This is a genomic window from Cypionkella sinensis, assembly GCF_042646385.1.
Lineage (GTDB): Bacteria > Pseudomonadota > Alphaproteobacteria > Rhodobacterales > Rhodobacteraceae > Cypionkella > Cypionkella sinensis.
Genome location: NZ_JBHRTO010000002.1, coordinates 788033 through 843019, shown reverse-complemented (window position 1 = coordinate 843019; position 54987 = coordinate 788033). Strand labels below are relative to the sequence as shown.

Here is a 54987-nt window from a genome sequence, read left to right as displayed (position 1 = left end):
GCAGGGCGTGGTGTTTGTCGTCTCTGCCCTGACGGCGGTGCCGTTCGCGTTGGTTTTGGCTTATGGTATTGCGACGCTTGTGGTGCTGTTTGGGGTGAACCGGCATCGGTTGCGGCGGGTGTTTCGGCCGAATTGGGGGCGGGTGATTGGCGCGGTGGCGCTGGCACTTGTAACGCCCTTTGCGGTTTTTGATTGGCTGCCGGCCATATTGGGCGGGGTTACGGCGATATTGTTTGTGCCAATGGCCCTTTCGAATGGCGATGTTGGCGGGTTTGGCATTGTTGCGGTTGCGGTAGGCCTTTGGTATTCGGTGGCGGCGCTGATCGTGTCTGGCACACGGTCGCGATGGCTGCGGTTTGGGCTGTTTTGCTTGATGTTCTGGTCAGGCTATGCCGGACTGGTGCTGTTCACAGGGGTTCGGCATTTCAGCCTGTAACCCTACCGCTTCATCATCGCCAACCGGATCAGTGCGCGTTCCATCACAGCCATCGCCGGGGCGCGTGAGGTGGAGCGGAGGGTGAGGTCGGTTTCCACCAGCAGGCCAAGCGCGTCCTCCAGCCGCTGCATACCCCAGGCCGAGGCCTGCCGCTGCATCGCGTCGCGGCGGGGCCCGAAGATGCGGGCTTTCATGATGCCCGAAGATATACCGCCGGGGTCTGCGGCTGCGACATGCAGGCTGCGGAAATGCCGCAGCGCACCGATGCAGATGGTAACGGGCAGGATGCCTTGCCCCTCAAGTCGGCGCACCAGCGGGCCGATCAGGCTGGCATTCTTGTCAGCAGCGGCGGCGATCAACTCATCCACCTCGGCCTCGACGGTAGCAGGGGCGAGGGCGTGGATTTCTTCCGGGGTCAGCGGGGTGGGATCGTTGTGCTTGTAAAGCGCGATCTTTTCCAGGGTCTGCCGAAAATCGCCAGGATCAAGGCTGCGGGCAAGCGTGGCAAGGTCAGCCATCGCCGTGGGTGCAAAGTTCTTCAGGCCAGCCTTGGCCAGTTCGGCCTCGATCTCCTCACGCGAGGGTGGGTCATCATAGAGACCGATGCTGACAGCGTTCAGATGTTTCTCGAACAAGGTTTTCAGGGTGGATTTGCCGGTGAGATTCCCCGCCGTCACCACGACCTGTGCATCGCCCGGTCGCCAGTCTTGCAGCGTCGCAGCGATAGAGGCGGTCAGGCCGTCGGTCGCGTCTTCCAGAAACGCCACGCGCGGGCCGGGGAAAAAGCCGATCTCGCGGGTGGCATCGGTCAGCAGGCTGGGAGATTTGCGCAGATCGCCGGCCTGAATACGGGTCAGGCGCATTTCAGCCTCGCCCTGCGGGCCGATCAGCGCCGCGATGGCCTCTTGCCGTTTCAGGGCCACGCGCATGGTGTCGGCACCAAAAATCAGCAGACCCGCATGTTTGGGGTCGGGTTTGGCGCAGTATTGGCTGGCAGCAAGTCCAGCGAGTTTCATTTATTCCAACTGCCGGAGGTCGCCAGCAGTCTTGCGGTGATCTGGTCGGCGAGGATGCGCATCAGGCGGCGGGCGGCGTCTTCTTGGGCGGCAAGGCCTGCGACAGTGGAGCCGGTGGCAGAGTAGGAGGTGAAGCTTTTCACCTGTCCCCCGGTCACGCGGGTGCCGCTGCTGCGGTCGGTCAATACCCAGTCGATCACGCCGTTCAGGTTATAGCGGGTGATGGCGTTGTCGGGGGTGATGCCGACGCCAGTGGCCGAGGTTTTGATGCTGTAGGTCAGATCAAAACGGTCGGCTTTTGGGCGGCCGAGCCGCTCTTCCAGACGTTCGACAAGGTCGAAGCCATTTTTATCGCTGGGGTCAGCGACGCGGATGCTGGATTGGATGCCGCGCGCTGGCCCCCCCGGCCCATATGCGGGCTGGAAGCCGCAGGCCGCGAGGGCCAGCGGTGTCAGCAGGAACAGGCGGCGTTTAAGCAACGACATTGATGATGCGCCCCGGCACAACGATGATCTTCTTCACAGGCGCACCTGCGAGGAATTTGATCACAGCTTCATCCGCCAGCGCGATTTTTTCAACCTCGGATGCGGGCATGTCTTTCGGCACGCTGATTTCTGCGCGGCGTTTGCCATTGATCTGGATCGGCAGTGTGACGGTATCATCCACCAGCAGCGCCGGATCGGCCTTGGGCCAAGGCGCGGTGGCGCAGAGGCCAGCGCCGCCCTGATAGCTCCAGATCGATTCGGCGATATGGGGGGTCATCGGGCACATCAGTTGCGCCAGCGTGCGGATCGCCTGTTTCATCGCTGGGGTAGAGCCGTTGGCTTTGGCCAGCGTGTTGGTCAGGCCATAGAGTGCCGCGATGGCCTTGTTGAAGGCGAAGGTCTCGATGGCGCGGGTGATTTCATCCACGGCTTTGGCGGTGGCGCGGGCAATCTCGGCATCGCCTTCACCGACATGATCCGCAGGCATCTCGCCGATGCGCGAACACAGTGCCCAGACGCGGGACAGGTGCTTGAAGGTGGCTTCGGCACCCGAGGCTGTCCATTCCACATCGCGTTCAGGCGGGCTGTCGGACATCACGAACCAGCGTGCGGTATCCGCCCCAAACGCCGCGATGATGTTCATCGGATCGACGACGTTTTTCTTCGATTTCGACATCTTGGCCGAAGGGATCACCTCGACCAGCCCGCCTTCGTCGCTCAACGCTTGCAGCCATGCGTTGACATCGGGAATCATCTCGGGGTCTGGCGGTGCCACATCGCCCAGCACCGTGACACGGCGGTCGCCGATGCTGAAGGTCGTCACATCTTCGGGCAGGTGATACACCGGGCGGCCAGCGGCGTCGGTGGTCTTGTAGATCTCATGCGTCACCATGCCTTGCGTGAACAGGGCGTTGAACGGCTCGATCGCCTTTTGCGGCAGATGGCCGGTGGCGTGCATGGCGCGGGCGAAGAAGCGCGAATAGAGCAGGTGCAGAATCGCATGTTCGATGCCGCCGATATATTGATCGACGTTCATCCAGTAATCAGCGTCCTCGGCCACGGTCGGCGTGGTGGCATGCGGGGCGGTGAAGCGGGCGTAATACCACGACGAATCGACGAATGTATCCATCGTGTCGGTTTCGCGCCGGGCAGCTGCGCCGCATTGCGGGCAGGTGCAGTTGCGCCAGGTCGGGTGACGGTCCAGCGGATTGCCGGGGATGTCGAAGCTGACATCATCGGGCAGTTTGACCGGCAGATTCTCTTTCTTTTCCGGCACCACGCCGCAGGTGGCGCAATGGATCACTGGAATCGGGCAGCCCCAATAGCGTTGGCGGGAAATCCCCCAATCGCGCAGGCGATAGTTGGTGACACCGCGCCCGATGCCACGCGCCTCACATTCGGCGATGGCGGCGGCGATGGCCTCCTCGCCGGTTTGCAGATCGTTGCCGGCAAAGCCGCGGATATATTGCACGCGCTCGGATTTCATCGGAACGTAGGCTTGGTCCAAGGCGACTTCTTCGGCGCCTTCGGGCACAAAAACCGCCGGAATCGGCAAGCCGTATTTGCTGGCAAATTCAAAGTCGCGCTGGTCATGCGCCGGGCAACCAAAGATCGCGCCAGTGCCGTAATCCATCAGGATGAAGTTGGCGATATAGACCGGGAGTTCGATAGAGTTATCAAACGGATGCAGCACGCGGATGCCGGTATCCATACCGATCTTTTCCGCCGTCTCCATCGCCTCGGCCGTGGTGCCACCTTTTCGGCATTCAGCAGTAAAGGCGGCAACGGCAGAGTCGTGACGCTCCAGATGTTTTGCCAGCGGGTGATCAGGGCTGATCGCCGCGAAAGACGCGCCCAGCAGCGTATCGGGCCGGGTGGTGTACACCTCGATGCGGTCAAAACCTTCGGGCGCGCCGGTTGTGGTGAAGGCGAACTGCAGGCCACGCGACTGTCCGATCCAGTTCGCCTGCATCAGGCGGACCTTTTCGGGCCAATCCTTCAACCCGTCCAAGGCTGACAGCAATTCGGCGGAATAATCGCTGATCTTGAAGAACCACTGCGTCAGCTCGCGCCGCTCCACCTGCGCGTTTGACCGCCAGCCTTTGCCGTCAATCACCTGCTCATTGGCCAAAACAGTCAAATCGACCGGATCCCAGTTCACTACGGCATTCTTGCGATAGACCAAGCCCTTGGCCATCATGTCGATGAACATCGCCTGCTGTTGGCCGTAATATTCCGGGTCGCAGGTGGCGAATTCGCGGCTCCAGTCGATCGACAGGCCAAGCGGTTTCATCTGCGCGCGCATATCGGCGATGTTGCCGTAGGTCCATTCCTTCGGATGGCCGCCCCGCTCCATCGCGGCATTCTCGGCGGGCATCCCGAAGGCATCCCAGCCCATCGGATGCAGCACGGAAAACCCCTGCGCCGCCTTATAGCGCGCCACCACATCGCCCATCGTGTAGTTGCGCACATGGCCCATATGGATGCGACCCGAGGGATAGGGGAACATCTCAAGCACATAATACTTCGGTTTCGATGGATCGCGGCGGGCCTTGAACGTCTCGGCCGCGTCCCAAGCCGCTTGCCATTTCGCTTCGATGGTCTTGGGTTCGTAACGCGACATATCAGGCCCCTTGATCAGTTCCATGGCGCGAATACACCGCCATGGGGGGCAAGGTCCAGTAGTGGCTTACAGTTTGGCGCTTAGAGGCCGCCCTGCTTAGAGACCCTAGCGCTTACAGGCCGCTGTCCTGAATGCGCAACTGACGCGCGCGGGTCAGGATGGCATCCTCCACAGCCCGGATGGTTTCGGGCGAGACCGACCCGCCGCCGCTGCCCTGCATAGCAATCTTCAGGCTGCGCGCATCCAGCGCCGGATCTTGCACATAGATCGTCGCCCGCACCGCGCGGCCGCCGCCCGGAGGTGTGCCATAGCCGGTGACGATCACCCCAGTGAACGGGTCCACCGATTCGATGGGCAGGAAGTTCAGCACATCAAGGCTGGCCTTCCAGATATACTTGTTCACCTCGACCGTGGTGTTGGGGTTGTCGGATTTGCGGAACAGTTGCCCTATGCCGCTTTGGTTATTCCGTGCTTCCTCGCGGTTTTCGCGCGATAGTTCGGCCTGCACCTTGGGATCGTATGAGCCTCCGCCGACCCTGCCCAGCATGCCACAGGCGGCAATCCCGGTCAAAAGCGCGGCCATCAAGCCAAAATTCAGCGCTTTACCCATGATACGACCCAACATCATCCGGTTTCCCCATGCCAACCTGTCGCTGTTTATACTGACCGCTTCGGGCGTGCCAAGGCTTTTCCACCAAACGCCAGGTTTCAGCCAACGCACAGCTTGTGAGAATGCAGAGATTCTTCACAAAAAGTCGGGTGCGGGTCTACACTTGGTGTCTTGCGTACAAATTAACCATAGGCCTTCCCAGCTGGGAAAATGAGAAATGCGTGCAAGCAACCTCGCTTCTTGCAACAAACCCGCCCGCTTGCCGTCACGGCTGAGGAAGAAGCCACCGAAAGCTGCCGACTTGGCGGGTGCTGCGACTGTGGCAAGGGTGCATCACCGCCGCCACGATTGCCCGGATTGGTGCGCGGACCGTTGCAATCAGGGCCGTGGAGGAGGAAAACACCCCCATACCTGCTTCAGGCTTGCTTGAGTATGGTCGCGTCTTTGAGAAAAACGAGGAAACACGATGAAAAAAATTCTTCTCTCCACCACCCTGCTCGTTGCAACCGCTGGCGTTGCAGCTGCTGAAGTGACCCTGAGCGGTTCGGGCCGTTTCGGTCTGGACTATGCTGAAAACCGTGTCGCTAGCGATGATGTGACTGCGGCGAACAAAACCATTCTGGCTTATCGTTTGCGTATCAACGTTGACGCAAAGTTCGAAGCTGACAACGGCGTGACCTACGGTGGTCGTATCCGTTTCCAGAACACCAATGGCCAGTCGGCTGCGGCTTTCAGCCCTGCAATGCTGTACGTTGAAGCATCGGGCGTTCGCGTCGAAGTTGGTAACGCAAACACCGCTTTCGACTCGGTTGCTCTGATGTACAACCCGGAAATCGGCTTCCAAGAGCGTTCGTTCGGTGACCCGCTGGGCGCTTACTACTCGTTCAACAGCGGCTCGTATGGCGCGGAAAACAACCGCGTTGGCATCTATGTTGCTTACTCGGTTTCGGGTGTGAACCTGAAAGCATCGTTGGTTCAGCCTGACCAAACACTGGCAGACGCTGGCCCGACCATGCAGGACGAGATGTCGGTTGCTGCTGACTACACCTTCAACCAGTTCACCGTTGCTGCTGCTTACGTGCAGAACGGCCTGGGTCTTGAAGGCAACGATCAGACCTTCGTCGGTGTGGCTTACAAATTCAGCGACGCTGGCTCGGTTGGCTTGAACTACAACGACAACGGCGATCTGACCGACGTTGGCGGCGGTGAAGTTGGCACCAGCATCACGCTGTATGGCAACTACAACATCAACGGCATCACCCTTGCTGGTTACGTGACCGATCTGGACGTTGATGGTGCTGACACCGCTTACGGTCTGGGCGCTTCCTACGACCTCGGCGGCGCAACCCTTGCTGGTGCTGTCGAGTCGGGCTTCGACGGCGACACCCGCGCTGACCTCGGCGTGCGTATGTCGTTCTGATCTTAACCGATCAAACGCTTCGGAAAGAGCGGGCCTTGTGCCCGCTCTTTTCTTTTGTTCCGGGCGGTGATCAAGTGCCGCAAAACAGCGGTCAAACGCGTGGAGGCACCATGGCATTGCAAACAATTCTGGAACGCATAAGAGCCGCCGAGGCTTTGGCTGGCCGTGCGAAAGGTTCGGTGCAACTGATCGCCGTCAGCAAGGTGCAGCCCGATGCGCGGGTGCGTGACGTGCTGGAGGCAGGCCATCGGCTGTTTGGCGAAAATTACGTGCAGGAAGCTCAAGGAAAATGGCCAGCGTTCCGGGCGGAATTCGATGCGGTGCAGGTGCATATGATCGGCCCGCTGCAAACCAACAAGGCCAAGCTGGCGGTCGAGTTGTTTGACGCCATTCACACGCTGGACCGTGTCTCATTGGCCGAAAAACTGGCGAAACTGGCACAGGCGCGCGGAGCCTGTCCGCAGGTGTTCGTGCAGGTCAACACCGGGGCCGAGCCGCAAAAGGCCGGGGTTCTTCCGGAATCGCTGGATCAGTTCGTCGCGCATTGCCGCAAGATGGATCTGAACCCGGGGGGCCTTATGTGTATCCCGCCCGAGGGCGAAGATGCAGGCCCACATTTTGCCATGTTGGCCGAGATGGCGGCGCGCAATGGTCTGACGGGCCTGTCGATGGGGATGAGCGGCGATTTCGAAGCCGCAATTGCCGCCGGAGCGACGCATGTGCGCGTGGGCAGCGCGATTTTCGGCGCGCGCGCTTACGTTTAGGTCAGCCATACCCGCGCGTAGGGTGGCAGCGCCAGATAATCGCCATGCAGCGTCACGATCTGATCCGACAGCGCGTCGTGCCAATGCGTGATGCCCTGCGCCTGCAACCAGCCGCCCGAAACGTGCTGCCAGTGGTGCGAAAAGTTGAACAGGCACAAAATGGGCCCTGTCGGTGCAGCGCGGCGCACGGCAAACAGGGTTTGATTACCGGTTTCGACGATGTGGATCGGATTGGCTCCATGCAAACCCGGAGTGGCGCGACGCCGCGCCAAAATAGCTTGCGTGCCCAGAAAGCACTGCGACGAGACAGAGTTGCCAGAATTGCGTGCAGCGGCCAAAGCCCAATCCATTCGGGGACGGTGCAGCCAGCGGCTGTCATGGGCGTGCGCGGGGTCGTCGCGGTAGCTGTGGTCGTTCAACAGCCCAAGCTCATCGCCCATGTAAATCAACGGGATACCGCCAAAAGCCGAGATCAGCGCGTGGCCCATCAGGATGCGTTGCACCGCCATATCGCGATCATGCGCGTCGTGTGTCTCTAGCCCCGCGAGCGAGGCGAAACTGCCGGAAATACGTTTATCGCCGGTGGCTTCATTGACCTGAAACGGCGCACCTTGGGCAAAGCTGCCGGGAAAGCCTCCCTCGTAGAAATCCGACAGAAAACGCCGATGCGCTGCCCCATTCAGACCCACAGCGCGGGCGTCTTCATCGGTGACGGCCCAACCGATATCATCGTGACAGCGGATATAGGTGGCATAGGTGGCGTTGGTCAGCCGATCTGGGAAGTGGCTGGCCAGCACATGCGTCATCAGTCGGGTGTCCCGGGTGGCCAAAGCGCTCCAGAATTGCACCATCAGCGAGTTGTGATAGGCGAGATTGCCCTCGCGCCCGTCATGTTTGCCGCGGCCGAAATAAGGCAGCATTTCCTGCGGCGAGACGATGGCTTCCTCCAGATGGATCACCGCTGGGGCTGCGATGCGGCAGCAGGCACGCAGGGCTTGCAGCAGCATATGCACCTCGGGTTCGGACTGGCAGCGGGTGCCGAGGCGCTTCCACATGAAGGCTACGGCATCCAGCCGCAAAACGTCAACTCCGGTGTTGGCGAGGTGCAGCATGATGCGGGTAATCTCAAGAAAAACCTGTGGGTTAGACCAGTTGAGATCCCACTGATGTTGGTTGAAGGTGGTCCAGACCCATTTGCCGAATTCTGGGTAATGGGTGAAATTACCGGGGGCATTGTCGGGGAAAACCTCGACCAGCGTTTGCGCATAGGCATCGGGTTGCTCTGGCGTGTCGAACATCCAATACAGGTCTTGCGCGGCGGGGTCGCCCTTGGCTGCGGCCTGTGCCCAGGCGTGTTCTTTCGCGGTGTGGTTCAGCACGAGGTCGATGCAGAGCGAGATGCCGCGCTTGCGCAGCTCGGTTGAAACCGCTTTGAAATCTTCCAGATTGCCGTAGGCGGGGTTGATGCTGCGGTAATCCATCACCGAATAGCCACCATCGGAATCACCGGGCCGAGGGGTAAGGCAGGGCATGAAATGCACGTAGGTGATGCCAAGATCTTCGAGGTAGTCGAGATGATCCAGCACGCCGCGCAGGTTGCCTGCAAAGCGGTCGATGTAGAACACATAGCCCGCCATATCGGCGCGCTGAAACCAGTCAGGTTCCAGATCACGCTTCAAATCCAACAGTTTAAGGTCGGCGGGGCGGTCGCGCCAACCTTCTGCAAGGGCGGATTTTAGATCTGTGCAGAATTGGGCGTAGCTTGGATGCTGGCCGTAAACCTGCTCCAGCATCGGCCAGAGGTCCGGGGCGGATCGGGCCATGCGCAGGGCGAAAATCTGGTCATCCGATTTTACAGCTTTGGCCATCATATCCCCCCGATTTACGGCAGAATATGAAATCCGAACCGCTTTGGGAAGCCTTAGCGAACGATCAGCCGGGATTCGGGGCGCAGGCGGTTGGCGATCCAGATCAGGTTTTGCCGAGACAGGCCGATACAGCCTGCGGTCGGGTGGCTGGGGCTGCGCCAGGTGTGAATGAAGATCGCCGAGCCTGCGCCGGGAATGGGATCATCCCAGTTCCAGTCGGTGATCAGGATCAGATCATATTGCGGATCGCTGCGGCTCAAACGCTCGTGGCTGAAGGGATAGGGCGCGCGGACGAGTTGGTTGTAGTCGAAATCATTGGGGTCGTCTGACCACAGATCACCGGGACGGATCGGCACCGCCCAATCGGGCAGTGTGCGGCGCGCGATGCGGTCGGGGCGGTAAAGCATGCCTACGATGCGATGACTGCCGACAGGCGTGCTGCCATCGCCTTCGCGCTTGTCATCGGTGATGCCGCCGCGCCCGATGGTGCAGGGAAAGCGGCGGTTTTGAAACAGCAGGCCCATAGGTGTCAGGATCAGGTCGGAGGATTTCATAGCAGGTGCCCGGATTTGGCGGCTTTGGTGGCAAGATAGGCGCGGTTCTGTGCGGTTTGGCCAACCTTCAGCGGCACACGCTCGGTCACTGTCAGGCCGCAGGCTTGCAGCATGGTCAGCTTTTTCGGGTTGTTGGTCAGCAGACGCACTTGCGAAAAACCCATGGTTTGCAGGATTTCGGCACCGATCCTGAAATCGCGTTCATCATCTTCAAAGCCAAGGCGGTGGTTGGCCTCGACCGTGTCAAAGCCCTGATCTTGCAAAGAATAGGCGCGCATCTTGTTGGCCAGACCGATGCCACGGCCTTCCTGATTGAGATACAGGAGAACTCCCGCGCCTTCCTGCCCCATCTGGGCGAGGGCGGCGTGCAGTTGCGGGCCGCAGTCGCATTTCAGGCTGCCCAGCACATCGCCGGTGAAACAGGCCGAATGCAAGCGGGCCAGCACCGGCTGGGCGCGGTCAGGGCGGCCGATCTCGATGGCGTAATGCTCGGCGCTGCCATCATCGGGGCGGAAGATGTGCAAACGGCCCGCTTGGGCCGCCGCCATCGGCAAGCGGGCCGAGATCACCGGCGCAAGCGGCGCGAGGCGGTCGAGATCGGCGCAATCGGTGTTGGCCAGCAGCGTCAGGTTGTTGCGGGCGGCCAAAGCCAGCCCATCGGCCACCGGAACCAGCAGCATCGCAGGCAGCAGTTGCGCCGATTTCGCCAGCGCGATGGCGGTGCGGTGCAGGGTGGCGGGGCCGTCGCGCAGCGCCACCAGCGGGCCTTTCATCGGCACGTTCAGATCATCGGCGGGGTCGGCCACCGCGCGCAGCCAGCGCAGATCAGCCTCGGCAGGCACGCGCAGGCGGGCCAGATCGCTGTCATAGGGGATCGCTTTCAACGTCTCGGCGCGACGGGCGGTCAGCGCGAGTTCGGGCGTGCCCTCGGCGCGAAAGGCGGCAAGGCGGGCATCGGTCAATTCCTCGACCGCTGCGCACAGCATGGCTTGGCCGCCGCCCGTCAGCACAATCGCCAAGCCAAGCCGCAGATCAGCGCGGGCGCGGGCAAGAATTTCGGGGGTGGAGGGATGCAGGCTCATGCGGGTTTCATAGGCGAAAGCGGAGCGGATTGAAACATTCGCCGCGCCTGCGACACGTCCGCGTGAGAAGATTGTAGCAAATCTTGTCGGAACCGTGAGGCAGGCGCATGTGTTTGCGCAAGGACAAACGGTCCGTCTGAAGGAGGTTCACATGGCAACTTTGCGAAAGATTCTGCTGGTCGATGACGACGACGATCTGCGCGAGGCGCTGAGCGAGCAACTGGTGATGACCGAAGATTTTGACGTGTTCGAGGGCCGCACGGGTGCCGAGGGTATGGAGAAGGTCAAGGCTGGCCTGTTTGATCTGGTGATTCTGGACGTGGGCTTGCCCGATACCGATGGCCGCGAGTTGTGCCGACGGATGCGCAAGGCCGGGGTGAAGTGCCCGATCATGATGCTGACCGGCCATGACACCGACAGTGATACAATTCTGGGGCTTGATTCGGGGGCAAATGATTATGTGACCAAGCCGTTCAAGTTCCCGGTGCTGCTGGCCCGCATTCGGGCGCAGTTGCGCACCCATGAACAATCCGAAGATGCGGTGTTCCAGATGGGGCCTTACACGTTCAAGCCTGCACAAAAGATGCTGGTTGACGCCAAGGACAAGAAGGTGCGGTTGACCGAAAAGGAAACCAACATCTTGAAGTTCCTCTATCGCGCCCAACAAGGCGTGGTGGCGCGGGATGTGCTGTTGCACGAGGTTTGGGGCTATAATGCGGGCGTGACCACGCACACGTTGGAAACCCATATCTATCGTTTGCGGCAAAAGATCGAAATCGACCCCAGCAATGCACGGCTGCTTGTGACCGAGAATGGCGGCTACAAGCTGGTCGCCTGACGGCGGAATTGGGCGCGTCAGGTAAGGTTTTCGTCACTTACGGGTCTTATTGTTGCCTGATTGAATGCTTATCTATCTGTTCAGGCCAGACGGCGTCCTCCCCGCCCGACGGCCAAAAGTTCCCCTTGCTGTGCCGGGGTTATGACACAGCACCCTCCCTGTTGGACCTGGCCGGGCCTCGTGCCCGGCCTTTTTTTGTCCAGCGTTTTATCGCAGATGCAGTCGGAACCACGCGTAGAGCGTGAGGGCCGCTCCAATAGCGGCGGCGACGGCATAGGGCAGCAGAACGGCTTCGGCGGTGCCCGATGGTTCTGCCCTCGATCCGGCCCAAGCGATCAACCAGCCGAAGGTGAAGGCGCCAAAGGCGGCGGGGCCCGTGCCGATGAAGCGGAAGGCGGAATTGACCCGGCCCAGCAGCGGCGCGGGGATATGGCGCTGGCGGTAGCTGACCTGCGCGATGTTCCACAGCATGCCGGAAAAGCCATCCAGCACCATGAACATCGCCACCAGCCACAACGGCGCATGCAAGGCCAGCACCAGTGACGTGACGCTGAACCCCGCCATGCCCAGCAGGATCGCGCTGCGCGGAGAGATATGGCGCAGCAGGCGCGGGCCGGTCAGTGTGGCCGCCAAGCCGCCGATGGCGGCCAGCGTCAGAAACAGGCCAAAGCCAAAGGCATCCAAGCCCAGCACACGCTGGCCATACAGCACCAGCACGGCGGCAAAGCCGTAACCGATAAAGTTGAAGCCGCCCAGAATGAAGGCCAGACGCCGCAGCGGGATGTCGCGCCACAGCCACAGCATCCCCTCACGCAGGGCCGCCAGCAGGGGCAGGTGTGGCGCGGTCTGCACTCGCTTAGGCAGGCGGATGCTGCCGATAAGCAGGATGGCGGCCAGCAGCATCACCGCCTGAATGCCGAAGGGCAACGCAATCGACAGCCCGATCAACAGGCCCGCCAGCGGAGGTGCTATGAACTCGCTGGTCAGTTTTTCCGCGCTCCACATCGCGCCATTGGCCTGTTCAAGCTGTGACTTCTCGACAACCGAAGGCGTGAAGGTTTGGGCTGTGTTGTCGCGCAGCACCTCGGCGCTGCCCAGGATGAACGACAGTGCGGCCATCATCAGAACCGGGGCGGTGCCCGGATGCGCGGTCAGCGCCAGGGTCAGCAGGGCAAGGGTGATCACCACACGCAGGCAATCCGCGCCGATGATTAGGCGGCGATGCTCGATCCGGTCGGTGATCACGCCTGCGGGCAGGGCAAACAGAAACCACGGCAGATTGCGGGCGCTGGCGACAAGGCCGATCAGGAACGGATCTTGCGTCAGCAGGGTGGCCAGCCATGCGACCGCCACGGCGATCAGCCCATCGCCCAGATTGGTGGCAGCCGACGAGGCGAACATCAGCCGGAAGTTGCGGTTTTGCCAAAGCGGATTTTCGGTCATGGCGGCAATCTGGCGAAGCGGCACCTTACGGTCAAGGCAGGGGTTTTGGCAACGATTAGCCGACAGAAAGAATCGGATTTACAATTCCGACGAAATCCGTCAGTTAATGGCGCAAGGCCCAACCTTTTCGGCAGGGCGCAGGTTGCAACGTGCAGTCGCGAAAGGCAGTCGGAAAGTCATGAGCTATTCCTGGTTCAAATCGTCAAAACCCAAACAGAACAGCCCGGTACAGGCCAGCTCTGTGCGCGGTGGTGCGGCGGTTGGTCTTTTGGCCGATCTGCCACCGCTGGAACGCGGCGCGGTGCATCTGCTGCGGCAATGGTGCGATGGTGAAGCCGGTCGCATCGCCATCGCCGAGGATTTCACCGCGATTTTCGGGGCGGAACAGGCGGCGCATGATGTGAACGCTCTGGCGCATCTGATCACGCTGATGGTGCAGATGGGCCGTCGCCCCTTGATGCGGCATCACACGCAATGCGCCTGCCTTGGCGGCGATGAAAGCGTCTTTGCGCAGATGGTTGCGGCGGCCACGGCAGGAGATCGTGAGGATGCGATGGCCTTCGGGCTGACCATGCTGCCGCCCGACATCGCCTATGAAGCCGTGCAGGTCGCCGAACGTGTCGGCCATGCAGCGCTTGTCATCATTCACAGACTTTCAGCCAAAGTTTCAGCCACTGGCGCGCATGTCGCCGCTTCAGCCACCCGTCACTAGGAAAGATACCCTATGCGCCCCTTGTTCTTCGCCTTGCTTGCAACTTCTGCCCTGACCGTGGCTGTCCAGCCCGCGCTGGCTGCTGATCCGGCTGCGGTGGCCAAGACCTATGCCGATATTGCGGCTGCGGGCTATGAAGACAGCCTGACCACCGCCAACGCTTTGCAGGCGGCAGTGGATGCGCTGATCACAGCACCTTCGGAAGACAGCCTGAAGGCCGCGCGGGCGGCATGGATCGCCTCGCGCCCGCCCTATATGCAGACGGAAGCTTTCCGTTTCGGCAATGTCGCGGTGGATGATTGGGAAGGCAAGGTCAACGCCTGGCCGCTGGACGAGGGCTTGATCGACTATGTCGACCCTTCCTATGGCAAGTCGGAAGAAAACGATCTGGCAACGCTGAACGTGATCGCCAACCCGAAGTTCAAAATCTCGGGCGTGGACGTGGATGCCAGCACGATCACGCCAGAGCTGATCTCGGGCACCCTGCAAGAGGCGGGTGGGATCGAGGCCAATGTGGCCTCGGGCTATCACGCGATCGAGTTCCTTTTGTGGGGGCAAGATTTGAACGGCACCGGGCCGGGGGCGGGCAATCGGCCCTTCACCGACTATGTGCAGGGCGATGGCTGCACGGGTGGCAATTGTGATCGCCGTGCGGAATATCTGAAGGCGGCGACCGACCTGCTGGTCAGCGATTTGCAGGATATGGCAGGCCAGTGGGCCACGGGTGGCACCGCGCGGGCGGTGATTGAAAAAGACCCCAAGGCGGCGCTGTCGGCTATTCTGACCGGGATGGGCAGCCTTTCTTATGGGGAAGTCGCGGGCCAGCGGATGCGTCTGGGTCTGATGCTGAACGACCCGGAAGAAGAACATGATTGCTTCTCGGACAACACCGCTGCCAGCCATTATTACGACGGTATCGGCATCCAGAACGTTTATCTGGGCCACTACACCCGCGTCGATGGGTCTGTGGTGTCGGGGCCGTCGATCTCGGAACTGGTTGCAGCGGCGGATCCGGCGGTGGATACCCAGTTGAAGGCAGAACTTGAGGCAAGTGTCACGGCTTTGGGCGCGATCAAGGCGGCGTCGGATGGCGGCATGGCTTATGATCAGATGCTGGCGGCGGGCAACAAGGAAGGCGAGGCTTTGGTGATGGGCGGCGTGAACGCGCTGGTGAGGCAGACCGCTTCGATCGAGCGCGCGATCACCACTTTGGGCTTGACCGGCACCAGCATCGAAGGCTCTGACAGCCTCGATAATCCGGGGGCCGTGTTCCAGTAACGCTTGCGTCAACAGCGCCTTGCCGTCGTCTGCTGCGATTGACAAGGCGCTGCGAAACCCACTCTGAGTAGGCAGGGGGCGCGGGCGAAACAGGGCAGCGCCCCCAACTGATATAGGGAAGACCCGGATGCTGCGCGTCCTTTTGATACTGCCGCTGCTGGCCGCGCCAGCCCTTGCGCAAGAGACTACCGGCCAGGATCTGACCGTGATTCCCCGCACCAAGGCCGAGGTGGCGCGTATTGCGGGCGTGGTGGCCCTGGCCACAGATTTCAGCCAGCCTGAGAAGTTTGAAGCGAAATCCGGCGGTGCCGCCACCGTGCGCGCCCGACCCACGGCGGATGCGTTTTCGCAGTTTTCCGGCAATATGCCTTTTGGCCGACAGATGAACTTCAATCTTGGCAACGCGCTGTTCACCAAAACCTGGGTGCCGTCGCCCGCCTCGACGTTGGCCTCGGATGGATTAGGGCCTTTGTTCAACGCGCGCGGCTGTCAGGATTGTCACCTGAAAGACGGGCGCGGTCATGTGCCACAGGCGGGTGAAAGTGCGGTGTCGATGTTCCTGCGGCTGTCGGTGCCGGGTGGGTCGAACCCGGCCGAGATCAAGCAATGGCTGGCGACGCAGGATGAGCCAACCTATGGCGGGCAGTTTCAGGATTTCGCCGTGCAAGGCATCGCTGCCGAGGGCAGGATGGTGATCAACTATTCCGAAACCCCGGTGACTTTGGCCGATGGCACAGTGGTCAGTCTGCGCGCACCGAAGTATTCGGTCGCTGACCTTGCCTATGGTCCGATGGCGGCGGACGTGATGCTGTCGCCGCGCGTGGCACCGCAGATGATCGGGCTGGGCCTGCTTGAAGCGATCCCCGAGGCCGATATTCTGGCGCGGGTCGATGAGGGTGACGCCGATGGCGACGGGATTTCCGGTCGCGCCAGCTTTGTGCCTGCGGGGCCGGATGGCCATGCTGCCTTGGGCCGCTTCGGCTTCAAGGGCGGCAAGGCGACGATCCGTGACCAATCGGCCGGGGCGTTTCAGGGCGATATGGGGCTTGCGACGGCGCTGCACCCCGATCCATGGGGCGATTGCACGGTGGCGCAAACCGCGTGCCGCGCGGCCCCCAGCGGGCAGGAGCCGGGCCTGCGCGATGGCTTGGAAGTGGATCACCAAAGCCTTGATCTGGTGACGTTCTACGCGCGCAATCTGGGCGTGCCAGAGCGGCGCAATATCGACGACCCTCAGGTTCTGCGCGGCAAGCAGGTGTTCTATGACATCGGCTGCACCTCTTGCCATACGCCGAAATACGTCACCGAGCGGTTGAAAGACCAGCCAGAGCAAAGCTTTCAACTGATCTGGCCCTATACCGATCTGCTGCTGCATGACATGGGTCCGGGCCTTGCCGACAACCGCCCCGAGGGGCGCGCGACGGGCTCGGAATGGAAAACCCCGCCGCTATGGGGCATTGGCCTGACTCAGCAGGTTTCCGGCCACAGCGAATTTCTGCACGACGGTCGCGCGCGTTCGTTTCTAGAGGCCGTGCTGTGGCATGGCGGTGAGGCGCAGACCAGCCGCGATGCCGTGGTGGCTTTGCCGAAAGACGACCGTGACGCCATCCTCGCATTTCTGGAAAGTTTGTAATCATGCTGCTGCGCGCGACGTTGCTGACGTTCTGCCTTGCCACTCCGGCTTTGGCTGATTTTGAACAGACCCTGTCCGATCACATCTTGCCCGGCTACGCGGCCTTCGCGACCAGCACGCAAGAGCTGGCGGATGCCGCTGCCAAGGATTGCAAAGCGGATGGCCTGAAACCTGCCTTCAACGCGGCCTATGATGCTTGGCTCGGCGTGCAGCACCTGCGTTTTGGCCCTGCCGAGGCGGATGGGCTGTCGGTGGCGATTGCGTTCTGGCCGGATCCAAAAGGCTCTGGCGCCAAGGCGCAACGTGCGTTGCTGTTGGGCGATCCGGCACAGCTTTCGCCGGAACATTTCCCCGATCAATCGGTGGCAGCGCGCGGCCTGACGGGGCTGGAGCGGTTGCTGTATCCGGCCGAGCCTTTGCCCGCCGACCCCTGCGCGCTGATAAAGGCGACGACGCTGGATCTGGCGCGGATGGCCAAGATCATCAATGACAATTGGATCAACACATATTCCAAGACCGTGCTGACCGCAGGCGATCTGGGCAACACCACCTTCCAGACCCGCCCCGAAGTGCGTCAGACCCTGTTCACGCAGGTTGTCGCCGCGCTGGAGTTTGACAAGGACACCCGCCTTGCCCGCCCTCTGGGCACCTTTGACAAACCGCGCCCGGAACGCGCCGAGGCTGTGGCCTCGGGGCGCAGTCAGCGCAATGTCTTGCTGTCGCTGCAGGCCTTGCGCGCCATGGTGGTGACGCTGACCCCCGATGCGCCGCTGACGCTGGCGGGGTTTGATCGGGCGATCAAGCTGGCCGAGACGCTGGACGATCCAAGCTTCGCCGGGGTTGCCACGCCGCAGGGCCATCTGAAGGTTGAGATTTTGCAGCAGGCGATCAGCGCCTTGACCGATACCGTGGTGTCCGAGCTTGGGCCGGAACTGGATGTGGGCGTCGGCTTTAACGCGGCGGATGGAGATTGATATGGCAACGCGGCGGGCGTTTCTGGCGGGCTTGGCTGCGGCCAGCCTGCCGCGGGTGTCTTGGGCCGAAGTCGGCTCTCCCGCCTGTCTGGCTGCGGGCAAGCTGGGCGACGAATTCGTGCTGCATGGCCTGAGCGCTCAGGGGGAAAGCCTGTTCGAGATCGGCCTGCCTGCGCGCGGTCATGCGGCGGCGGCGCATCCGACGCAGGCCTTGGCGGTGGCCTTTGCGCGCCGCCCCGGCACATTCGCGCTGGTGCTGGATTGCCTGACCGGCGCTGTGCGGCATCGGCTGACCCCACCCGACGGGCGGCAGTTCAACGGCCACGGCGCGTTTTCGCTGGACGGCGCGCTGCTGATGACATCGGAAGTGGTGGCCGAAGGCTCGGCGGGGCGGGTCGGGCTGTGGGAAACCGCAGGCTTTACCCGCATCGGCGAATGGGAAAGTGGCGGCATCGGCCCGCATGACATCCGGCGCTTGGCGGATGGCCGTCTGGTGGTGGCCAACGGCGGGATTCAGACTGACCCCGGCGACCGCACCAAGCTTAATACGGACACCATGCGACCCAACCTGACGCTGCTATCGCCCGAAGGCGCGCTGCTGGATCAGGTGGAATTGGCAGATGAATTGCACCAGAACTCGATCCGCCATCTCGCCCTGCACGGCGAGGGTGTGGCTTTCGCGATGCAATGGGAAGGCGATCCGGCAGAGCCTGTCGCGCAACTGGGCCTCTGGGTGCCGGGCAGCGCGCCGCAGCTTTGCCCGCCGCCAGATGCGCAAGGCTTTGCGATGAAGGGCTATGCGGGCTCGATTGCTGTCAACCGGGCGGGCGATCTGATCGCGCTCACCTCGGCACCGGCGGGGGTGGTGATGCTGTTTGATGGCGTGGGCAACTGGCTGTCGAGCGATCAGCGCGCCGATGTTTCGGGGGCTGCGGCGGTGGGTGATGGCTTGCGGCTGACCGATGGGCAGGGTGGTGTGTGGGGCTATGGCCGCGACGGCCTGACCCCGCTTGCCCGCAATTCAACCGAGTGGGACAATCACCTGATCGCGCTGGCCTGATCAGGTTGGCCCGATCAATCTGACCTGATCACTTCCCGACAAATTCAAACGAAAACCGCGCGGCGACCCCCGCAGGCGGCGCTGGGAACGGCGCCGCGCGTTGAATGTGATCCAGTGCCGCCGCATCCAACGCGGGCGAGCCGGAGCTTTTCACGATCTTCACCAGCGACAGTCCGCCGCTTGCCGAAATCGCAAAGCCGACCACAGCGCGGCCCTTGCCCGCATTGGCGTGCTTTGGGGTGGCCTTGATCTTTTTCATCACCGCCTTCTGATAGGCGGCAGGCGACGGGCCTTGCGCTGCAGCCTTCGCAGCCTTGGCGGTCGCGGTGGCTCCGCCCGCATTGGGTGCGGCTGCACTGGCTTTCGTAACCTTCTTCGGAGCCGGTTCTTTGGCTTTCTTGGTCTTGGCAGGTTTCTTTTCAACCTGCTTCGGCTTTGCCTCGGCCTTTTTCACTGCCGGTTTTGCAGGTTCTTGTGGCTTTGGCGCGGGTGGCGGCGGCTCGGCAGCAGCCGGTTGCGCATCGGGCGCGGGCAACGGATCGGGCGGCGGCAAATGCATGTCGGGCGGCGTGGGTTTGGCATCCGTCCTCTGTTCGGGCGCGGGCTGCGTTGGCGCGTCGGGTTTGGCCACCGGCTGCGCGGTTGGCAGATCAGGCGGCGAGTCGGCTTCAGGCGCTTTGTCGGCCATCTGGCTGGGCGCTTCGGCACTGGCAATCGGGGCCGGATCAGAGATGGCAGCAACGCTTTCCGCCGCAGCCGGGGCTGGGGGCAGCGTCAGAAAAATCGGTTGATCCATGACCGGCGGCGCGGCAGATGTCAGCGCTACGGCGCTGGCGGCACTCAGCACTAGCGCGGTGGTCGTAGCCGACAGCGCCCAACTGCGCCAGCTTCGCTGCGGTTGCGCCGAGGCCGCGATGGGGCAGGACACCGGGCATTTGCGGAATTGCGTTGTCATGGCGTGGCCTGCTCCGCGTCGCCGCTTTGCAAGCCAACCAGCGCGACCTTCAGATAACCAGCGCTGCGCAACTGATCCAGCACCACCATCAGATCGCCATAGGGCACAACCCGGTCGGCGCGCAGAAACACCTGCACATCGCGCTTGCCCTTGCTTTGCACATCCAGCGCCGCTTGCAGATCGCTGCGTGCAAGCGGCTGATTGCCCAAGGTCAGCGTGAGGTCAGGCGCGAGGCTAAGCCACACCGGATCTTCCGGGCGCTGGGTGGCCTCGGCAGACGAGGTTGGCAGATTCAGCGGTACATCCACGGTGGAAAGTGGTGCCGCAACCATGAACACGATCAGCAGCACCAGCATCACATCAATGAACGGCGTGACGTTGATCTCGGCCATCGCGCCATCGTCGTCTTCATCGCGTTGGGTGCTCGGGCTGATGGCCATGATATCTCACACAGATTTGGCAAACTTTGCCGCGCTGCGCCGATCCAGATCGCGGCTGAGCAAGCGCTCGATCTGGGCGGCAGCATCGGCAAGGCCGCGGCGGAAACTGGCGATGCGCCGCGACAGCGCGTTGTAGATCAGCACGGCAGGGATCGCCGCCAGCAGACCAATGGCGGTGGCAAACAGCGCCTCGGCAATGCCGGGGGCGACGACGGCCAGACTGGTGGTCTTGGTTTCCGCAATCGCCAGAAACGCATTCATGATGCCGAACACCGTGCCGAACAGGCCGACAAACGGCGCGGTCGCCCCGATAGAGGCCAAAAGCCCCGATCCCGCGCGCAAACGCGCCAAGGCCGCAGCCTCGATCCGTTCCATGGCTAGCCGGGTGCGTTGCTGCGCTGCATGGCCATAGGCGGGGTCGGCGGGGAAATCGACCAGAGCGTGAAATTCCTCATGCGCCACCCGCACCATCTGTGTGGCGGCATCGCGCTGTGCCGCCATCGCGCGGACGGCTGCGGTCAGGTCATTGGCCTCTGACAGCTTTTGTGCGCTGCGACGCAGGGCGCGGAAGGCCAGGGTCAGCTCGGCGATCTTCTGCACCATGATCGTCAGTGCCACAAAAGCCGCCAGCGCCAACACCAGCATGACCGCCTGCACCACCCAATGCGCTGACAGGATGATGCTGAACAGATCGGTGCTGGCGTGGGGCAGACCTGCGCCTGCCTCTTGCGCGGTGGCAGGATGAGCCAAAAGGCCCATCCCGATGGCAAAGGCGCAGGGCTTGCGCATCACCAGCTCACCGATTTGGCGACCGACAGCTTGTAGTTGCGGCCCACACCGTTATCGAGCGCGAGGTTGTTGCGGTAGGTCTTGTCGAACATGTTTTCGACCGCAAAGTTCACATCCAGCCCTTGCAACACGCCTTCCTGCGGCGACCATTTCACGAACAGATCATGCGTGTCGTAATGCGGCGCCGAGGTGGTGGCAGACGAGGTGGTGATGTCGTCATAGTAATACCCCGTCCAGCCGAAGCTGACATTTTGTGCGGGCAGCTTGCCACCAAGGGTCAGTGCGACGTTTTCTGCCGGGGTATCTGCCAGCGTTAGCCCCGTGGTGCCGTCTTTGCTGCGCACGTTGCTGTAGGCAAGGTTGGCGAACCAGAACTCTGAATCGTAGCCTGCTTCCAGCTCTGCGCCCCACAACTCTGCCGAGGCGATGTTCGAGAAGTAGGGCACAGCCGGACCACCGGCCAAGCGCGGCGTGGTGGCGATCATGTTGGTCACGTCGTTATGGAACGCTGTGACTTTCAGTTGCAGGCTGTCGCCGTCCGAAAGCAGGTTCTGTCTTTGCACCGTGAAGCCCAACTCGATGCTGTCGGCTTTTTCTTTCTTCAGATCTGGGCTAATCAGCCGCTCTGGCAGGCTGCTTGCCGCTTCGCTTGAATAACGCTCATCCAGGTTCGGCAGACGTTCTGTCCGGGCGATAGAGCCGAACACCGAGAACGAGTCGTTCAGCTTGTACATTGCCGCCAGTTTGGGCGAGATGGCGGTGTCGCTGACATCATCGGCTCCCAAGGCGCGTGCGCCTGCACCGGGTGTGACATCGCCGAAGTCGATTCGGATGCCGGGGATCAGGGTCAGACGTTCCTGATAAGTGAACTCGCCTTGGGCATAGAGGCCGATCTTGCGATCAGTGCCTTCGGGATGGAACAGGTAAGACCCAACCGTCGAGGTCGCGCTGCGTTTTTGCGACGAGAACTGCACGCCCGTGGTCAGATAGTTGGTCCAAGCCCCGGTGCTGAGATCGGCGGTGTTTTCGACCTTCAGTGTCGTGGTGGCATAGCCAAATTCGCCGTCACACAGCACCTGGTTGCGACCCGGCGCACAGGCAGACCCCAAGGAGAAGTTGCTCTTGTCCACATTGGTATTTGTGTAAGACAGCTGCACCGTCAGATCGAGCAGCGGATTGGCCGAATAGGCGTTGTTCCATGTCAGCGACACGGTATCGTCAATCGAATGAATGTCGGCTGTGCCGAAGAATGCCGCCGCAGCCCCCCCGGTCTGCGCCACCAGCGCATCGTCCAGATCTGTATCGGTCCGCGATAGCGCAAGCGTGACGCTTTGATCGTCATCCTGCCCCAGTGTCCATTTGCCTTTCAGCAGGCCGGATGTGCTTTCATGGGCGGTGCCGGGCAGAACCGTGCCCGAGCCATCCTTGATCTCGCCACCTGTTGAGTAGTTCAGCGCGCCTAGGTATTCGGCGTTGCCCTGCTTGGTGGCAAAGATGACGCCCAGCTTCTTGGTGTCGCCATTGCTGTTATAGCCGGTCTTGAAGCGCAGCGTGGTCGTCTTGCCTTCTGGGATGAAATCGGCGGCATCCTTGGTGGTGAAGGCAATCGCCCCCCCAATCGCGCCCGCGCCGTAAAGTGTGGACGAGGCCGGGCCGCGCAGCACTTCCACCCGCTTGAAAAGTTCAAAGTCGCCAAAGAACGACCCAAGGCGATATTGCTCGAAGAATTTCGGCGCACCATCGACGCTGACCGCAATGCGCGCCTCCGACGCGGTTTGCTCGGTGTTGCCGATGCCGCGGATGTTGAACGCCTGCCCCAAGGGCCGCGCCGAAGACCCCGTGGCCTGTGCGCCGGGGATGCCTTTCAGCACATCGCCAGCCGTATTGGGCTGGGCGCGGTCCAGATCGGCTTGCTCTTTCACCGTCACGGCTTGTGGCGTGTCGATGGCAACTTTCGCGGTGCCTGTGCCAAAGATGATCCGGCCCAGCATCTGGAAAACGCCGTCGCCCGTGTCTTGCGCAGCGGCGGGTGAGGCGATCAGGGCAATCGCAAAGGTCGAGAGCAGAAGTTGACCGCGCAGGGCGGTGGGGCGGCGGGGCAGCATTGGCGTTCCTTTTTAAGGGTCTGCGAATGGCTGGCCTTGCCGGTATCGGACAAGCTGGCGGGCAGAGATATATTCTGACTTGATCTGTCAAGAATAAGCTCATAGAAATCCCCAGTATAACTGTCAAGTATATCTCTGAAGATATGTCTTGCCCCTTGCGCTCCAGCCACGGCCCGAAGGCCAGCCAGATCCGCGCACCCCTGCAAAACTTAGGATTCTGGCATGGCCCCTACGCATACCCCCGATCAGATTCGCGCATTGCGCGCCGCAAACCCCAAGGCACGCGCCCGCGATTTCGCTGCGATGCAAGGAATCACCGAGGCCGATCTGGTGGCGGCCTATGTCGGCCATGGCACCACGATGATCGATGCCGCCCCCGATGCCTTGTTCCCGCTGATCGGGAATTTGGGCGATGTGATGGCGCTGACCCGGAACGAATCCTGCGTGCATGAGCGGCGTGGGGTCTACAAGGATTACCACTCTGGCGCCCATGCCGCGATGGTGCTGGGCTCCGAGATTGATATGCGGATGTTCCCAAGCCACTGGAAATTCGGCTTTGCGGTGGTCGAGACGGGCGAGGATGGCCCCAAACGCAGCTTGCAGGTGTTCGATGCCGCAGGCGATGCCGTGCATAAAGTGCATCTGAAACCGGAATCTGATGTTGCGGCCTTTGATGCGCTGGTGGCCGCGTTGCGTCTGCCGGAACAGCCGGATCACCTGACGCTTGTGCCGCGCGCGCCTGTCGAGGGGCCAAAGGGTGATCCCGCCCGCGTGGCTGATCTGCGTGCCGAGTGGCAGGCGATGACCGATACCCACCAGTTCCTGCGGCTGACGCATCGGCTGAAATTCAACCGCCTGGGCGCAAATCGCATGGTGGGTGCGCCCTATGCTGCCCCCGTGGCGCGCGATGCGATGACCCAAGTGCTGCACGCTGCCGCCGATCAGAAAATCCCACTGATGATTTTTGTCGGCAACGCGGGCTGCATCCAGATTCACGGCGGGCTGATCGAGAAAGTCGTGCCGATGGGACCGTGGATCAACGTGATGGATCCGCGTTTTAACCTGCACCTGCGCGCCGACCATATCGCCGAAGTCTGGCGCGTCACCAAACCAACCCAGCGCGGCGATGCGATCTCGGTTGAGGCGTTCGATGCCGACGGCGGGCTGATCCTGCAAATCTTTGGCTATCGCAAGGATGCGCCGCCGCTGGCTTGGGATGCGTTCGTCAAGGCGCTTCCGGTGCTGGAAGCGGAGATGGCATGATGCGGAAATCCCTTACTCTGCGGGTGATTCTGGCGCTGGCTGCGTCGGCGGTGCTGATCACCACAGCGATGGCCGAGCCTGCCCAGCGTGTCGTGACGCTGGGCGGCTCGGTCACTGAAATCGCTGTGGCTTTGGGCGCGCAAGATCGGCTGGTGGCACGCGATTCGACCTCGACCTACCCTGCCGAAATCACCGCGCTGCCAGATGTCGGCTATATCCGCGCGTTGTCGCCCGAAGGCGTGCTGTCGGTATCCCCCGATCTGATCCTCGCCGAAGCCGATGCAGGCCCGCCCGCTGCGGTGGATGTGTTGAACGCCGCAGGTGTTCCTTTTCTGCGGATGCCGGGCGATCCAACCCCTGCGGGCGTGGTCGCCAAGATCACCGCAGTCGCCGCAGCTTTGGACCTGCCCACCGAAGGCGCCGCCTTGGCCGCAAACGTGCAAGTGGCCTTGACCGAGGCTGAAGCCCGCGCCGCCGCCGTGACTGACAAAAAACGCGTGCTGTTCGTGCTGTCTCTGCAAGGCGGGCGGGTGATGGCGGGTGGCGAGGGATCGTCGGCAGAGGGCATCATCGCACTTGCCGGGGGCGTCAACGCCGCAACGGGCTTTCACGGCTACAAGCAGATGACGGACGAATCCGTGCTGGCCGCCGCGCCCGATCTGATCCTGATGATGGATCGCGAAGGCGATCTGGCCATCGGCAACCCGGATGTGATGGCGCATCCCACCCTGTCGCAAACCCCTGCCGCGCAATCGGGCAATATCCTGCGCATGGATGGGATGCTGCTGCTGGGCTTTGGCCCGCGCACGCCCGAGGCCGCCAAGGCGCTTTATGACGCGCTCTATCCGAAAGCGGGCTAGGATGGCCAGTTTTGCCTTGGGACGCAGCCGCAGCTCGGGTGATACGCGCGAGGCCCGCGCCGGCCTGATGCTGCGCGCCCTGATCGTGCTGCTGCTGTTGGTTTCGGTTGCGTCCTTGGGCACCGGGGCGGCGGGGTTGACCCTTGCCGACCTGTTGCATGCCGCCCTGAACGGCGAACTCTCGCCCCGCGATCAGGTGATTTTCTGGAACATCCGCCTGCCACGTCTGGCGATGGGCCTGCTGATCGGCGCGGCGCTCGCGGTGTCGGGCGCGCTGATGCAGGGCTTGTTCCGCAACCCTTTGGCTGATCCCGGCATCGTCGGTGTCGGCGCGGGGGCAGGTTTGGGGGCGGTGCTGGCGATTGTGCTGGGCGGCCTGCTGCCTGCGGAAATTGCCGTGCATTTCGGCGGCCAACTGGTGCCGGTCGCGGCTTTTCTGGGCGGCTGGGCGGCGACGCTGCTGCTGTATCGTTTGGCCACGCGTGGCGGTCATACCTCGGTTGCCAATATGCTGCTGGCGGGCATCGCGCTGGGCGCTTTGGCTGGGGCTGTGACGGGGATTCTCGTCTATGTCGCCGATGATAAACAACTGCGCGACCTGACGTTCTGGAGCATGGGCTCCTTGGCGGGCGCGGGCTGGGGCAAGCTGGCCACAGCCTTGCCGCTGATCCTGCCAGTGCTGCTGTTCTCCCCCCTGATGGCGCGCGGGTTGAACGCGCTGGCCTTGGGCGAAGCGCAAGCCGCGCATCTGGGCATCGAGGTGGAGCGGTTGAAGCAACTGATCATTCTGGGCGTGGCCGCCGCAACTGGAGCGTCAGTCGCTGTGGCGGGGGGCATCGGCTTTATCGGCATCGTCGTGCCGCATCTGCTGCGCATCTCCACCGGCCCGAACCATCGCTACCTTTTGCCCAACGCTGCCGTGTTGGGGGCCAGCCTGCTGGTCGGGGCAGATATGATCGCCCGCACCATTGTCGCCCCGGCAGAACTGCCGATCGGTATCGTCACCGCCGTGCTGGGCGCGCCGGTATTCCTGTGGATTTTGATGCGGCGTCAGGGCCTTGTGGGGATTTGAGCCATGCTTGAGCTTGAACACGTCAACATCACTCTTGGCCGCCGTCAGGTGCTGCGCGATGTCAGCCTGCGCGCCCGCCCCGGCACGCTGACGGCGATTGTCGGGCCAAACGGTTCGGGCAAAACCACCCTGCTGCGCGCGATGACGGGCGAGATCGCCTATCACGGCAGTATCACCCTGAACGGGCTGGATGTGGCGCGCGCGAAGGCTTGGCAACTCGCTGCCGTCCGCGCCGTGATGGCGCAGGAAACTCAACTCGCATTTCCGTTTACCGTGCTGGAAGTGATCCGGCTGGGCTTGAGCATGGGCGAGAACGCAGCGGCGCAGGATCTGCCGCAACGCGCCTTGGCCGAGGTGGATTTGCTGTACCACGCCGCACGCAACTACCAAGACCTGTCAGGTGGTGAGCGTCAGCGCGTGCAACTCGCCCGTGCCTTGGTGCAGGTCTGGAACCCTGTTGCCACCGCAGGCGCGCGCTGGCTGTTTCTGGATGAACCCGTGGCCAGCCTTGATCTGGGTCATCAGTTGCAGGTGATGCGCCTTGCCCGCCGCTTTGCCGATGCGGGCGGTGGAGTGGTTGCGGTGATGCACGATCTGAACCTGTCGGCGATGTTCTGCGATCATCTGGCCCTGCTAGCGGGCGGTGGGGTGATAGCCACAGGCACACCCGAATCTGTGCTGACCGATACGCTGCTGTCCACCGCTTATGATTGCCCGATCCGCACCAACCAGCTTCCCAACAGCGGCCCCTGGCTGCTGCCGCAGGCGGTCGCATGAGCGGGCAGCGTTGCAGAGCTGCCGCAGCTTGGCTGCAACACAAACATAAGTAAAAGAATCAGGATTTACATTCCTGACGGATTTGATAGGAATTAGGGATCACCATGCCACCCGCCAAAAGGGAAGCCGGTCTTTCAATGCCAATTCTGGCAAAAGCGGAGCATACCATGTACGAAACCCAAATCCTCTCGCCCCTGAACCCTGCACCCGAACTGGTGCCGTCCGACCGCACCCCGCGCTATGACGCTCGGGCGCTGACGGGTGGGGCAGGCACGGCTTATATCGAGCTGGACGGCCAGATTTACACGCTGCGGATCACCAAATCGGCCAAGCTGATCCTGACGAAATAACCTCCGGCGCCGAATGCTGTCGTGCATCTGACAATCTTGGGTTGTGGCGAAAAAGTCATGCCTTGGGTAAATTGCATCGGCCCCCGGCAAAGTGCCGCATACTGTGGTATATGTAAGACATTACCTCCCTGTTGGACCTCACGCCCGGCCCTATTGGCTGGGCGGCTTTTTGTGTGGTGTCCGGCGGCCTTGACCCCTTGAGAACAATCGTGGCGCGGCTTAGGGTTTGGCTCTGGATCAGGAGCTGCCGATGACGTTTACCCTTGCCACTTGGAACATCAATTCGGTGCGGTTGCGCGAGGGTCTGGTGGTCAGGCTTATGGCCGAAGAATCGCCTGATATCCTGTGCTTGCAGGAATGCAAGAGCCCGGTGGAGATGATTCCGGTCGAGCAGTTCCGTGCCTTGGGCTATCGCTACATGGTGGCGCGGGGGCAGAAGGGTTACAACGGGGTGGCGATCATCTCGAAGCTGCCGCTGGAAGATGTGGGCGGGCGGGATTTTGTGGCGATGGGCCATGCCCGGCATGTGGCGGCGCGGTTGGAAAACGGCGTGGTGATCCACAACTGCTATATCCCGGCGGGGGGCGATATTCCTGATCGCTTGCAGAATGTGAAATTCGGGCAAAAGCTGGATTTCCTGACCGAGATGCGTGATTGGTTCCATGGTGAGAAGCCCAGCAAATCCATCCTTGTCGGCGATCTGAACATTGCCCCGCGTGAGGATGACGTTTGGAACCACAAGGCGCTGCTGAAAATCGTCAGCCACACCCCGATCGAGGTGGAGCACTTTGGCGCTGTGATGGACGCAGGGGCTTGGGTAGATGTCACCCGCGCTGATATTCCGACGGGCAATCTGTATAGCTGGTGGAGCTACCGTTCACCCGATTGGGACGGTGCCGACAAGGGGCGGCGGTTGGACCATATCTGGGCCACGCCCGACATTGCCGGGGCTGCGCATGGCAGCCGGATTTTGCGGCCCGTGCGGGGGTGGGATCAGCCGTCTGACCACGCGCCGGTGTTTGCGACGTTTGATCTGTAAGCTTCTTCCCATCTGGGAATGACTTGTGTGCCCCGGTGCCTAGATACACAACATCTTGTGTTTTCCGCGGGTTTTTCGCCGTGAACAGATCACCGACCGCGCGTCCAGCCCTGCCCGCGCCGCAGGCGAACGGCAAGCGAAACGGCGGCATAGGTGGCAAAACCCAATGGGTCACGCAGGGCCAGCGCCAGCAGGTCTGCCTTGCTGAGGCGGGCTTTTGCCTCGCGCGCCAGAAGGCCGGGGTACAGCCTGTCAATCTCGGCCACGCCGGCATCTTGACGGCGGCGCACGCGGGTTAGCGCGGAGAAGCCTTCGATCATTGGCCAAGCGTAGGTGGCAGGCACCTGCACCCGCTCGTGCGGTTCAAATTGTAGCCGCACGAAGGTATCGTCCGAGATGATCGCCGGAAAATCGCCCCAGCGCGCGCGGCCTGCGGCGTTTACCGCGAACAGGCCATAACCGGGGGCGTTGCTTTGCGCGAAGGGCAGTCGTTGCCAGAAGCGGGCATAGGCGCGCGTCACCCAGCTTTGCGCGCGGGGGATTTCGGCGGTGCCGGTGGCGTATAGCGGTGCATCACCAGCAAGTGCTGCAATCAGTTGCGCCATAAGGGGGGACGAAACCACCACATCGGCATCCAGATAGGCCCGAAGCGCCCCCCGCGCGATCCGGTCGCCTGCGTTCAGCGCGTTGGGCTTGCCGCCCTGCGGCAAGTCCAGCACCGTCAATGCCCAGCCTGCCGCCGTGGCCTGATCGGCATAGCCCTGCGCCACCGCCGCCGTGGCATCACGGCAGCCGTTGGCGACGACGATGCATTCGGCTTCTACCGCGCCTGAGGCGAACAGAGCCGTCAGGCAAGCGCCGATATAGTCCGCCTCGTTGCTGGCCGGGATGATGACGCTCAGCCGGGGTGTCAGCACGTGATGCAGCCTTTGGCCAAGGCATCCCAGCGCGGGTTGTTATCGCCCAAGTGCCGCAACGCGCCCCAAGATCCCCATTTGACCGGGTGATAGATATCGACAAAGGCATTGAACGGCTGATCGCTGATCAACTGCCAGCCCGCCAGCAATTCGGCGTAAAGCGCGCCCATTTCGGGGGTGAAATTCAAGTGGGTGAAGAAAGCGGTCAGTTCTTCGTCATCGACCGCTGCGCCATAGCCAACCACATGGCTGCCGCCTTCATACATCATCAGCTTCAGGCCGCGATCTGCGGCGATGGCGGCGTGATAGGGCAGCGTTTCGGAGAGCATTTGCGTCAGGCTGTTGGCGGGATTGCCGCTGACAGAGCCATCGCGCAAATCCTGTGCGGCCAGTTTGTCGGCCAGATCATAGCGATGGGCGGCAAGATAGGCGTCGGCATCTGCCCCGCTCAGCCCCTGTGCTGCGGCGTCTTTGCGCGCGGCATCGGCAGACTGGCGCAGCCAGTCTTTGACGGTGGTGTATTTCTGCTCGCCACCCAGTTCGGCACTGAAATAGCCGGTTACGGCATAGGCATCAAAGCTGGCAACGGGGGGCGGCAGACCTTCGGCGACGACCAAGGGGGCATCGAGAATTTGCTCTTCCAGCCCCAGCCAGCCGGTTTGTACCGAGACGATGCGGGTTAGCCGGGTGGGGGCATCCTTGAACACATCCGACCAGATCGCCATGACTTGCGCGGCGCGCAGGCCGTAGAATTGCACCCATGTCTTGTCTTGGCCCCAGCGGGCGATACCCTGTTCTTCCGCCCAGCGGGCTTGGGCGAATTGCCAGTTCCAGACCTCGTTGGAGTATTCGACTTGCGCGTGCAGGGCGGGGTCCAACTGATCATGCGCGATTTGGGCGTAGGTGCGGATCAGATCATCTGTGGCGAGGTGGGGCAGGGTGAACCACGCATCGGCCTTCAGTTCATTGGCGAGGGCGACCATGATTTCCATCGGCACGCCGTTGCGGGCGTAGGTGTAATCTTCGGGTAGGGGGCGGTCTTTGGGGTCGGCGAGGGTGGAGTCATTGGTCATCATCCAATCCATAAAGCGGATGCCTTTGACGCCCCTGATCCGCGCCAGCCAATCGGGGTTGAAGATGGCGCCATCGGCCAGCATCTGTGCCCGCGAGGCGCGCACGACGACGATGTCGTGGATCGGGTCGGCGGCGTCGAGGGCGAGCAGCGAGACCGAAACCATGCCGCCGCCCGGCGTGTAGTCAAACACCACGCGGCCGGGGGATTCTTCGACAACCTGCGCGCGGCCTTCCAGTTTCAGCGTGCCTTTGCCTTGGTAGGTCAGGATGTAGCGCCCGGCGACGCCTGCGGCATCTTCGGGCAGTTCGGTCAGGATCAGGGCCGAGATTTTCGCCAGTTCGGGCGGGATTTTGGTGGGCCAACCATGCGGCCCCAAGGCGCCTGCCTTTGCCAGATCAGCCTCGGTCCAGCCGCCGAACTGATCGGGCAGATGGCCGATCCAGGGCCGGGCGGTTTTCATGACGTTGAGGAAGGGCTGCTGCACCGACCAGTCGTTGACGCCTGCGAGGCCCAGGGCGAGGTGGGTGTTGGTGATCGGTTTGAAGGCGGGAAACGGCGGGTCTGTAACGGCGGGCAGCGGGGCGGGCGGGGTTTCGGCAGCGGCTTTTACGGGCGCGGGGGCGATCTTGGCGGCGATTTCGCCCGGCACATAGGCTTCCAGCGCCTTCCACGCGATGCGCTGGAAGGCTTGCGCTTGCTCCTGCGTGATCACGGCATCGCGTGAAGTCCAGGCGCGGGTGACTTTGGCGGGCACGCCTTCGGGGCTTTTGCCCATGATGGCTGCGGCTTGCACCATGGCCACGAAATAAAGCCCCTTGCCGGAAAGGTGGATGTCATCGCTGAACATCTGTTTGATGTCAGTGACGCCGGGGACGTGGCCTGCCTTGATCTCATCAGCCAGCAGGCCCATCGCTTGGCCGACGGGCAGTAGTTTCACCTCGTGCCCCGCTTTGACCGAGGCGTCGGCGGCGACACCCTCCCACAGCGGCAGATCAAGGGCGAGGCGTTCGCGCCATGGGATGCCTGCGTCGGGATCGTCCTTTGTGATGTTGCCGGGGCCAGAGTTCAGGCTGGGCCAGGTTTCGTAGACGTAGAGGCGGGTGTGGGGGTTGGCCTCCAAGGCGAGGGCGGAGAATTTGGCTACATAGCCCGAGGTGTCGTTGTATTGGATTTGCCCCTTCAACGGCTGCGCTTCGGTCATGATCAGCACATCCGCCGCGCGCTGCTTCAGCCGCGCTTTGGCATCGACGCCTTCGGCATTGGCGGAATTATCCCAGTTGTAGGCGAGCGAGGAGCCGTTGATGATCTGCGCTTCGACCACCGAAGGCGCGCCCATCTCGCGCAGGGTGGCGTCAAGGACGGTGGGCAGGGTGGGGCCTACCAGCGAGTGACCGATGAACAGCACGTCGGTCAGAAGGGAAAGCAGGGACATGGCACGCCTCTTTGCACAGCATGGCTGCGACGATAACCGGATTGCCGCTGCCTTGCCACGTTCCCTACGTCGCAGTTTGGGCGAAATTCGGGCGCAGGACCACGCGCCCCCTGTTTCTTGCCCCCCGATCTGATATTCAGCGCCGCGAATGGCACAGCGCAGGGGATTGGCATGACGCATCTGTGGGTCCGGGCAGAGCAACGCCCGAATGAAGAACGCGTCGGCCTGACGCCCGAGGGGGCGGCGGCGTTGCTCCGCGCTGGCATCCGGGTGACGGTCGAGGAAAGCTCGGTCCGCGCGATTGGCATCGAGGGATACCGCGCGGCTGGATGCGAGATTGCCGCCGAGAATCTGTGGCCGCAGGCGCCTGCGGACGCGATCATCTTTGGGCTGAAGGAGCTGCCTGAGGATGGCACGCCGCTGACCCATCGGCACATCATGTTTGGCCATGCCTATAAGGGCCAGCCTGCGGGGCAAGTGCTGTTGAAACGCTTCAAGGCAGGCGGCGGGACGCTGTATGATCTGGAATATCTGGTGGATTCCACCGGGCGGCGCGTGGCGGCGTTTGGCTATTGGGCGGGCTATGCCGGGGCTTCGGTCAGCCTGAAATGCTGGGCGGCGCAGCAGCGCGGCGAGATTGCCGGGCCAGTTTCAAAGTATCCGGGCAAGGCCGCGTTGCTGGCCGATCTGGAGGCTGAACTGGCGGGTTTCAAGCGCCCGAAAGCCATCGTGATCGGGGCGTTGGGCCGGGTCGGCACCGGCGCGTCTGATCTGTGTGCGGCGCTTGATGTGGCGGTGACGCAATGGGATCAGGCCGAAACCGCATCGGGCGGGCCGTTCCCGCAAATTTTGCAGCACGAGATTTTCCTGAACTGCATCCTCGCCCGCCCCGGCTGCCCGGTGTTCGTGCCCGCGAGTGCCAAAGACGACGCTGCGCGCAAGTTGACGGTGATTGGCGATATTGCCTGCGATCCGACTTCGGATTTCTCGCCGATCAAGGTTTATGACCGCGTGACGGAATGGGACGCGCCCGCGCTGCGGGTGGCGGAAAACCCGGTGTTGGATGTGACGGCGATTGATAACCTGCCGTCCTTGCTGCCGGTGGAAAGCAGTGAAGATTATGCAGCCCAACTGTTGTCCTCGCTGGCGACGTTGGCTGATCTGAATTCTGGCGTTTGGGGGCGTGCGGCGGCGGAATATGCCCGCCACAGCGCGCATCTGTAAGGGGAGAGAGAACATGACGATTCATTGGTGCGGCACCGGCCTTTCGTCGGCCCCCGGTTTGCGGCGGCTGATCGAGAACGGCCACAAGGTTGTGGTGTGGAACCGCACGGTGGAAAAGGCGCAGGAAGCCGTGGGCGATCTGACCACCGACATTCGCGCCTATAGCCTTGAGGCTTTGGCGGCAGCCTTGCAGCCCGGTGACATCGCGATTTCGATGCTGCCTGCCGATCAGCATGTGGCCATCGCCAAAACCTGCCTTGAGAAAAAGGCACATTTTGTGTCGTCTTCCTACATCGCGCCGGAAATGAAAGCGCTGGATGCTGCGTTCCGCGAGGCTGGGCTGGTGTCGGTGAACGAAGTGGGTCTGGACCCCGGCATTGATCACCTGATGGCGCATGATCTGGTGGCGCGTTATCGCGCATCGAAAGCCTATCACGTTGATAACGTGCTGTCTTTCACCAGCTATTGCGGCGGCGTGCCGAAGATTCCGAACCCGTTCCGCTATAAATTCTCGTGGGCGCCCTTGGGCGTGTTGAAGGCTCTGCGCTCGCCTTCACGATCTTTGCGGAATTTCAGCGAGTTGCGGGTCAATCGGCCTTGGGATGCGATCACGCGCTATGATGCGCCTTTGCCGGTGCCGGAGAGTTTTGAGGTTTACCCGAACCGCGACAGCTATCCGTTCATGGAAGATTACCGCTTTGACCCTGATTGGAAGGTCAAGGACTTCGTGCGTGGCACCATTCGGTTGAACGGCTGGCAGGATGCCTGGACCCCGGTGTTCCGCGAGATCGAGACGCTGGAAGGCCCCGCGGGCGATGCGCGTTTGGCCGAGATGGCGGCGCAGTTTGTGGCGGAAAACTCTTATGCCCCTGGAGAGCCGGATCGGGTGATCCTGTTCGTGTCGCTGAAGGCCGAGCGCGATGGCCGCCCGGTGTTCCACGAGACCTGGGCCATGGATGCCTGGGGCGATGCGCGTGGCTCAGCCATGGCGCGGCTGGTGTCGACTCCGGTCAGTTTCGCGGTGGAATCGGTGCTGAAGCGCGAGATTGCGGTGGGCGTGCATGGTGCGCCGCATGATCCGAAGCTGCTGGACAGCTGGCTGGGTCAGGTGCGTGGGTTGGCGCAATATATGGAACGCGTGCAGCACTGACCTGAAACCGGGTGCCGCCTTGGCCCCCATCGAGGGAGCGCGCGGCGGCTTTGGCGCGGGATGCAAGGCCGGGTGTGATGCCCGGCCTTGTGCGTGTGGTGCGGTCGAACGCTCCGCGGGGAGTATTTTCGCCAAGATGAAGCCGGGGTGACAGGTTGGCAGTGGGCGGGTATGATTGCCGCCAATGACCCGTCTGCAAGCGGGCTTACAGGATTTACAGGAACGGCATGGCACGCAACCCCGGCAGGGCAAGCCTTGGCAATCGGCTGGCGATGTGGCGCGCGCGGCGTAGTCCGGCGGCGACGGGGTTTGTCTCGCAGCCCGAGCCGCGCTCGGTGGGGCTTTATGCGCGTGGGCGGCAGTTGGTGGCGGGGAATTTCCAGTTTGCCGGGCAGTTGGTGGAGGCTCCGGGCCGGTCGATCTGGGATGTGGTGTTGGACGATCCGGGGGCACCTGCCGAGGTGCAAGGGTTCGTGTGGCTGGACGATCTGGGCGCGCTGGGGGATTTTGCCGCCCGCAGCCGCGCGCAGGATTGGACTTGGGACTGGATCGCGCGGTTTGGCGGCGGGCAGGGGCCGGGGTGGAGCCCGGATCTGACCGGGCGGCGGTTGATCCGCTGGATCAACCATGCGCTGCTGTTGTTGCAGGGGCGCGATCGGGCGCAGTCTGAGGCGTATTACCGGAGCTTGTCGGCGCAGGTGGTGTTTTTGTCGCGGCGTTGGGCGCATGCGGCGCCGGGATTGCCGCGGTTTGAGGCGTTGACGGGGTTGATCTATGCCGGGTTGGCGCTGACCGGTATGGAGGCGCGGGTGACGCCTGCGGTGGCGGCGCTGGCGGTGGAATGTGGGCGCGAGATTGACGCGATGGGGGGGATTCCGACGCGCAACCCTGAGGAACTGCTGGAGGTGTTCACTCTGCTGACCTGGGCCGAGCAGGCTTTGTCTGAAGCGGGGCTTGCCTTGCCGCCTGCGTTGGTGGCGGCGTTGGAGCGGATTGCGCCGAGTTTGCGGGCGTTGCGCCATGCGGATGGGGGCTTGGCGCGGTTTCATGGCGGTGGGCGTGGGGTAGAGGGGCGGTTGGATCTGGCGCTGGCGGCGGCGGGGGTGAAGCCGGGGTCAGGCGTGGGGTTGGGGCTGGCGATGGGGTTTGCCCGGATGGCCGAGGCGCGCACGACGGTGATCGTCGATGCTGCCCGCCCGCCGGGTGGCGCTGCGGGGGCGTGGGCGCATGCCTCGACCGGGGCGTTTGAGCTGACTTCGGGGCGGCGGCCGGTGATCGTCAACTGCGGATCGGGGGCGCCGTTTGGCACGGAATGGCGGCAGGCGGGGCGGGCGACGGCCTCGCATTCCACCTTGGCGGTGGAGGGGTATTCTTCCAGCCGGTTGAAGCCGGGGCCGCTGTTGGGATTTGGGCAGCAGGTGTTGGCGGACCGCGCACAGGTGACATCGCTGCGGCAGGCACAGTTGCCGGATGGGCTGCATCTTTACATGGCGCATTCGGGGTGGTCGACGACGCATGGGCTGACCCATGCGCGCGAGTTGTTGCTGACCAAGGATGGCCGCAAGCTGGCAGGGATGGATGCGCTGATCGCGCGCAGCAAGGCCGAGCGGGCGCGGTTTGAGCGTTGGATGAATGAGGCGCAGTTGCAGGGGGCGGCGTTCAGCGTGCGATTCCATCTGCACCCGGATGTTGATGCGGCGCTGGATATGGGCGGGTCTGCCGTCTCGCTTGCCTTAAAAAGCGGCGAAATATGGGTGTTTCGCCATGACGGGGTGGCGACATTGACGCTGGAGCCTTCGGTTTTTCTGGAAAAAGGTCGTCTGAAACCGCGTCCAACGCGCCAGATCGTCCTTTCTGCGCGCGCGATGGAGCTTGAGACGCAGATCGGCTGGACCTTGGCGAAAGCACAGGATACTCCGCTGGCCATCCGGGATCTGGACCGCGATGAGATGCCGGTGCCGATCTGAGCAAAAGGGGCTGACATGACCAATCTTGTTCCCATCGGCCGCGCGCTGATTTCCGTATCCGACAAATCCGGCCTACTGGACTTGGCCCGCGCGCTGGCGGCGCAGGGGGTCGAGTTGATCTCGACCGGCGGCACCAGTGGCATGTTGCGCACGGCGGGGCTGACGGTGCGCGATGTGTCTGATGTGACGGGATTTCCCGAGATGATGGATGGCCGGGTGAAAACCCTGCATCCGAATGTCCACGGCGCTTTGCTGGCACTGCGTGATGATGACGAGCATCTGCTGGCGATGGCCGCGCATGGGATCGAGCCGATTGATCTGCTGATCGTCAATCTTTACCCGTTTGAAGAAACCGTGGCCAAGGGTGCCGACCACGACACCTGCATCGAGAATATCGACATCGGCGGGCCTGCGATGATTCGCGCGGCCTCGAAAAACCACCGCTTTGTGACGGTTGTGACCGACCCGGCCGATTATGCGGGTCTGATTGATCAGATGAAGGCGCATGACGGCGCGACCACTCTGGCCTTCCGGCAGAAGCTGGCGCTGGCGGCTTACGCGCGCACCGCCGCCTATGACACTGCCGTCGCTGGCTGGCTGTCGGGGGAGTTGAAGCAACCCTTTACCCGTTCGAAATCCTTTGGCGGGGTGCTGGCGCAGGGTCTGCGCTATGGCGAAAACCCGCATCAGGCGGCGGCGTTCTACACCGATGGCAGCAAGCGCGAAGGTGTGGCGACGGCAAAGCAATGGCAGGGCAAGGAACTGTCCTACAACAACATCAACGACACCGATGCGGCGTTTGAATTGGTGGCCGAGTTTGCAGGTGCTGGCCCGGCTTGTGCCATTATCAAACACGCCAACCCCTGTGGCGTGGGCAAGGCTGCGACGTTGAAAGAGGCCTACCTGCGCGCCTATGCCTGCGATCAGACCAGTGCCTTTGGTGGGATTGTCGCGCTGAATCAGCCGCTTGATGCCGAGACCGCTGAGGAAATCGTCAAGATTTTCACCGAAGTGGTGATCGCGCCGGGTGCCAGCGATGAGGCGAAAGCGATTTTCGCGGCGAAGAAAAACCTGCGCCTGCTGACCACCAAAGGCTTGCCCGACCCGGCGGAGAAATCCTTGGCCTTCAAACAGGTGGCGGGTGGATTTCTGGTGCAGGATCGTGACACCGACAGCATTACCGCCGCCGATCTGAAGGTGGTGACAAAGCGTGCGCCGACCGAGGCTGAACTGGCCGATCTGATGTTTGCGTGGAAGGTCGCCAAGCATGTGAAATCCAACGCCATCGTCTACGTCAAGGATGGCGCGACGGTGGGCGTGGGCGCGGGCCAGATGAGCCGCATTGATTCGACCCGCATCGCCGCGCGCAAGGCGGGTGATATGGCCGATGTGCTGAGCCTGCCGCAAAGCCCGACCATTGGGTCGGTGGTGGCGTCGGATGCGTTTTTCCCGTTTGCCGATGGGCTGCTGGCTGCGGCAGAGGCGGGGGCGACGGCGATCATCCAGCCCGGTGGCTCAATGCGCGACGACGAGGTGATTGCGGCAGCCGATGCGGCGGGGCTGGCCATGGTGTTCACCGATCAGCGGCATTTCCGGCACTGACATGCGCACGCTTTCCATCACTGCGGTCATCGTTTTTCTGCTGGATCAACTCAGCAAACTGGGGGTCATCCGCCTGCTGTCGATCCGTGAGCGTGGCGAGATCGAAGTGCTGGATCCGCTGCTGAACTTTCGCTGGGCCGAGAATCGCGGGGTGAATTTTGGCCTGTTTGCCAACAGCGCCGAGTTCATGCGCTGGGTGCTGATTGCGGTGGCGATTGCGATTTCGGCTTGGGTTCTGGTGTGGCTGCGGCGCGAGAAGGCGGGGCGCTGGTCGATGATTGCGGGTGGTTTGTTGATCGGCGGGGCCTTGGGCAATGTGGTGGATCGCATTGCTTACGGCTATGTCGCGGATTTCCTGACCATGTCGTGCTGTGGCTATGAAAACCCCTATTCGTTCAACATCGCCGACATTGCGATATTCGCCGGAGCCATCGGTTTGGTGCTGTTCAGCGGCAAATCCGGCAAGCCCAAGCCGCGCAAGGCCCGAAAGACCCCGTGACGCGGGCGGGATCATAGGCTAAGACGACGATGGTAAGGCTTGGTGGAGGCGGCAATATGCGATCAGCACGGGTGGTTCTCGCAATCGCGGGCGCGGCGTTGTTGGCGCTGACGGCTTGCAGCGACAAGGCGCCAGAGCTGATGAATCTGCGCTCGGACAGCAATGGCCCGGATGAATTTGCGATTCTGCCCCCGAAAGCGCTGGAACTGCCGGCCTCTCTGGCCGAACTGCCTGCACCCACGCCGGGTGGGGCGAACCTGACCGATCAGAATCCGCAGGCCGATGCGATTGCCGCACTTGGTGGGGCTGCACCGTCGAACAGCGGTGTCAGCGATGCGGGGCTTTACAACTATGCCACCCGTCAGGGCGTGACGCCGGGCATCCGTCAGACTCTCGCCGCCGAAGATCTGGAATTCCGCAAAAAGCACAATGGCCGTCCGTTGGAGCGTTTGTTCAACATGAACGTCTATTACAAGGCCTATGCGCGGATGTCGCTGGATCAGCACGCCGAGCTGTTGCGCTGGCGGGCTGCGGGTGCGCGCACGCCGTCGGCACCGCCGCGCAAAAAGAACGAGTGATCACAACAGCGTTGCCCCGGCTTTCGCAGGTGCGGCATTGCGGTTAGCGTGGCGCGTGTAATCCACGGAGGACCGCGATGTTTCGCACGCTTGGCCGCAATTTTGGCCGCAGTCTGTTTGGCCTGATCTGCCTGTCTTTGCCCGCAAGTGCCGATACGGTCAGCAGTTTCACCCTGAACAACGGGCTGCAGGTTGTGGTGATCGAGGATCACCGCGCCCCGGTCGTAACGCAGATGGTCTGGTACAAGATCGGTCGCGCTGATGAGGTGGCGGGCCATTCCGGCATTGCGCATTTCTTTGAACATCTGATGTTCAAAGGCACCGCGAAAGTGCCCTCGGGAGAATTTTCCGCCACGGTGGAAAAGCAGGGCGGCAACGACAACGCCTTTACCACGCAGGATTATACGGCCTTCTTCCAGCGCGTTGCGGCAGATCGGCTGGGTCTGATGATGCAGATGGAATCCGACCGCATGGTCAATCTGAACATGTCGGAAGAGGACGTGACGACCGAACGTCAGGTGATCCTGGAAGAACGCGGCCAGCGCACGGATGGTGATCCCGGCAGCCTGCTGCAAGAGCAGATGTCGGCGGCGCAATACCTGAACCACCCCTATGGCATTCCGGTGATTGGCTGGCGTGCGGAAATCGCGGGTCTGACGCGCGATGATGCGATCAACTTTTACCGCGCCTATTACGCGCCGAACAATGCCATCCTGATCGTGGCGGGCGATGTAAAGCCGGATGAGGTGCGGGCTTTGGCCGAGAAATACTATGGCCCGCTGCCGCCTTCGGACAAGATCAAGCCCCGCCAGCGCCCGCAAGAGCCGCCGCAACTGGCCGAGCGCCGCCTTGTGCTGGCCGATGAGCGTGTGGCCCAGCCTTACGTCGCGCGGAGCTATCTGGCCCCCGAGCGGAATCCCGGTGATCAGAAGCAGGCAGCGGCTTTGGCAGTTCTGGCCAATCTGCTGGGCGGCTCTGGCACCACTTCGGTGCTGACCAAGGCCTTGCAGTTTGATACGCAAACCGCTGTCTATTCCTCGGCCTATTACGATGGCACTTCGGTTGATCCGCAAACCTTTGGCCTTGTCGTGGTGCCTGCCGAAGGCGTGTCTTTGGCCGATGCTGAGGCTGCGATGGACAAAGCGATCGACAAATTCATGAAGGATGGCGTCAATCCGCAGGATTTCGCCCGCATCAAGACGCAGATCCGCGCGGGCCAGATCTATGCCCGTGACGACGCAGGCGGTCTTGCCCGCACCTATGGCGAGGCTTTGGCGGTGGGGCTTTCGGTGAAAGATGTGCAGGACTGGCCCGATGTGCTGCAAGCCGTGACCCCCGAAGACGTGATGGCTGCGGCCAAGCTGGTGTTTAACCGGGATCAGGCCGTGACGGGCTGGCTGACCACCAAGGAGGCTGCGCAATGAATATCCGCAATCTATGGCGCGCGGCTGCTTTGATGCTGGCCTTTGCCACGCCGCTGCATGCTGAGATCAACATTCAACCTGTTACCTCTCCGGGTGGGATCAAGGCTTGGTTGGTCGAAGATCATGGCATCCCGTTCACCGCGCTGGAAATCCGCTTCAAGGGCGGCACGTCGCTGGATGCGCCGGGCAAGCGCGGCGCGGTCAATCTGATGACGGCGCTGATAGAAGAAGGTGCGGGCGATCTGGATAGCCAAGGCTTTGCCGCCGCCCGTGATGGCCTTGCCGCCAGTTTTCAGTTCAGCAGTGATCAGGATGGCGTTTCAGTCTCTAGCCATTTCCTGACCGAGAACCGCGACCAGGCGCTTGCTCTGCTGCATGATGCCCTGACCAAGCCACGCTTTGATCAGGTGGCGGTCGACCGTGTGCGCGAACAGGTGCTGTCGGGTCTGCGCGCCGATGCCAAAGACCCTGGCGCGATTGCCGCCAATCTGGAACGCGCCCGCAGCTTTGGGAGCCATCCCTATGGCTCGGATGGGTCCGGCAGCATTGAATCGGTGACCGCCTTGAGCCGCGATGACGTTGTGCAGGCGTTCAAGGATGCCATCGCGCGGGATCGTATCACCGTGGCCGCTGCGGGCGACATTTCTGCTGCGGAACTGGGCGTGGTGCTGGATAAGCTGCTGGCCGATCTGCCCGCCAAGGGTGCCCCGCTGCCCGGCCCCGCCACCTTGCAGACCAAGGGTGGCATCACCGTGCAGCCTTTCCCCGGCCCGCAGTCGATGATCATCTTCGGGCAGGGTGGGATGAAATTTGATGACCCTGATTACTTCGCCGCCAGCCTGCTGAATGAAATCCTTGGCGGTGGCCGTTTCAGTGCCCGCCTGATGACCGAAGTGCGCGAGAAGCGCGGGCTGACTTACGGCGTCAGCACGGGGCTTGCGGCCTATGATCATGCCGAGGTGCTGGTTGGCCAGTTTCAAGCCAGCAACGAAAAGGTGGCCGAGGCGATCAAGGTGATCCGCGAGGAATGGGCCAAGATTGCCAAGGATGGCGTGACAGCGGACGAATTGGCCAATGCCAAGACCTATATGACCGGGGCTTACCCGTTGCGGTTTGACGGCAATGACACCATCGCCTCGATTCTGGTCGGGATGCAGGATTTGGGGCTGCCGCCCGATTATCCGAAAACCCGCAACGCGCGCGTCGATGCGGTGACTCTGGAAGATGTCAAACGCGTGGCTGCCCGTCTGATCAAGCCGGATGATCTGCATTTCATCGTGGTGGGCCAACCGACAGGCGTTGCGAACGAATAGCGAATCTGTGGAGGTTTCCGACATAGGATGCTAGAACTGGGGGCATGACGCTGCATGCCCCCAATATACGCCCCATCATCCGGCCCCTGGACGAGGCCGCAATCAACCGCATCGCTGCGGGTGAGGTGGTGGAACGCCCTGCATCTGCGGTGAAAGAACTGGTCGAAAACGCGCTGGATGCAGGCGCAAAGCGTATCGGTGTCGAATATTCCGCCGGTGGCAAGGTGCTGATCCGTGTCACCGATGATGGCTGCGGCATGACGCCTGATGATCTGCCGCTGGCCGTGGCCCGCCATGCGACGTCGAAAATCGACGGCTCTGATCTGTTGAACATCCGGTCTTTTGGCTTTCGCGGCGAGGCTTTGGCCTCGCTGGGATCGGTCGGGCGGCTGACCCTAACCTCGCGCGCCGAAGGGCACGATGGGGCCAGCCTGAGCATTGCGGGCGGGCGGATGGGGGATGTGCGCCCGGCGGCGGCTGGCCGTGGCACGGTGATTGAGCTGCGCGATTTGTTCTATGCCACCCCGGCGCGGCTGAAATTCTTGCGGTCGGACCGTGCCGAGGCGCAGGCGATTGCCGAGGTGATCAAGCGGCTGGCGATGGCAGAGCCGCAGGTGGGCTTCACCCTGACCGAGGTGAGCGATGATGCCCCGCGCGTGATCTTCCGGGCCGATCCGCAATCGGGCGATTTCTTTGATGCGCTGCATGGTCGGTTGGCCCATGTGCTTGGCCGGGATTTCATCGACAACGCGCTGAAAATCGACGTGGATCGCGGCGGGCTGCGGCTGACGGGTTATGCGGCGCTGCCGACCTATTCGCGTGGATCATCGGTGCAGCAATTCGTCTGCGTCAATGGTCGCCCGGTGCTGGACCGCGCTCTGCTGGGTGCGCTGCGGGTGGCGTACTATGACTTCCTCAGCCGTGATCGTCACCCGGCGGCCGTGCTGAACCTGATCTGTGACCCCGAGCGGGTGGATGTGAACGTGCACCCCGCGAAATCCGAGGTGCGGTTTCGCGAACCCGAGGCCGCCCGCAGCCTGATCATCACCGGGTTGCGGACGGCCCTGGCCCACGCGGGCCACCGCGCCAGCACGACGGTGGCCGATGCCACCTTGGCCGCGATGCGCCCGGAGGCGCCGCGCATCTATCAGATGGATCGCCCCAGCCAAGCGAGCCTTGGCCGTGCCTATGCCTATCAAGCACCGGAATCGCGCGGGTTTGCGGAAAGTTTTGCGCAGACGGTCTTTGCCGAAACGCCGTCGGCGCGGATCGACCCGGTGCTGCCGGAACCGACGGATACGCCGCTGGGTGCGGCGCGTGCGCAGGTGCATGAGAATTACATCATCGCGCAGACGGCCACCGGTATGGTGATTGTCGACCAACACGCGGCACATGAGCGGTTGGTGTATGAGCGGCTGAAGCGGCAGATGGCGGAAACCGGCATCAAGACCCAAGCCCTGCTGATCCCGGAAATCGTTGAACTTTCCGCCAGCGATGCCAGCCGCTTGCTTGAGGCCGCTGCCGATCTGGCCACGCTGGGGCTTACGATTGAACCCTTTGGCGGCCATGCGATTGCGGTGCGCGAAATGCCTGCGATCCTTGGCAACACCTCTGCCGCAGCGCTGCTGCGCGATGTGTTGGATGAGTTGGCCGATCTGGGCCAATCCCAAAGCCTGCAAACCAAGATGGAGGCGATCCTGAGCCGGATGGCCTGCCATGGCTCGATCCGGTCGGGTCGGCAGATGCGGCCCGAGGAAATGAACGCCCTGCTGCGCGAGATGGAGGCGACCCCGCATTCGGGCCAGTGCAACCATGGGCGGCCGACCTATGTCGAGTTGAAACTCCACGATATTGAAAGGCTGTTCGGGCGCAGATGATCACTCTTTTTGGCCAAAGCTATGCGTGGAACGCGCCCGAAGTGCTGCTGATCGGCGGGGCGGTTTTGCTGCTGGTCGGCCTGCTGATCCTGATTTTGCGCGCGGCTGGGCGTTCGGCGACGATGGCGGCACCCTTGATGCGGGAAATCGGCTGGCTGGGCAGCCGCGTGCAGGCATTGGGTGAGGGGCAGGAACGGCTGGCGGGCGGCTTGCATCATGTGTCAGAGGCGCAGACCAACAGTCAGGCGGCGATGCTGCAACTGATGGAAAAGCGATTGGCGGAAGTGCAGCGCGCGATGGGCGAAAGCTTGCACGGCACGGCGACGCGCACCGCGCACAGTCTGGGCGAATTGCAGCAACGCCTGCTGACCATCGACAAGGCTCAGGCCAATATCGAAAAGCTGTCGGGCAATGTGCTGAACCTGCAGGACATTCTGGCGAATAAGCAGGCGCGCGGGGCGTTTGGCGAGATTCAGTTGAATGACATTGTGCAAAAGGCGCTGCCGTCGGATGCCTATACGATGCAGGCGACGCTTTCGAACGGCAAGCGTGCCGATTGCCTGATCCATCTGCCGAACCCGCCCGGCCCGATCGTGATCGACGCAAAATTCCCGCTGGAAGCTTATGAAGCTTTGCGCCGCGCCCAAACCCCGCGTGAGGCGACCGAGGCGCAAGCGCTGCTGCGATCTGCCGTTCGCACCCATATCAAGGCGATCAGCGAGAAATATATCCTCGACGGCGAAACCGCCGATGGCGCGCTGATGTTTCTGCCTTCGGAAGCCGTCTATGCTGAACTTCACGCCAACTTTCCCGAAGTGGTGCGCGATGGCTTTACCGCGCGGGTCTGGATCGTCTCGCCCACCACCTGCATGGCGACGCTGAACACCATGCGCGCGGTGCTGAAAGATGCGCGGATGCGGGAACAGGCGGGTGCGATCCGCACCACTTTGCGGCAGTTGCACCGCGATGTGGAGATTGTGGTGGAGCGGGTCGATAAGCTTTCCACGCATTTCCACCAGGCCCGCGCCGATCTGGACGGCATCACCACGGCTGCCGAACGAGCGGGCAAACGTGCCGCCCGCTTGGACAATTTTGATTTTGAGGAACTGGCACCCAATGACCCCGCGCCGATCCTTGGACCACAAGCTGCAGAGTAACTTGCCATGATCCAGCACCTGACCCCCGCCGATTACAAGACGATGCCTTGGGCCAATGGCAAAGGCGTCACGGTTGAGATGCTGAAAGTCGAGGAACACGGCCAGATGCTGTGGCGGCTGTCGCGCGCCTCGGTGGTGGAGAATGGCGATTTCTCGATCTTCCCGAACATCGCGCGCAATCTGACGGTGATCACCGGGCAGGGGTTTGATCTGGTGGGTGAGGGCCTGCACTTGGCCGCAAAACCGCTGGCCCCGGTTGGCTTTGCTGGCGATGTGCCGATCCGCGCCGAAGCGGTCACCGCGCCGTCTGACGATTTCAACGTGATGACAGCCGCGCATCTGCACCGGCCCGAGGTTGCGGTGATCACCGGCGCAACTCAATTGCCGAAAGGTGATACGTTGGCGCTGTTCGCGCTGGCCCCGTCACAGGTGAACGGCGCAACGATGGGTCAATATGACCTGATCCTGACCGATCAAGCGGCGGCGATCAGCGGCCATCTGATTGCGGTGAGGCTGTATCGGTAGGGTGCGTGCTGGCACGCACCGTCCTTTTCAAATTCGGAACAGCGGTTGCAACAACCGGGGCAGCCAAGCGTTAAACCGCAACGGTGCATCGGTGGCCGCCAGACAGATACAGTCGGACCCGGCTTCGGCCACGGGAACATGCTGTAATTCCTGATTGGCGATTTCGACATCACCGGGGCCAAAGCGGTCAACCTCATCACAAAAGGCGCCGCGCAGCACCAAGGTCAGCTCGGTGCCGCGATGGCCGTGATCTGGCACGGCTTGCCCCGCCGGGATATAAAGAAGCCGAGCCGTTGCCGCCGTATCGGTGGGCAAGATGGCTTGCCGCACGCCCATGCCCAGACTGCGCCATTTCACATCCGCCAGATTGCCGCCGATGTAATCCCCCAGTGGTGCAGGCAGATCGCAGCGTTTGGCCACAGGTGCGGCGGTTGCGGGCATATCCAGCCGCGCCATGGCCGCCTGCAACGCGCCTTCGGACAGGGCAACTGGTGCCGCGCCGATCACGGCACCGCCCACCGCCTCAAACGCGGCAAGCTGCGCGCGGCAGGTGTCACACATGGAAATATGGGTTGCCACCACCAGCCCAAAGGCTTCGGGTAGGCTGCCTGCCGCATAGGCCATCAGCAAAGGGTCGGAAAGATGATGCCGGATAGTCATTTCAGTGCCTCAACTCATGCGCTGGCGCAAACGCTCCAGCGCCAATCTGATCCGCGATTTGATGGTGCCCAAGGGCAGGCCCGTCTCGGATGCGATATCGGAATGTGACAGATCGCCATAAAACGCCCGTTCAATCAGCGCGCGCTGCTTTTCCGGCAGATCGGCCAAAGCCGCCACCAGCCGCGCGGTTTCCTGCCCGGCCTCGTAGATGTCGGCCTGATCGGGTTCTTCCTCGGGGCCCCAATCCAGCGCCTCGGGTTCTGGTCTGCGTGCGCGGCGCGCGATGTCGATGCGGCGGTTGCGGGCGATGGTGAACACCCATGTCGCCACCGAGGCCCGCGCCGGATCAAACTGCGCCGCTTTGTTCCACAGCGTTGCCATGACATCTTGCGCGCAATCTTCGGCGAGGGCGGCATCGCTGCCGGATTTCATCAGAAATCCCTTCACCCGCGGCGCAAAATGCTGAAACAACGCGGCAAATGCCGCCCGATCCTGCTGATCCCGCACGGCGATCATCAATGCGGTGTAGTCCGTCTCGGGTTTCGGTTCCGTCACGCTTTTGCTTGTCCCACGCCGCACCACCCGCTTTAAGGGCGGTCTTGGCCCATAAATGGGCGCATGAAGGGCAAGGTCAAGCAACATGAAACTCTTACGCAGCGCCAACGTATCTGGATCACAACAAAAGATGATCCATCGCACGCAGCCCTGCGTATGCCTTTTCAAATCGACAGACAGGATGCCCCATGCCGTTTGAGACCCCTGCCCAGGCCCCCCGCCGGATTGCCATCGTCGGCGGCGGCATTGCTGGCATGGCTGCCGCCCATCAACTTGCCCCCGACAATGCCGTTGTGCTGTTTGAGGCAGCGCCGCGGCTGGGTGGCCATGCCCGCACCGTGCTGGCAGGCAAGCGCGGCGATCAGCCGGTGGATACGGGGTTCATCGTGTTCAACAAGGTGAACTATCCGCATCTGGTCAAGTTGTTTGACGAGTTGAACGTGCCGATTGCCCCCAGCAACATGAGCTTTGGTGCCTCGATCAACGGTGGTCGCCTGCAATATGCGCTGCGTGATCTGGACAGCCTGTTTGCGCAGCGCAGCAACCTTGCCAGCCCTGCCTTTCTGCGGATGTGCCGCGATATCCTGCATTTCAACAAACATGCCGCCGCCTTGGCGCAAGACGCGACCCTGACCATTGGCGGGCTGCTGGCGGCTTTGCGGACCGGGGCCTATTTCCGCGATTACTACATCTTGCCGCTGTCCGGTGCGATTTGGTCCACACCACCGCAAGACATCCTTGATTTCCCGGCGCAGGCGCTGATCTCTTTCTTTCAGAACCACGCATTGATGCAGGTTTCCGGGCAACATCCGTGGTTTACGGTGCGGGGTGGGTCGGTCCAATACGTCAACCGCCTGCAAGCCAGCCTGTTGCAGCATGGCGTCGAAATTCGGGTTTCCACGCCGGTAATCGGAATTCAACGTGTCGCGGGCGGGGTGATGCTGCGCGGACAGGGTGGCGATTGGGAGTTGTTTGACGATCTGATCCTCGCCACCCATTCCGACGATTCGCTGCGCTTGCTGTCCGACCCGACAGCGGCAGAGACCGCGGCCCTTTCCGCGATGCGCTATCAGCCCAACCAAGCCACGTTGCACGCCGATGCCAGCCTGATGCCATCCTTGCGCAAATGCTGGTCAAGTTGGGTTTACACCGAGCCCAAGGGCACGCGGGCTGAAAAGATTGACCTGACCTATTGGATGAACTCGCTGCAACCGATCCCGCAGGACGATCCGTTGTTCGTGACGCTGAACGCCAATCAGCCGATCCGCGAGGATTTGATCTATGATCAAGTCACCTTCCGCCATCCGGTCTATGATCACGCGGCGTTGCAGGCGCAACGGCAGATCAAGGCCATCAACGGCCAGAACAACACTTGGTATTGCGGGGCATGGATGCGGCATGGTTTCCACGAAGATGGCTTCGCCAGCGCTGTGGATGTGGTCGAGGCGATGCGCGCAACCGCACAGGTCAGCGCGGGATGAGCGGCGTTGAACACATCGCCGCGACCACGTTTCATGGTCGACGCGGCGGCGTGGGTAATCGCTTTAGTTATGGCGTCGATTACATCCTGCTTGACCCCGAAACCGCGCGGGGGCCGGGCTTGTTCTCGCGCAACCGTGCCAATCTGACCTCGCTGCACGACAGTGATCATGGTGGCCCACCGAAACTGGGGCGGGGGGTTGCGTGGGTGCGCGACGTGCTTGCGGAACAGGGTTTGCCGCCCACGACCGAGATCCTGCTGCTGGCGCAGCCCCGCGTGTTGGGGCATGTGTTCAACCCGGTGTCGTTCTGGCTTTGCAGCGATGCCAGTGGCTTGCGGGTGGTGATTGCCGAGGTGACAAACACCTTTGGCCAGCGCCACAGCTATTTGTGTCATCGCGACGATCTGGCGCCGCTGGGGCGCGAGGATACGGTGATGGCGCGCAAGATCTTTCATGTCTCGCCATTTCAGCCGGTTGAGGGCAGTTACCGCTTTCGCTTTGATGTTGCGGCTGATCGCATCGGGATCTGGATTGATTACAGCGCGGGCGAGAATGGCTTGATCGCAACGCTGACCGGGCGGCGCGTGCCGCTGACCAACCGGGCGATTCTGGCGGCTTGTCTGCGGCGCCCGTTTGGGTCGCGGCGGGTGTTGACGCTGATCCATTGGCAGGCGCTGAAGTTGTGGTGGAAAGGCGCGCGCTATCGCAGCCCGCCGGTGCCGCCGGGCGATGAAATCTCACGCTAGGGGGCAAGGATGAGCTTTACGGGCAAACGCTATTGGCTGGTGGGGGCAAGCGAGGGGCTTGGGCTGGCGCTGGCGCAGCTTTTGGCGGCAGAGGGCGCGCGGGTGATCTTGTCGGCACGCGATCCAGAGCGTCTGGCCGAGGCTTGCGGGCGGGTGCCGCGCGCCTCGGCTGTGGTGGTCGATGTGGCGGATGCGGCTTCGGTTCAGGCGGCGGCGGCAGAGGTCGGCGCGGTGGATGGGGTGGTGTTTGTCGCCGGGGTTTATTGGCCAATGGCTGCGCAAGAGGTGGATGCAGCGCAGCTGGAGGCGATGTGCAACGTGAATTTCACCGGCCTTGCGCGGGTGGTGGGGGCGGTTCTGCCGGGGATGGTGGCGCGCGGCACTGGGCATATCGTGATCACGGGGTCGTTGTCGGGATTCCGGGGATTACCGGGGGCGTTGGGCTATGCGGCCAGCAAAGCTGGTGTGATGGCGCTGGCGGAAAGCCTGTATGCCGATTTGCGCGGGTCTGGCGTGCGGGTGCAGTTGGGCAATCCGGGGTTTATCCGCACAAGGCTGACTGCAAAGAACGATTTCTCGATGCCGTTCCTGATGGAGCCCGAGCAGGCGGCGGCAGAGATGCTGGCGCTGATGAAATCCACGCGGTTCAAGCGCAGTTTCCCGACGGTGTTTTCCTGGGTGTTTCGCGGCAGTCAGTTCTTGCCGGATTGGTTGTATTATCGGCTGTTTGCGGGGAAAAAGAGCTAGAGCCAATCGAAATCCACGCGCTTGGCTGCGCCCCAAGTGCGGGCGGAATCAGGAAACGCATTGCGTTTCCCCGCCCGCGTGGGCGGTTTGCCTCTGTAGTCGCTTCACCGAGAAACGCGCAGAGGCCAGCACCCGACCCGGCGGGCGAGAAGCGCCCGCCAGGGCTGCGTCGGGCGCTGGCCGGGCCTTTGAGGCCCGGCAGTTTCAGCGGCACCCACACCGCATGGCGAAGGCGGGGGCCTTCGCCAGACTGGCCAAGATGATGGCAATCTACCTTAGGCGCGCGTCAGACTTGCCATGAAGAAGCCGTCCATCCCGCCCAGATCGGGCCAATAGTCGGGGCGCAGGCGCAGGCCGCCGTCGGCGGTGATCCAAGCGGGGTCGATACCGGCCAAATCGGGGCGCTGCACCTTCAGGTTCGGGTGGCGGGCGAGGGCGGCGGTCAGTTGCGCTTCGCCTTCCTCGGGCAGAAGTGAGCAGGTGCAGAACACCAGGCGGCCGCCGGGTTTCAGAAACATCAGCGCGCGGTCGATCAGTGCGGCTTGCAGCGGCACAAGGTCCGCCAGTTCTGATCCGTCTTTAAGAAAGGGCAGTTCGGGGTGGCGGCGGATCGTGCCGGTGGCAGAGCAGGGGGCGTCCAGCAGCACCGCGTCGAACAGAGTCTCGGGCTGCCAGTGCAGGGCATCGGCCACCACGATCTTGGCTTGCAGCCGGGTGCGGGTGAGGTTTTCGCGCAGTTTCTCCAGCCGGGGTGCGGAGATATCCAGCGCGGTGACATGCGCGCCTGCGGCTGCCAGTTGCAGGGTTTTGCCGCCGGGGGCTGCACAGAGGTCGAGCACTTTTTCGCCGGGTTTGGCGGCGAGTAGGGGCGCTGCCAGTGCTGCGGCGGCGTCTTGCACCCACCAATCGCCCGAGGCGTAGCCGGGCAGGGTTGAGACTTGGCCGGGTTCGGACAGGCGCAGGGAGCCGGTGGGCAGAAGCATACCTTCGGGCAGAGTTTGGCCGCGCGGGGTGATGTCGAGCGGCGGGGCCTTGGCCTGCATGGTTTCAATCGCCGAGACCACCTCGCGCCCGTAGGCGTGCACAAGCGGTTGCCGCAGCCAGCGTGGCATCAGTTGCGCGGGGCCGGGCAGCGGTGCGCCTTCGGGGATCTTGCGCAGAATGGCGTTGATCAGACCCGCCAAATGGGTGGTTTTCTTGCCCTTGCGGGCGAGTTCGACCGCGGCGTTGACCACGCCATGCGCGGCGGTGCCTTCGTGCAGTTCGGTGACGGCGAGCCGCAGGATGTTCATCACCGCCAAGGGCGGGGCTTTGCGCAGGTGGGGTTCCAGCAGGCGGTCGATGGGTTCCAGCAGGCGGATGACTTGCAGGGCAAGGCGTTGGGCGCGGGCGCGGTCTTGCGGGCCGACACCTTTCAGCGCGCCATTTTTGTTGGCGAGGACGACGGCCATGGTCTGACCTTCCTCCATGATCGCCGACAGGATGGCCAAAGTGGCAGCCCTTGCGCCCAGACCTGCATTTGCCTCTGCCATGTGCTTACCCTTGAGATTGCGTCGATTGGCCGTATATCAAGTGCGATGAAGCCGCAAGGAAACCGCGATGAGCACATCTGAACTTCCCGCAGCAGCACAGCGCGCCTTGGCCGAAGCCGAAGAGCGCCGCCGTCTGGCCGATCTGGTTGAGCGTCCGGTGGAATTGGGCGGGCGCAAAGGGCCCGAACCGGTGCGCTATGGCGATTGGGAGAAGAAGGGTCTCGCCATCGACTTTTGATCTTCCCAGCTGGGAGGCACTTGTGCCTGCCTGGCTGCGGGCCACAATATGTTGTGGATCGCCTATCGCAGATCGAAGGCGGCGGATTCTCCGGCGCCTTTGTCGGTGGTGAAGCGCAGTTTGTCGCGGCCTTTGGCTTCGACCAGTTGGCAGTTGTAAGGGATTGGCGTGCCGCTCCAATCCATATCGCGGCAGAAGTAGCCGTCCTGCCATGTCCAATCGCCGGTGATTTCCCAGCCGAGGGCCGAGCCGGTGATCTTGCCCTTTGGGCTGATTGTCAGGCTGAGATTGTAAAGGCCAATGCGCAACTCGTGTCTGGTGATGATGTCGACAAAGGCGCTGCGGTCTTTGATCGGCTGATAGGTTTCGGCCAAGGCCGGGGCGGTCAGTAGCAGGAAAGCGACGAGGCTGCGCATGCGGGCACCATCTGAGGTTATGCTGTGCTTACGCTGGGGAAGGCGATTTGGATCAGGTTGCGTGTGTTGATGCTTTGGATCGGGGGGCCAGCCCCCCAACCCCCGGAGTATTTTTCGCCAAGATGAAGGCGAATTTTAGATAAATTTTAGGGGGTTAGATACCGAGGACATCCATCATGTCGTAGCGGCCCGGCTTTTGCGATTGGCCCCAGAGGGCGGCTTTGAGCGCGCCGCGCACGAAGATGCTGCGGTCGGTGGCGAGGTGGCGCAGCACGATGCGTTCGCCATCGGCGGCAAACAGCACATCATGTTCGCCGACGATATCGCCGCCACGGATGGCGGAAAAGCCGATGTCGCCCCGCTTGCGTGCGCCGGTGATGCCGTCGCGGCCGGATTGTTTGGCGGTGGCAAGGTCGATGCCCCGGCCTGCGGCGGCGGCCTCGCCCAGCATCAGGGCGGTGCCGGAGGGGGCATCGACCTTCATGCGGTGGTGGGCCTCGATGATTTCGATATCCCAATCGGCATCAAGGGCGGCGGCGACTTTCTGGGTCAGCCGGGTCAGCAGGTTGACGCCAAGGCTCATGTTGCCGGCCTGAATGATCACGGCATGGTGCGCGGCCAAGTCAAGTTTGCGGTGGTGCTGAGGTTCCAGCCCGGTGGTGCCGACAACGTGGACGGCGCGGGCTTGGGCGGCGAGGGCGGCAAATTCGACGGTGGCGGCGGGCGCGGTGAAGTCGATCACGGCTTGCGAGACCGCGAAGGCTTCCAGCGGATCATCTGTGACTGTGACGCCAAGCGCTGCCCCGCCCATGCAAAGGCCGATGTCTTTGCCGATCCATGCGTGGCCGGGGCGCTCGATACAGCCAACCAGCCGCGCGCCGGTATGGGCGGTGATGCCCTTGACCAGCATTTGACCCATGCGGCCTGATGCGCCTGTGATGGTGATGCCGGGAAGTTGGGTCATGGGGTGCCTCGCATTTTGGCCGGGTTTAGCGGTTTTGCCATGGCGGTGAAAGCCCGCCGTTGCGGGCGGGGGCGGATTGGCGTAAACGGCGGCATGGCAAACACACGTTCCTACTCGGCCAAAGGGCCTTCGCAGCGTCAACTTCGGGTTGGCGAATTGATCCGGCGCACGCTGTCGGAGATTTTGGCACGCGGCGAGGTGCATGACCCGGTGTTGAACGACATGTCGATCACGGTGGGCGAAGTTTCGGTCTCGGTCGATCTGAAGGTGGCGACGGTTTACGTGATGCCGCTGATGGGCGGGGCGAGCGTGGAGGAAGCGATTGCGGCGCTGGCCAAAAACGCCTGGGAGTTGCGCAAGCGGGTCTCGGCCGAGATGACCCTGCGCCATTCGCCCGAACTGCGTTTCCGCCCCGATGATACGTTTGACCGGCTGGAATTTGCCCGCAAGCTGTTCGACGATCCGCGGGTGCAGGCGGATATCGCCAAACCGGCGGATGACGCCGCAGAGCCACAGGAATAACCATGCTGCGACTGGCGTTTATGCTGGTGGTCTGGGGGGCTGCGGCCGTTGCGGATTGCCGGGATATGACGTTTGAGGGCGCGTCTTACACAGTGTGCGAGGTGACGGCCGGGCAGGATCTGCGGCTGTTTCATTCCGGGCCGGATGGCGCTTTGGGCAGCTTTACCGCGGTGAACGAGATGCTGGCGCCACAGGGGCTGGCCTTGGGCTTTGCGATGAATGCGGGGATGTATCACCGCGATCTGGGGCCGGTGGGGCTGTATGTGGAAGATGGGGTCGAGGCCGCGCCACTGGTGACGCGGGCGGGGCCGGGGAATTTCGGGCTGGTGCCGAACGGGGTGTTTTGTATCGGTAAGACGCTGCGGGTGATCGAGACTTTGGCCTTTGCGGCGGAAAAGCCCGCCTGCCGTTATGCCACGCAATCGGGGCCGATGCTGGTGATTGGCGGTAAGTTGCACCCCAAGTTTCTGCCTGAGTCCGATTCGCTGCATATCCGCAACGGGGTGGGTGTTCCGGCGGATGGTAGTCGGGCGGTGTTTGCGATTTCCAATCAGGAAGTGAATTTCTACGCCTTTGCGCGGCTGTTCCGTGACGGGCTGGGGCTGCGGGATGCGCTGTATTTTGACGGCTCGATCTCGCGCCTCTATGCGCCCGAACTGGATCGGCATGATGGCGGCTTTCCGATGGGGCCGATGGTGGGGCTGGTGGTTCCGCGTTGACCTGAGTGCCGCCGGGGGCTATCGGGCGGTTCGCAACAGGAGAGCATCATGGCGCGCGGCAAAAAGGGTAGGGCGGTTTCGGGCTGGCTGGTGGTGGACAAGCCTGCCGGGATCACCTCGACCGCCGTGGTGAACAAGGTGAAATGGGCGATGGATGCGCAGAAGGCGGGCCATGCGGGCACGCTCGACCCGGCGGCGACGGGTGTGCTGGCGATTGCGCTGGGCGAGGCCACCAAGACCGTGCCCTATGTGACGGATGCGATGAAAGGCTACCGCTTCATGGTCAATCTGGGGGCGGCGACCACCACGGATGATGCCGAGGGGTCGGTGATTGCTGAATCTGCGCTGCGGCCTTCGGATGCCGAGATTGAAGCGGCGCTGGCTGCGTTTCGTGGCGATATTCAGCAGGTGCCGCCGCAGTTTTCCGCCGTGAAGGTGGATGGCGAGCGGGCCTATGATCTGGCGCGCGAGGGTGAGGCGATGGATCTGGCGGCGCGGCCCTTGTGGGTGGAGCGGTTGGAGGTTTTGTCGCGGCCCTCTGCGGATCAGGTGGAGTTGGAGATGGTCTGCGGCAAGGGTGGCTATGTCCGCTCAATCGCGCGCGATCTGGGGCAGGCTTTGGGCTGTCTGGGCCATGTGGCCTGGCTGCGGCGGGAATGGTCAGGGCCGTTTACGGCGGCCGAGGGGATTTCGGTCGCGCAGATTGATGCTTTGGCCAAGACGGCGGAACTGGATGCCTTTCTGAAACCGCTGGAACTGGGGCTGGCAGATTTGCCAGAACTGCCTTGCACGCCGGAAGGGGCGGCGCGGTTGAAGAACGGCAATCCGGGGATGGTTCTGGCATCGAGCGTTGGCTACGGGGATGAGGCCTGGGCCAGCTATCAGGGCCGTGCCATCGCAGTAGGGATTTACAAATCGGGCGAGTTGCACCCCAGCCGGGTGTTCAACTGAACCGGGGCGTTAATCGCCGATGACCCGCGGATACAGTTGGACCAACACGTCAAAGCGGCTGCTGTCGGCAGGCGTGCCGTCAAGCGTCGTATAGATCGGGATTTCGTCATAAGGGTTGCTGACCAGACCGATGTTCAGCCCGGTGACGCCTTGCAGATCAGCGACGACCTCGCCTGCGACAATGACGTGGGTATTGCCGTCAACCTCTTGCGTGCTGACCTGACCGACCAGCCCATCATGATCGGCTTGACCATTGACGTCTCCGGCGAT

At 62.5% G+C, this 54987-nt stretch carries 53 protein-coding genes (2 of these 53 only partly in view); 33 read left to right on the top strand and 20 right to left on the bottom strand.

What is annotated here, in order from left to right:
* Window positions 1-436, top strand: partial view of a hypothetical protein gene (locus tag ACFOGH_RS19230; RefSeq protein ID WP_380074795.1) — the 3' portion only. Its footprint begins 170 nt before the window's first position; the window shows 436 of its 606 coding nt (coding positions 171-606); the start codon falls outside the window, past its left edge; its stop codon occupies window positions 434-436.
* Window positions 437-438: 2 nt separating this feature from the next.
* Here ACFOGH_RS19230 and holA read toward each other — a convergent pair whose 3' ends face one another.
* From holA to ACFOGH_RS19210, 4 genes are all read right to left on the bottom strand, one after another.
* A complete protein-coding gene (gene holA, locus ACFOGH_RS19225; RefSeq protein WP_380074794.1) occupies window positions 439-1452 on the bottom strand; it encodes a DNA polymerase III subunit delta in 1014 nt (337 codons plus the stop codon).
* Window positions 1449-1937 carry an LPS assembly lipoprotein LptE gene (gene lptE, locus ACFOGH_RS19220; RefSeq protein ID WP_380074793.1) on the bottom strand — a complete coding sequence of 163 codons (489 nt, stop codon included), beginning with the start codon at window positions 1935-1937 and terminating at the stop codon, window positions 1449-1451. Before lptE ends, holA begins: the two co-directional genes overlap by 4 nt.
* Entirely contained in the window at window positions 1924-4560 is a 2637-nt protein-coding gene (gene leuS / locus ACFOGH_RS19215; protein ID WP_380074910.1) for a leucine--tRNA ligase, read from the bottom strand. The genes lptE and leuS overlap by 14 nt, the downstream gene beginning before the upstream one ends.
* A gap of 112 nt (window positions 4561-4672) precedes the next feature.
* Window positions 4673-5188, bottom strand: a complete 516-nt coding sequence (locus ACFOGH_RS19210) for a DUF3576 domain-containing protein (protein WP_380074792.1) — start codon at window positions 5186-5188, stop codon at window positions 4673-4675.
* 448 nt (window positions 5189-5636) lie between these two features.
* Between ACFOGH_RS19210 and ACFOGH_RS19205 the strand changes: the two genes are divergently transcribed.
* Both ACFOGH_RS19205 and ACFOGH_RS19200 read left to right on the top strand, forming a co-directional pair.
* Window positions 5637-6590, top strand: coding sequence for a porin (locus tag ACFOGH_RS19205; RefSeq protein WP_380074791.1), 954 nt, complete (start codon window positions 5637-5639; stop codon window positions 6588-6590).
* A gap of 110 nt (window positions 6591-6700) precedes the next feature.
* Window positions 6701-7354, top strand: a complete 654-nt coding sequence (locus ACFOGH_RS19200) for a YggS family pyridoxal phosphate-dependent enzyme (RefSeq protein WP_380074790.1) — start codon at window positions 6701-6703, stop codon at window positions 7352-7354.
* Here ACFOGH_RS19200 and ACFOGH_RS19195 read toward each other — a convergent pair.
* From ACFOGH_RS19195 to ribA, 3 genes are read right to left on the bottom strand one after another with little or no spacing between them, the layout of a single operon-like run.
* The gene (locus tag ACFOGH_RS19195; RefSeq protein WP_380074789.1) at window positions 7351-9222 is read right to left on the bottom strand and encodes an alpha-amylase family protein; all 1872 of its coding nucleotides are present in this window, start codon (window positions 9220-9222) and stop codon (window positions 7351-7353) included. The genes ACFOGH_RS19200 and ACFOGH_RS19195 overlap by 4 nt on opposite strands.
* Before the next feature lie 53 nt (window positions 9223-9275).
* Window positions 9276-9776: a L,D-transpeptidase family protein gene (locus ACFOGH_RS19190; RefSeq protein ID WP_380074788.1), complete on the bottom strand. Its 501-nt coding sequence runs from the start codon at window positions 9774-9776 to the stop codon at window positions 9276-9278.
* The gene (gene ribA / locus ACFOGH_RS19185) at window positions 9773-10858 is read right to left on the bottom strand and encodes a GTP cyclohydrolase II (protein ID WP_380074787.1); all 1086 of its coding nucleotides are present in this window, start codon (window positions 10856-10858) and stop codon (window positions 9773-9775) included. The genes ACFOGH_RS19190 and ribA overlap by 4 nt, the downstream gene beginning before the upstream one ends.
* A gap of 151 nt (window positions 10859-11009) precedes the next feature.
* Between ribA and ACFOGH_RS19180 the strand changes: the two genes are divergently transcribed.
* Window positions 11010-11696 carry a response regulator transcription factor gene (locus tag ACFOGH_RS19180; protein ID WP_380074786.1) on the top strand — a complete coding sequence of 229 codons (687 nt, stop codon included), beginning with the start codon at window positions 11010-11012 and terminating at the stop codon, window positions 11694-11696.
* A gap of 207 nt (window positions 11697-11903) precedes the next feature.
* On the opposite strand, the gene ACFOGH_RS19175 is transcribed toward ACFOGH_RS19180, so the two are convergent.
* On the bottom strand, window positions 11904-13139 hold the full coding sequence (locus ACFOGH_RS19175; RefSeq protein WP_380074785.1) for an MFS transporter: 1236 nt from the start codon (window positions 13137-13139) through the stop codon (window positions 11904-11906).
* Window positions 13140-13317: 178 nt separating this feature from the next.
* On the opposite strand from ACFOGH_RS19175, the gene ACFOGH_RS19170 reads away from it, so the two are divergent.
* The 5 genes from ACFOGH_RS19170 (at window position 13318) to ACFOGH_RS19150 (ending at window position 18796) form a co-directional block, all read left to right on the top strand.
* On the top strand, window positions 13318-13851 hold the full coding sequence (locus ACFOGH_RS19170; protein ID WP_380074784.1) for a hypothetical protein: 534 nt from the start codon (window positions 13318-13320) through the stop codon (window positions 13849-13851).
* A 12-nt stretch (window positions 13852-13863) separates the two neighbouring features.
* Entirely contained in the window at window positions 13864-15129 is a 1266-nt protein-coding gene (locus ACFOGH_RS19165) for an imelysin family protein (protein ID WP_380074783.1), read from the top strand.
* Window positions 15130-15256: 127 nt separating this feature from the next.
* Window positions 15257-16762 (top strand): di-heme oxidoreductase family protein, encoded by a 1506-nt coding sequence (locus ACFOGH_RS19160; protein ID WP_380074782.1) that lies wholly within the window; start codon window positions 15257-15259, stop codon window positions 16760-16762.
* 2 nt (window positions 16763-16764) lie between these two features.
* Window positions 16765-17736: an imelysin family protein gene (locus tag ACFOGH_RS19155; protein ID WP_380074781.1), complete on the top strand. Its 972-nt coding sequence runs from the start codon at window positions 16765-16767 to the stop codon at window positions 17734-17736.
* 1 nt (window position 17737) lies between these two features.
* Window positions 17738-18796, top strand: coding sequence for a DUF1513 domain-containing protein (locus ACFOGH_RS19150; protein ID WP_380074780.1), 1059 nt, complete (start codon window positions 17738-17740; stop codon window positions 18794-18796).
* Between the two features lie 28 nt (window positions 18797-18824).
* Here the strand turns inward: ACFOGH_RS19150 and ACFOGH_RS19145 are convergent, their stop codons facing one another.
* The 4 genes from ACFOGH_RS19145 to ACFOGH_RS19130 are packed head-to-tail and all read right to left on the bottom strand — an operon-like array spanning window position 18825 to window position 23085.
* Complete coding sequence (locus ACFOGH_RS19145; RefSeq protein WP_380074779.1) at window positions 18825-19751, bottom strand: energy transducer TonB family protein; 927 nt, start codon at window positions 19749-19751, stop codon at window positions 18825-18827.
* A complete protein-coding gene (gene exbD, locus ACFOGH_RS19140; protein ID WP_380074778.1) occupies window positions 19748-20191 on the bottom strand; it encodes a TonB system transport protein ExbD in 444 nt (147 codons plus the stop codon). The genes ACFOGH_RS19145 and exbD overlap by 4 nt, the downstream gene beginning before the upstream one ends.
* Window positions 20192-20197: 6 nt before the next feature.
* Window positions 20198-20980: a tonB-system energizer ExbB gene (gene exbB, locus ACFOGH_RS19135; protein WP_380074777.1), complete on the bottom strand. Its 783-nt coding sequence runs from the start codon at window positions 20978-20980 to the stop codon at window positions 20198-20200.
* Entirely contained in the window at window positions 20980-23085 is a 2106-nt protein-coding gene (locus ACFOGH_RS19130) for a TonB-dependent receptor domain-containing protein (RefSeq protein WP_380074776.1), read from the bottom strand. The genes exbB and ACFOGH_RS19130 overlap by 1 nt, the downstream gene beginning before the upstream one ends.
* 222 nt (window positions 23086-23307) lie before the next feature.
* On the opposite strand from ACFOGH_RS19130, the gene ACFOGH_RS19125 reads away from it, so the two are divergent.
* The 6 genes from ACFOGH_RS19125 to ACFOGH_RS19100 all read left to right on the top strand — a co-directional run bounded on the left by ACFOGH_RS19125 (window position 23308) and on the right by ACFOGH_RS19100 (window position 28446).
* Entirely contained in the window at window positions 23308-24348 is a 1041-nt protein-coding gene (locus ACFOGH_RS19125) for a hemin-degrading factor (protein WP_380074775.1), read from the top strand.
* Window positions 24348-25208 (top strand): heme/hemin ABC transporter substrate-binding protein, encoded by an 861-nt coding sequence (locus ACFOGH_RS19120; protein ID WP_380074774.1) that lies wholly within the window; start codon window positions 24348-24350, stop codon window positions 25206-25208. Before ACFOGH_RS19125 ends, ACFOGH_RS19120 begins: the two co-directional genes overlap by 1 nt.
* A 1-nt stretch (window position 25209) precedes the next feature.
* Window positions 25210-26280, top strand: a complete 1071-nt coding sequence (locus ACFOGH_RS19115) for a FecCD family ABC transporter permease (protein ID WP_380074909.1) — start codon at window positions 25210-25212, stop codon at window positions 26278-26280.
* A 3-nt stretch (window positions 26281-26283) separates the two neighbouring features.
* Window positions 26284-27057 carry a heme ABC transporter ATP-binding protein gene (locus tag ACFOGH_RS19110; protein ID WP_380074773.1) on the top strand — a complete coding sequence of 258 codons (774 nt, stop codon included), beginning with the start codon at window positions 26284-26286 and terminating at the stop codon, window positions 27055-27057.
* A gap of 167 nt (window positions 27058-27224) precedes the next feature.
* Window positions 27225-27407, top strand: a complete 183-nt coding sequence (gene hemP, locus ACFOGH_RS19105; protein ID WP_380074772.1) for a hemin uptake protein HemP — start codon at window positions 27225-27227, stop codon at window positions 27405-27407.
* A gap of 250 nt (window positions 27408-27657) precedes the next feature.
* Window positions 27658-28446, top strand: coding sequence for an exodeoxyribonuclease III (locus ACFOGH_RS19100; RefSeq protein ID WP_380074771.1), 789 nt, complete (start codon window positions 27658-27660; stop codon window positions 28444-28446).
* A gap of 89 nt (window positions 28447-28535) precedes the next feature.
* On the opposite strand, the gene ACFOGH_RS19095 is transcribed toward ACFOGH_RS19100, so the two are convergent.
* Window positions 28536-29363 carry a glycosyltransferase family 2 protein gene (locus ACFOGH_RS19095; RefSeq protein WP_380074770.1) on the bottom strand — a complete coding sequence of 276 codons (828 nt, stop codon included), beginning with the start codon at window positions 29361-29363 and terminating at the stop codon, window positions 28536-28538.
* Window positions 29357-31870: a hypothetical protein gene (locus ACFOGH_RS19090; protein WP_380074769.1), complete on the bottom strand. Its 2514-nt coding sequence runs from the start codon at window positions 31868-31870 to the stop codon at window positions 29357-29359. The genes ACFOGH_RS19095 and ACFOGH_RS19090 overlap by 7 nt, the downstream gene beginning before the upstream one ends.
* Window positions 31871-32041: 171 nt before the next feature.
* Between ACFOGH_RS19090 and ACFOGH_RS19085 the strand changes: the two genes are divergently transcribed.
* The 11 genes from ACFOGH_RS19085 (at window position 32042) to ACFOGH_RS19035 (ending at window position 45186) form a co-directional block, all read left to right on the top strand.
* Window positions 32042-33094: a saccharopine dehydrogenase gene (locus ACFOGH_RS19085; protein ID WP_380074768.1), complete on the top strand. Its 1053-nt coding sequence runs from the start codon at window positions 32042-32044 to the stop codon at window positions 33092-33094.
* A 13-nt stretch (window positions 33095-33107) separates the two neighbouring features.
* Window positions 33108-34244 carry a saccharopine dehydrogenase family protein gene (locus ACFOGH_RS19080; RefSeq protein WP_380074767.1) on the top strand — a complete coding sequence of 379 codons (1137 nt, stop codon included), beginning with the start codon at window positions 33108-33110 and terminating at the stop codon, window positions 34242-34244.
* A gap of 227 nt (window positions 34245-34471) precedes the next feature.
* Window positions 34472-36211 (top strand): heparinase II/III family protein, encoded by a 1740-nt coding sequence (locus ACFOGH_RS19075; protein ID WP_380074766.1) that lies wholly within the window; start codon window positions 34472-34474, stop codon window positions 36209-36211.
* Window positions 36212-36226: 15 nt separating this feature from the next.
* Window positions 36227-37813: a bifunctional phosphoribosylaminoimidazolecarboxamide formyltransferase/IMP cyclohydrolase gene (gene purH, locus ACFOGH_RS19070; protein WP_380074765.1), complete on the top strand. Its 1587-nt coding sequence runs from the start codon at window positions 36227-36229 to the stop codon at window positions 37811-37813.
* Window position 37814: 1 nt separating this feature from the next.
* Window positions 37815-38312: a signal peptidase II gene (gene lspA, locus ACFOGH_RS19065; RefSeq protein ID WP_380074764.1), complete on the top strand. Its 498-nt coding sequence runs from the start codon at window positions 37815-37817 to the stop codon at window positions 38310-38312.
* A gap of 56 nt (window positions 38313-38368) precedes the next feature.
* Window positions 38369-38890 (top strand): DUF3035 domain-containing protein, encoded by a 522-nt coding sequence (locus tag ACFOGH_RS19060; protein WP_380074763.1) that lies wholly within the window; start codon window positions 38369-38371, stop codon window positions 38888-38890.
* 77 nt (window positions 38891-38967) lie between these two features.
* The gene (locus tag ACFOGH_RS19055) at window positions 38968-40314 is read left to right on the top strand and encodes a M16 family metallopeptidase (RefSeq protein WP_380074762.1); all 1347 of its coding nucleotides are present in this window, start codon (window positions 38968-38970) and stop codon (window positions 40312-40314) included.
* Window positions 40311-41627, top strand: a complete 1317-nt coding sequence (locus ACFOGH_RS19050; RefSeq protein ID WP_380074761.1) for a M16 family metallopeptidase — start codon at window positions 40311-40313, stop codon at window positions 41625-41627. The genes ACFOGH_RS19055 and ACFOGH_RS19050 overlap by 4 nt, the downstream gene beginning before the upstream one ends.
* 44 nt (window positions 41628-41671) lie before the next feature.
* Window positions 41672-43504: a DNA mismatch repair endonuclease MutL gene (gene mutL, locus ACFOGH_RS19045; protein WP_380074760.1), complete on the top strand. Its 1833-nt coding sequence runs from the start codon at window positions 41672-41674 to the stop codon at window positions 43502-43504.
* Window positions 43501-44661, top strand: a complete 1161-nt coding sequence (locus ACFOGH_RS19040; protein WP_380074759.1) for a DNA recombination protein RmuC — start codon at window positions 43501-43503, stop codon at window positions 44659-44661. The genes mutL and ACFOGH_RS19040 overlap by 4 nt, the downstream gene beginning before the upstream one ends.
* Window positions 44662-44667: 6 nt before the next feature.
* Window positions 44668-45186 carry a HutD/Ves family protein gene (locus ACFOGH_RS19035; protein WP_380074758.1) on the top strand — a complete coding sequence of 173 codons (519 nt, stop codon included), beginning with the start codon at window positions 44668-44670 and terminating at the stop codon, window positions 45184-45186.
* A 27-nt stretch (window positions 45187-45213) separates the two neighbouring features.
* Here the strand turns inward: ACFOGH_RS19035 and ACFOGH_RS19030 are convergent, their stop codons facing one another.
* Both ACFOGH_RS19030 and ACFOGH_RS19025 read right to left on the bottom strand, forming a co-directional pair.
* On the bottom strand, window positions 45214-45846 hold the full coding sequence (locus tag ACFOGH_RS19030) for a ChrR family anti-sigma-E factor (RefSeq protein WP_380074757.1): 633 nt from the start codon (window positions 45844-45846) through the stop codon (window positions 45214-45216).
* Window positions 45847-45855: 9 nt separating this feature from the next.
* Window positions 45856-46362: a sigma-70 family RNA polymerase sigma factor gene (locus tag ACFOGH_RS19025; protein ID WP_380074908.1), complete on the bottom strand. Its 507-nt coding sequence runs from the start codon at window positions 46360-46362 to the stop codon at window positions 45856-45858.
* A 227-nt stretch (window positions 46363-46589) separates the two neighbouring features.
* On the opposite strand from ACFOGH_RS19025, the gene ACFOGH_RS19020 reads away from it, so the two are divergent.
* From ACFOGH_RS19020 to ACFOGH_RS19010, 3 genes are read left to right on the top strand one after another with little or no spacing between them, the layout of a single operon-like run.
* On the top strand, window positions 46590-47882 hold the full coding sequence (locus ACFOGH_RS19020; RefSeq protein ID WP_380074756.1) for an NAD(P)/FAD-dependent oxidoreductase: 1293 nt from the start codon (window positions 46590-46592) through the stop codon (window positions 47880-47882).
* A complete protein-coding gene (locus ACFOGH_RS19015; protein ID WP_380074755.1) occupies window positions 47879-48628 on the top strand; it encodes a DUF1365 domain-containing protein in 750 nt (249 codons plus the stop codon). The genes ACFOGH_RS19020 and ACFOGH_RS19015 overlap by 4 nt, the downstream gene beginning before the upstream one ends.
* A gap of 9 nt (window positions 48629-48637) precedes the next feature.
* On the top strand, window positions 48638-49375 hold the full coding sequence (locus ACFOGH_RS19010; protein ID WP_380074753.1) for an SDR family NAD(P)-dependent oxidoreductase: 738 nt from the start codon (window positions 48638-48640) through the stop codon (window positions 49373-49375).
* A 275-nt stretch (window positions 49376-49650) separates the two neighbouring features.
* Here ACFOGH_RS19010 and ACFOGH_RS19005 read toward each other — a convergent pair whose 3' ends face one another.
* The gene (locus ACFOGH_RS19005) at window positions 49651-50907 is read right to left on the bottom strand and encodes an RsmB/NOP family class I SAM-dependent RNA methyltransferase (protein ID WP_380074752.1); all 1257 of its coding nucleotides are present in this window, start codon (window positions 50905-50907) and stop codon (window positions 49651-49653) included.
* Between the two features lie 67 nt (window positions 50908-50974).
* Between ACFOGH_RS19005 and ACFOGH_RS19000 the strand changes: the two genes are divergently transcribed.
* A complete protein-coding gene (locus ACFOGH_RS19000; RefSeq protein WP_380074751.1) occupies window positions 50975-51145 on the top strand; it encodes a DUF1674 domain-containing protein in 171 nt (56 codons plus the stop codon).
* A gap of 62 nt (window positions 51146-51207) precedes the next feature.
* On the opposite strand, the gene ACFOGH_RS18995 is transcribed toward ACFOGH_RS19000, so the two are convergent.
* Together ACFOGH_RS18995 and dapB are read right to left on the bottom strand one after the other, a co-directional pair.
* Window positions 51208-51561: a dihydrodipicolinate reductase gene (locus ACFOGH_RS18995; RefSeq protein ID WP_380074750.1), complete on the bottom strand. Its 354-nt coding sequence runs from the start codon at window positions 51559-51561 to the stop codon at window positions 51208-51210.
* 154 nt (window positions 51562-51715) lie between these two features.
* A complete protein-coding gene (gene dapB, locus ACFOGH_RS18990) occupies window positions 51716-52525 on the bottom strand; it encodes a 4-hydroxy-tetrahydrodipicolinate reductase (RefSeq protein WP_380074748.1) in 810 nt (269 codons plus the stop codon).
* A 93-nt stretch (window positions 52526-52618) separates the two neighbouring features.
* On the opposite strand from dapB, the gene rbfA reads away from it, so the two are divergent.
* The 3 genes from rbfA to truB are packed head-to-tail and all read left to right on the top strand — an operon-like array spanning window position 52619 to window position 54717.
* Window positions 52619-53047 carry a 30S ribosome-binding factor RbfA gene (gene rbfA / locus ACFOGH_RS18985; protein WP_380074747.1) on the top strand — a complete coding sequence of 143 codons (429 nt, stop codon included), beginning with the start codon at window positions 52619-52621 and terminating at the stop codon, window positions 53045-53047.
* Between the two features lie 2 nt (window positions 53048-53049).
* On the top strand, window positions 53050-53766 hold the full coding sequence (locus ACFOGH_RS18980; protein WP_380074746.1) for a phosphodiester glycosidase family protein: 717 nt from the start codon (window positions 53050-53052) through the stop codon (window positions 53764-53766).
* Window positions 53767-53814: 48 nt separating this feature from the next.
* Window positions 53815-54717, top strand: coding sequence for a tRNA pseudouridine(55) synthase TruB (gene truB / locus ACFOGH_RS18975; RefSeq protein ID WP_380074745.1), 903 nt, complete (start codon window positions 53815-53817; stop codon window positions 54715-54717).
* A gap of 9 nt (window positions 54718-54726) precedes the next feature.
* Here the strand turns inward: truB and ACFOGH_RS18970 are convergent, their stop codons facing one another.
* Window positions 54727-54987, bottom strand: the 3' portion of a protein-coding gene (locus tag ACFOGH_RS18970) for a calcium-binding protein (RefSeq protein WP_380074744.1). The gene runs 900 nt beyond the window's last position; only the last 261 of its 1161 coding nucleotides appear in the window; its start codon lies beyond the right edge, outside the window — the gene reads right to left on this strand; it ends in the stop codon at window positions 54727-54729.

Excerpts from the sequence above, each read along its gene's own strand:
- ACFOGH_RS19020 (WP_380074756.1), top strand. The coding sequence starts at position 46,590 with ATGCCGTTTGAGACCCCTGCCCAGGCCCCCCGCCGGATTGCCATCGTC.
- ACFOGH_RS19190 (WP_380074788.1), bottom strand. The coding sequence starts at position 9,776 with ATGAAATCCTCCGACCTGATCCTGACACCTATGGGCCTGCTGTTTCAA.
- rbfA (WP_380074747.1), top strand. The coding sequence starts at position 52,619 with ATGGCAAACACACGTTCCTACTCGGCCAAAGGGCCTTCGCAGCGTCAA.
- ACFOGH_RS19080 (WP_380074767.1), top strand. The coding sequence starts at position 33,108 with ATGACGATTCATTGGTGCGGCACCGGCCTTTCGTCGGCCCCCGGTTTG.
- ACFOGH_RS19090 (WP_380074769.1), bottom strand. The coding sequence starts at position 31,870 with ATGTCCCTGCTTTCCCTTCTGACCGACGTGCTGTTCATCGGTCACTCG.
- ACFOGH_RS19035 (WP_380074758.1), top strand. The coding sequence starts at position 44,668 with ATGATCCAGCACCTGACCCCCGCCGATTACAAGACGATGCCTTGGGCC.
- ACFOGH_RS19000 (WP_380074751.1), top strand. The coding sequence starts at position 50,975 with ATGAGCACATCTGAACTTCCCGCAGCAGCACAGCGCGCCTTGGCCGAA.
- ACFOGH_RS19110 (WP_380074773.1), top strand. The coding sequence starts at position 26,284 with ATGCTTGAGCTTGAACACGTCAACATCACTCTTGGCCGCCGTCAGGTG.
- truB (WP_380074745.1), top strand. The coding sequence starts at position 53,815 with ATGGCGCGCGGCAAAAAGGGTAGGGCGGTTTCGGGCTGGCTGGTGGTG.
- ACFOGH_RS19200 (WP_380074790.1), top strand. The coding sequence starts at position 6,701 with ATGGCATTGCAAACAATTCTGGAACGCATAAGAGCCGCCGAGGCTTTG.
- hemP (WP_380074772.1), top strand. The coding sequence starts at position 27,225 with ATGTACGAAACCCAAATCCTCTCGCCCCTGAACCCTGCACCCGAACTG.
- ACFOGH_RS19195 (WP_380074789.1), bottom strand. The coding sequence starts at position 9,222 with ATGGCCAAAGCTGTAAAATCGGATGACCAGATTTTCGCCCTGCGCATG.
- ACFOGH_RS19145 (WP_380074779.1), bottom strand. The coding sequence starts at position 19,751 with ATGACAACGCAATTCCGCAAATGCCCGGTGTCCTGCCCCATCGCGGCC.
- ACFOGH_RS19155 (WP_380074781.1), top strand. The coding sequence starts at position 16,765 with ATGCTGCTGCGCGCGACGTTGCTGACGTTCTGCCTTGCCACTCCGGCT.
- holA (WP_380074794.1), bottom strand. The coding sequence starts at position 1,452 with ATGAAACTCGCTGGACTTGCTGCCAGCCAATACTGCGCCAAACCCGAC.
- ACFOGH_RS19050 (WP_380074761.1), top strand. The coding sequence starts at position 40,311 with ATGAATATCCGCAATCTATGGCGCGCGGCTGCTTTGATGCTGGCCTTT.
- ACFOGH_RS19015 (WP_380074755.1), top strand. The coding sequence starts at position 47,879 with ATGAGCGGCGTTGAACACATCGCCGCGACCACGTTTCATGGTCGACGC.
- ACFOGH_RS18995 (WP_380074750.1), bottom strand. The coding sequence starts at position 51,561 with ATGCGCAGCCTCGTCGCTTTCCTGCTACTGACCGCCCCGGCCTTGGCC.
- ACFOGH_RS19010 (WP_380074753.1), top strand. The coding sequence starts at position 48,638 with ATGAGCTTTACGGGCAAACGCTATTGGCTGGTGGGGGCAAGCGAGGGG.
- ACFOGH_RS19125 (WP_380074775.1), top strand. The coding sequence starts at position 23,308 with ATGGCCCCTACGCATACCCCCGATCAGATTCGCGCATTGCGCGCCGCA.
- ACFOGH_RS19210 (WP_380074792.1), bottom strand. The coding sequence starts at position 5,188 with ATGATGTTGGGTCGTATCATGGGTAAAGCGCTGAATTTTGGCTTGATG.
- mutL (WP_380074760.1), top strand. The coding sequence starts at position 41,672 with ATGACGCTGCATGCCCCCAATATACGCCCCATCATCCGGCCCCTGGAC.
- ACFOGH_RS19175 (WP_380074785.1), bottom strand. The coding sequence starts at position 13,139 with ATGACCGAAAATCCGCTTTGGCAAAACCGCAACTTCCGGCTGATGTTC.
- ACFOGH_RS19170 (WP_380074784.1), top strand. The coding sequence starts at position 13,318 with ATGAGCTATTCCTGGTTCAAATCGTCAAAACCCAAACAGAACAGCCCG.
- ACFOGH_RS19075 (WP_380074766.1), top strand. The coding sequence starts at position 34,472 with ATGGCACGCAACCCCGGCAGGGCAAGCCTTGGCAATCGGCTGGCGATG.
- exbD (WP_380074778.1), bottom strand. The coding sequence starts at position 20,191 with ATGGCCATCAGCCCGAGCACCCAACGCGATGAAGACGACGATGGCGCG.
- purH (WP_380074765.1), top strand. The coding sequence starts at position 36,227 with ATGACCAATCTTGTTCCCATCGGCCGCGCGCTGATTTCCGTATCCGAC.
- ACFOGH_RS19165 (WP_380074783.1), top strand. The coding sequence starts at position 13,864 with ATGCGCCCCTTGTTCTTCGCCTTGCTTGCAACTTCTGCCCTGACCGTG.
- dapB (WP_380074748.1), bottom strand. The coding sequence starts at position 52,525 with ATGACCCAACTTCCCGGCATCACCATCACAGGCGCATCAGGCCGCATG.
- ACFOGH_RS19120 (WP_380074774.1), top strand. The coding sequence starts at position 24,348 with ATGCGGAAATCCCTTACTCTGCGGGTGATTCTGGCGCTGGCTGCGTCG.
- ACFOGH_RS18980 (WP_380074746.1), top strand. The coding sequence starts at position 53,050 with ATGCTGCGACTGGCGTTTATGCTGGTGGTCTGGGGGGCTGCGGCCGTT.
- ACFOGH_RS19160 (WP_380074782.1), top strand. The coding sequence starts at position 15,257 with ATGCTGCGCGTCCTTTTGATACTGCCGCTGCTGGCCGCGCCAGCCCTT.
- ACFOGH_RS19115 (WP_380074909.1), top strand. The coding sequence starts at position 25,210 with ATGGCCAGTTTTGCCTTGGGACGCAGCCGCAGCTCGGGTGATACGCGC.
- ACFOGH_RS19025 (WP_380074908.1), bottom strand. The coding sequence starts at position 46,362 with ATGATCGCCGTGCGGGATCAGCAGGATCGGGCGGCATTTGCCGCGTTG.
- ACFOGH_RS19180 (WP_380074786.1), top strand. The coding sequence starts at position 11,010 with ATGGCAACTTTGCGAAAGATTCTGCTGGTCGATGACGACGACGATCTG.
- ACFOGH_RS19100 (WP_380074771.1), top strand. The coding sequence starts at position 27,658 with ATGACGTTTACCCTTGCCACTTGGAACATCAATTCGGTGCGGTTGCGC.
- ACFOGH_RS19030 (WP_380074757.1), bottom strand. The coding sequence starts at position 45,846 with ATGACTATCCGGCATCATCTTTCCGACCCTTTGCTGATGGCCTATGCG.
- ACFOGH_RS19150 (WP_380074780.1), top strand. The coding sequence starts at position 17,738 with ATGGCAACGCGGCGGGCGTTTCTGGCGGGCTTGGCTGCGGCCAGCCTG.
- lspA (WP_380074764.1), top strand. The coding sequence starts at position 37,815 with ATGCGCACGCTTTCCATCACTGCGGTCATCGTTTTTCTGCTGGATCAA.
- ACFOGH_RS19005 (WP_380074752.1), bottom strand. The coding sequence starts at position 50,907 with ATGGCAGAGGCAAATGCAGGTCTGGGCGCAAGGGCTGCCACTTTGGCC.
- ACFOGH_RS19060 (WP_380074763.1), top strand. The coding sequence starts at position 38,369 with ATGCGATCAGCACGGGTGGTTCTCGCAATCGCGGGCGCGGCGTTGTTG.
- ACFOGH_RS19040 (WP_380074759.1), top strand. The coding sequence starts at position 43,501 with ATGATCACTCTTTTTGGCCAAAGCTATGCGTGGAACGCGCCCGAAGTG.
- ACFOGH_RS19205 (WP_380074791.1), top strand. The coding sequence starts at position 5,637 with ATGAAAAAAATTCTTCTCTCCACCACCCTGCTCGTTGCAACCGCTGGC.
- leuS (WP_380074910.1), bottom strand. The coding sequence starts at position 4,560 with ATGTCGCGTTACGAACCCAAGACCATCGAAGCGAAATGGCAAGCGGCT.
- ACFOGH_RS19130 (WP_380074776.1), bottom strand. The coding sequence starts at position 23,085 with ATGCTGCCCCGCCGCCCCACCGCCCTGCGCGGTCAACTTCTGCTCTCG.
- ACFOGH_RS19085 (WP_380074768.1), top strand. The coding sequence starts at position 32,042 with ATGACGCATCTGTGGGTCCGGGCAGAGCAACGCCCGAATGAAGAACGC.
- ACFOGH_RS19055 (WP_380074762.1), top strand. The coding sequence starts at position 38,968 with ATGTTTCGCACGCTTGGCCGCAATTTTGGCCGCAGTCTGTTTGGCCTG.
- ribA (WP_380074787.1), bottom strand. The coding sequence starts at position 10,858 with ATGAGCCTGCATCCCTCCACCCCCGAAATTCTTGCCCGCGCCCGCGCT.
- lptE (WP_380074793.1), bottom strand. The coding sequence starts at position 1,937 with ATGTCGTTGCTTAAACGCCGCCTGTTCCTGCTGACACCGCTGGCCCTC.
- exbB (WP_380074777.1), bottom strand. The coding sequence starts at position 20,980 with ATGCGCAAGCCCTGCGCCTTTGCCATCGGGATGGGCCTTTTGGCTCAT.